General features: G+C 44.6%; 69 protein-coding genes and 1 other annotated feature (1 of these 70 only partly in view). Of the genes, 68 read left to right on the top strand and 1 reads right to left on the bottom strand.

Annotation, left to right across the window (positions count from 1 at the left end):
• The first annotated feature begins 310 nt into the window (after nt 1-310).
• From ACFP56_RS20350 to pssA, 7 genes are all read left to right on the top strand, one after another.
• Nucleotides 311-772 carry a CtsR family transcriptional regulator gene (locus ACFP56_RS20350; protein WP_379238092.1) on the top strand — a complete coding sequence of 154 codons (462 nt, stop codon included), beginning with the start codon at nt 311-313 and terminating at the stop codon, nt 770-772.
• A 20-nt stretch (nt 773-792) separates the two neighbouring features.
• Nucleotides 793-1,320 carry a UvrB/UvrC motif-containing protein gene (locus tag ACFP56_RS20355; protein ID WP_379238094.1) on the top strand — a complete coding sequence of 176 codons (528 nt, stop codon included), beginning with the start codon at nt 793-795 and terminating at the stop codon, nt 1,318-1,320.
• A gap of 37 nt (nt 1,321-1,357) precedes the next feature.
• Nucleotides 1,358-2,440: a protein arginine kinase gene (locus ACFP56_RS20360; protein WP_379238096.1), complete on the top strand. Its 1,083-nt coding sequence runs from the start codon at nt 1,358-1,360 to the stop codon at nt 2,438-2,440.
• Nucleotides 2,437-4,881 (top strand): ATP-dependent protease ATP-binding subunit ClpC, encoded by a 2,445-nt coding sequence (gene clpC / locus ACFP56_RS20365; RefSeq protein WP_379238098.1) that lies wholly within the window; start codon nt 2,437-2,439, stop codon nt 4,879-4,881. Before ACFP56_RS20360 ends, clpC begins: the two co-directional genes overlap by 4 nt.
• Nucleotides 4,882-5,309: 428 nt before the next feature.
• On the top strand, nt 5,310-6,677 hold the full coding sequence (gene radA, locus ACFP56_RS20370; RefSeq protein WP_379238100.1) for a DNA repair protein RadA: 1,368 nt from the start codon (nt 5,310-5,312) through the stop codon (nt 6,675-6,677).
• A gap of 11 nt (nt 6,678-6,688) precedes the next feature.
• Nucleotides 6,689-7,765 (top strand): DNA integrity scanning diadenylate cyclase DisA, encoded by a 1,077-nt coding sequence (gene disA / locus ACFP56_RS20375; protein ID WP_379238102.1) that lies wholly within the window; start codon nt 6,689-6,691, stop codon nt 7,763-7,765.
• 75 nt (nt 7,766-7,840) lie between these two features.
• Nucleotides 7,841-8,566, top strand: a complete 726-nt coding sequence (gene pssA, locus ACFP56_RS20380; protein ID WP_379238104.1) for a CDP-diacylglycerol--serine O-phosphatidyltransferase — start codon at nt 7,841-7,843, stop codon at nt 8,564-8,566.
• A 65-nt stretch (nt 8,567-8,631) separates the two neighbouring features.
• On the opposite strand, the gene ACFP56_RS20385 is transcribed toward pssA, so the two are convergent.
• Nucleotides 8,632-9,027, bottom strand: a complete 396-nt coding sequence (locus ACFP56_RS20385; protein WP_379238106.1) for a DUF1573 domain-containing protein — start codon at nt 9,025-9,027, stop codon at nt 8,632-8,634.
• Between the two features lie 144 nt (nt 9,028-9,171).
• On the opposite strand from ACFP56_RS20385, the gene ACFP56_RS20390 reads away from it, so the two are divergent.
• From ACFP56_RS20390 to rpsK, 61 genes are all read left to right on the top strand, one after another.
• On the top strand, nt 9,172-10,263 hold the full coding sequence (locus ACFP56_RS20390) for a PIN/TRAM domain-containing protein (protein WP_379238108.1): 1,092 nt from the start codon (nt 9,172-9,174) through the stop codon (nt 10,261-10,263).
• A 49-nt stretch (nt 10,264-10,312) separates the two neighbouring features.
• A complete protein-coding gene (gene ispD / locus ACFP56_RS20395; RefSeq protein WP_379238110.1) occupies nt 10,313-11,023 on the top strand; it encodes a 2-C-methyl-D-erythritol 4-phosphate cytidylyltransferase in 711 nt (236 codons plus the stop codon).
• Nucleotides 11,020-11,505, top strand: a complete 486-nt coding sequence (gene ispF / locus ACFP56_RS20400) for a 2-C-methyl-D-erythritol 2,4-cyclodiphosphate synthase (protein ID WP_379238112.1) — start codon at nt 11,020-11,022, stop codon at nt 11,503-11,505. Before ispD ends, ispF begins: the two co-directional genes overlap by 4 nt.
• Before the next feature lie 54 nt (nt 11,506-11,559).
• Complete coding sequence (gltX, locus tag ACFP56_RS20405) at nt 11,560-13,020, top strand: glutamate--tRNA ligase (protein ID WP_379238114.1); 1,461 nt, start codon at nt 11,560-11,562, stop codon at nt 13,018-13,020.
• A gap of 557 nt (nt 13,021-13,577) precedes the next feature.
• Entirely contained in the window at nt 13,578-14,270 is a 693-nt protein-coding gene (gene cysE / locus ACFP56_RS20410; protein ID WP_379238116.1) for a serine O-acetyltransferase, read from the top strand.
• 15 nt (nt 14,271-14,285) lie between these two features.
• Complete coding sequence (cysS, locus tag ACFP56_RS20415; protein ID WP_379238118.1) at nt 14,286-15,698, top strand: cysteine--tRNA ligase; 1,413 nt, start codon at nt 14,286-14,288, stop codon at nt 15,696-15,698.
• Nucleotides 15,699-15,707: 9 nt separating this feature from the next.
• The gene (locus ACFP56_RS20420) at nt 15,708-16,124 is read left to right on the top strand and encodes a Mini-ribonuclease 3 (protein ID WP_379238120.1); all 417 of its coding nucleotides are present in this window, start codon (nt 15,708-15,710) and stop codon (nt 16,122-16,124) included.
• 15 nt (nt 16,125-16,139) lie between these two features.
• On the top strand, nt 16,140-16,895 hold the full coding sequence (gene rlmB, locus ACFP56_RS20425; RefSeq protein WP_379238122.1) for a 23S rRNA (guanosine(2251)-2'-O)-methyltransferase RlmB: 756 nt from the start codon (nt 16,140-16,142) through the stop codon (nt 16,893-16,895).
• Nucleotides 16,896-16,901: 6 nt separating this feature from the next.
• A complete protein-coding gene (locus ACFP56_RS20430; protein ID WP_379238255.1) occupies nt 16,902-17,438 on the top strand; it encodes an NYN domain-containing protein in 537 nt (178 codons plus the stop codon).
• A gap of 171 nt (nt 17,439-17,609) precedes the next feature.
• Nucleotides 17,610-18,266, top strand: a complete 657-nt coding sequence (gene sigH, locus ACFP56_RS20435; RefSeq protein WP_379238124.1) for an RNA polymerase sporulation sigma factor SigH — start codon at nt 17,610-17,612, stop codon at nt 18,264-18,266.
• 334 nt (nt 18,267-18,600) lie between these two features.
• Nucleotides 18,601-18,750 carry a 50S ribosomal protein L33 gene (gene rpmG / locus ACFP56_RS20440; RefSeq protein WP_082967189.1) on the top strand — a complete coding sequence of 50 codons (150 nt, stop codon included), beginning with the start codon at nt 18,601-18,603 and terminating at the stop codon, nt 18,748-18,750.
• A gap of 18 nt (nt 18,751-18,768) precedes the next feature.
• The gene (gene secE / locus ACFP56_RS20445) at nt 18,769-18,978 is read left to right on the top strand and encodes a preprotein translocase subunit SecE (RefSeq protein WP_379238126.1); all 210 of its coding nucleotides are present in this window, start codon (nt 18,769-18,771) and stop codon (nt 18,976-18,978) included.
• 24 nt (nt 18,979-19,002) lie between these two features.
• The gene (gene nusG, locus ACFP56_RS20450; RefSeq protein ID WP_251670936.1) at nt 19,003-19,536 is read left to right on the top strand and encodes a transcription termination/antitermination protein NusG; all 534 of its coding nucleotides are present in this window, start codon (nt 19,003-19,005) and stop codon (nt 19,534-19,536) included.
• Between the two features lie 73 nt (nt 19,537-19,609).
• A complete protein-coding gene (gene rplK, locus ACFP56_RS20455; RefSeq protein ID WP_379238129.1) occupies nt 19,610-20,035 on the top strand; it encodes a 50S ribosomal protein L11 in 426 nt (141 codons plus the stop codon).
• 108 nt (nt 20,036-20,143) lie between these two features.
• Nucleotides 20,144-20,836, top strand: a complete 693-nt coding sequence (gene rplA / locus ACFP56_RS20460) for a 50S ribosomal protein L1 (RefSeq protein ID WP_379238131.1) — start codon at nt 20,144-20,146, stop codon at nt 20,834-20,836.
• A 19-nt stretch (nt 20,837-20,855) separates the two neighbouring features.
• Nucleotides 20,856-21,009 (top strand) — a sequence feature (ribosomal protein L10 leader region).
• Nucleotides 21,010-21,063: 54 nt separating this feature from the next.
• Nucleotides 21,064-21,573, top strand: coding sequence for a 50S ribosomal protein L10 (rplJ, locus tag ACFP56_RS20465; protein ID WP_379238133.1), 510 nt, complete (start codon nt 21,064-21,066; stop codon nt 21,571-21,573).
• A gap of 82 nt (nt 21,574-21,655) precedes the next feature.
• Entirely contained in the window at nt 21,656-22,021 is a 366-nt protein-coding gene (rplL, locus tag ACFP56_RS20470; protein WP_379238135.1) for a 50S ribosomal protein L7/L12, read from the top strand.
• A 114-nt stretch (nt 22,022-22,135) separates the two neighbouring features.
• Nucleotides 22,136-22,741 (top strand): class I SAM-dependent methyltransferase, encoded by a 606-nt coding sequence (locus ACFP56_RS20475; RefSeq protein ID WP_379238257.1) that lies wholly within the window; start codon nt 22,136-22,138, stop codon nt 22,739-22,741.
• An 864-nt stretch (nt 22,742-23,605) separates the two neighbouring features.
• Nucleotides 23,606-27,220, top strand: coding sequence for a DNA-directed RNA polymerase subunit beta (gene rpoB / locus ACFP56_RS20480; protein WP_379238137.1), 3,615 nt, complete (start codon nt 23,606-23,608; stop codon nt 27,218-27,220).
• 101 nt (nt 27,221-27,321) lie between these two features.
• Nucleotides 27,322-30,948 carry a DNA-directed RNA polymerase subunit beta' gene (gene rpoC, locus ACFP56_RS20485; protein WP_379238139.1) on the top strand — a complete coding sequence of 1,209 codons (3,627 nt, stop codon included), beginning with the start codon at nt 27,322-27,324 and terminating at the stop codon, nt 30,946-30,948.
• Nucleotides 30,949-31,246: 298 nt separating this feature from the next.
• A complete protein-coding gene (gene rpsL / locus ACFP56_RS20490; RefSeq protein ID WP_379238141.1) occupies nt 31,247-31,666 on the top strand; it encodes a 30S ribosomal protein S12 in 420 nt (139 codons plus the stop codon).
• 79 nt (nt 31,667-31,745) lie between these two features.
• Nucleotides 31,746-32,216, top strand: coding sequence for a 30S ribosomal protein S7 (gene rpsG / locus ACFP56_RS20495; RefSeq protein ID WP_379238143.1), 471 nt, complete (start codon nt 31,746-31,748; stop codon nt 32,214-32,216).
• A 30-nt stretch (nt 32,217-32,246) separates the two neighbouring features.
• Nucleotides 32,247-34,325 carry an elongation factor G gene (gene fusA, locus ACFP56_RS20500; RefSeq protein WP_379238145.1) on the top strand — a complete coding sequence of 693 codons (2,079 nt, stop codon included), beginning with the start codon at nt 32,247-32,249 and terminating at the stop codon, nt 34,323-34,325.
• A gap of 96 nt (nt 34,326-34,421) precedes the next feature.
• Nucleotides 34,422-35,612 carry an elongation factor Tu gene (gene tuf / locus ACFP56_RS20505; protein WP_379238147.1) on the top strand — a complete coding sequence of 397 codons (1,191 nt, stop codon included), beginning with the start codon at nt 34,422-34,424 and terminating at the stop codon, nt 35,610-35,612.
• Between the two features lie 169 nt (nt 35,613-35,781).
• Nucleotides 35,782-36,828 (top strand): ABC transporter substrate-binding protein, encoded by a 1,047-nt coding sequence (locus ACFP56_RS20510; protein ID WP_379238150.1) that lies wholly within the window; start codon nt 35,782-35,784, stop codon nt 36,826-36,828.
• Nucleotides 36,829-36,945: 117 nt separating this feature from the next.
• The gene (locus tag ACFP56_RS20515) at nt 36,946-37,857 is read left to right on the top strand and encodes an ABC transporter permease (protein ID WP_379238152.1); all 912 of its coding nucleotides are present in this window, start codon (nt 36,946-36,948) and stop codon (nt 37,855-37,857) included.
• 2 nt (nt 37,858-37,859) lie between these two features.
• Nucleotides 37,860-38,654, top strand: coding sequence for an ABC transporter ATP-binding protein (locus ACFP56_RS20520; RefSeq protein ID WP_379238154.1), 795 nt, complete (start codon nt 37,860-37,862; stop codon nt 38,652-38,654).
• 215 nt (nt 38,655-38,869) lie between these two features.
• The gene (locus tag ACFP56_RS20525; RefSeq protein ID WP_379238156.1) at nt 38,870-39,817 is read left to right on the top strand and encodes an ABC transporter ATP-binding protein; all 948 of its coding nucleotides are present in this window, start codon (nt 38,870-38,872) and stop codon (nt 39,815-39,817) included.
• Complete coding sequence (locus ACFP56_RS20530) at nt 39,810-40,568, top strand: ABC transporter permease (RefSeq protein WP_379238158.1); 759 nt, start codon at nt 39,810-39,812, stop codon at nt 40,566-40,568. The genes ACFP56_RS20525 and ACFP56_RS20530 overlap by 8 nt, the downstream gene beginning before the upstream one ends.
• 35 nt (nt 40,569-40,603) lie before the next feature.
• Entirely contained in the window at nt 40,604-40,990 is a 387-nt protein-coding gene (locus ACFP56_RS20535) for a GntR family transcriptional regulator (protein ID WP_379238160.1), read from the top strand.
• On the top strand, nt 40,987-41,688 hold the full coding sequence (locus ACFP56_RS20540) for an ABC transporter ATP-binding protein (RefSeq protein WP_379238162.1): 702 nt from the start codon (nt 40,987-40,989) through the stop codon (nt 41,686-41,688). Before ACFP56_RS20535 ends, ACFP56_RS20540 begins: the two co-directional genes overlap by 4 nt.
• Nucleotides 41,682-42,440 (top strand): hypothetical protein, encoded by a 759-nt coding sequence (locus ACFP56_RS20545; RefSeq protein ID WP_379238164.1) that lies wholly within the window; start codon nt 41,682-41,684, stop codon nt 42,438-42,440. Before ACFP56_RS20540 ends, ACFP56_RS20545 begins: the two co-directional genes overlap by 7 nt.
• A gap of 338 nt (nt 42,441-42,778) precedes the next feature.
• A complete protein-coding gene (rpsJ, locus tag ACFP56_RS20550) occupies nt 42,779-43,087 on the top strand; it encodes a 30S ribosomal protein S10 (RefSeq protein WP_005544556.1) in 309 nt (102 codons plus the stop codon).
• Between the two features lie 41 nt (nt 43,088-43,128).
• Entirely contained in the window at nt 43,129-43,752 is a 624-nt protein-coding gene (gene rplC, locus ACFP56_RS20555) for a 50S ribosomal protein L3 (protein ID WP_379238166.1), read from the top strand.
• Nucleotides 43,753-43,780: 28 nt separating this feature from the next.
• On the top strand, nt 43,781-44,404 hold the full coding sequence (rplD, locus tag ACFP56_RS20560) for a 50S ribosomal protein L4 (RefSeq protein ID WP_379238168.1): 624 nt from the start codon (nt 43,781-43,783) through the stop codon (nt 44,402-44,404).
• Nucleotides 44,404-44,697, top strand: a complete 294-nt coding sequence (gene rplW / locus ACFP56_RS20565) for a 50S ribosomal protein L23 (RefSeq protein ID WP_379238170.1) — start codon at nt 44,404-44,406, stop codon at nt 44,695-44,697. Before rplD ends, rplW begins: the two co-directional genes overlap by 1 nt.
• 17 nt (nt 44,698-44,714) lie before the next feature.
• Nucleotides 44,715-45,545, top strand: a complete 831-nt coding sequence (gene rplB / locus ACFP56_RS20570) for a 50S ribosomal protein L2 (RefSeq protein ID WP_379238172.1) — start codon at nt 44,715-44,717, stop codon at nt 45,543-45,545.
• Nucleotides 45,546-45,612: 67 nt separating this feature from the next.
• Nucleotides 45,613-45,894 (top strand): 30S ribosomal protein S19, encoded by a 282-nt coding sequence (gene rpsS, locus ACFP56_RS20575; protein WP_379238174.1) that lies wholly within the window; start codon nt 45,613-45,615, stop codon nt 45,892-45,894.
• Between the two features lie 38 nt (nt 45,895-45,932).
• Nucleotides 45,933-46,268, top strand: a complete 336-nt coding sequence (rplV, locus tag ACFP56_RS20580) for a 50S ribosomal protein L22 (RefSeq protein WP_379238176.1) — start codon at nt 45,933-45,935, stop codon at nt 46,266-46,268.
• A 13-nt stretch (nt 46,269-46,281) separates the two neighbouring features.
• Nucleotides 46,282-46,944, top strand: a complete 663-nt coding sequence (gene rpsC / locus ACFP56_RS20585) for a 30S ribosomal protein S3 (protein ID WP_379238178.1) — start codon at nt 46,282-46,284, stop codon at nt 46,942-46,944.
• 2 nt (nt 46,945-46,946) lie between these two features.
• Complete coding sequence (gene rplP / locus ACFP56_RS20590; RefSeq protein ID WP_379238180.1) at nt 46,947-47,381, top strand: 50S ribosomal protein L16; 435 nt, start codon at nt 46,947-46,949, stop codon at nt 47,379-47,381.
• Entirely contained in the window at nt 47,371-47,571 is a 201-nt protein-coding gene (gene rpmC / locus ACFP56_RS20595) for a 50S ribosomal protein L29 (RefSeq protein WP_119602795.1), read from the top strand. The genes rplP and rpmC overlap by 11 nt, the downstream gene beginning before the upstream one ends.
• 50 nt (nt 47,572-47,621) lie before the next feature.
• Nucleotides 47,622-47,885 (top strand): 30S ribosomal protein S17, encoded by a 264-nt coding sequence (rpsQ, locus tag ACFP56_RS20600; protein WP_213520382.1) that lies wholly within the window; start codon nt 47,622-47,624, stop codon nt 47,883-47,885.
• A gap of 46 nt (nt 47,886-47,931) precedes the next feature.
• Nucleotides 47,932-48,300: a 50S ribosomal protein L14 gene (rplN, locus tag ACFP56_RS20605; RefSeq protein ID WP_379238184.1), complete on the top strand. Its 369-nt coding sequence runs from the start codon at nt 47,932-47,934 to the stop codon at nt 48,298-48,300.
• A 50-nt stretch (nt 48,301-48,350) separates the two neighbouring features.
• Nucleotides 48,351-48,704, top strand: coding sequence for a 50S ribosomal protein L24 (rplX, locus tag ACFP56_RS20610; protein WP_213520385.1), 354 nt, complete (start codon nt 48,351-48,353; stop codon nt 48,702-48,704).
• A 29-nt stretch (nt 48,705-48,733) separates the two neighbouring features.
• A complete protein-coding gene (gene rplE / locus ACFP56_RS20615) occupies nt 48,734-49,276 on the top strand; it encodes a 50S ribosomal protein L5 (RefSeq protein WP_379238187.1) in 543 nt (180 codons plus the stop codon).
• A gap of 26 nt (nt 49,277-49,302) precedes the next feature.
• Nucleotides 49,303-49,488, top strand: a complete 186-nt coding sequence (locus ACFP56_RS20620) for a type Z 30S ribosomal protein S14 (RefSeq protein ID WP_013312154.1) — start codon at nt 49,303-49,305, stop codon at nt 49,486-49,488.
• A gap of 31 nt (nt 49,489-49,519) precedes the next feature.
• On the top strand, nt 49,520-49,918 hold the full coding sequence (gene rpsH / locus ACFP56_RS20625; protein ID WP_379238189.1) for a 30S ribosomal protein S8: 399 nt from the start codon (nt 49,520-49,522) through the stop codon (nt 49,916-49,918).
• A 31-nt stretch (nt 49,919-49,949) separates the two neighbouring features.
• On the top strand, nt 49,950-50,492 hold the full coding sequence (gene rplF, locus ACFP56_RS20630) for a 50S ribosomal protein L6 (protein WP_379238191.1): 543 nt from the start codon (nt 49,950-49,952) through the stop codon (nt 50,490-50,492).
• Between the two features lie 61 nt (nt 50,493-50,553).
• A complete protein-coding gene (gene rplR, locus ACFP56_RS20635) occupies nt 50,554-50,922 on the top strand; it encodes a 50S ribosomal protein L18 (RefSeq protein ID WP_379238193.1) in 369 nt (122 codons plus the stop codon).
• 24 nt (nt 50,923-50,946) lie between these two features.
• Nucleotides 50,947-51,444, top strand: a complete 498-nt coding sequence (gene rpsE / locus ACFP56_RS20640) for a 30S ribosomal protein S5 (RefSeq protein WP_379238195.1) — start codon at nt 50,947-50,949, stop codon at nt 51,442-51,444.
• A 13-nt stretch (nt 51,445-51,457) separates the two neighbouring features.
• The gene (rpmD, locus tag ACFP56_RS20645) at nt 51,458-51,637 is read left to right on the top strand and encodes a 50S ribosomal protein L30 (protein WP_379238197.1); all 180 of its coding nucleotides are present in this window, start codon (nt 51,458-51,460) and stop codon (nt 51,635-51,637) included.
• Nucleotides 51,638-51,689: 52 nt separating this feature from the next.
• Nucleotides 51,690-52,130: a 50S ribosomal protein L15 gene (rplO, locus tag ACFP56_RS20650; protein WP_379238199.1), complete on the top strand. Its 441-nt coding sequence runs from the start codon at nt 51,690-51,692 to the stop codon at nt 52,128-52,130.
• Nucleotides 52,131-53,432: a preprotein translocase subunit SecY gene (secY, locus tag ACFP56_RS20655; protein WP_379238201.1), complete on the top strand. Its 1,302-nt coding sequence runs from the start codon at nt 52,131-52,133 to the stop codon at nt 53,430-53,432. It begins immediately after the preceding gene.
• Between the two features lie 89 nt (nt 53,433-53,521).
• Nucleotides 53,522-54,172, top strand: a complete 651-nt coding sequence (locus ACFP56_RS20660; RefSeq protein ID WP_379238203.1) for an adenylate kinase — start codon at nt 53,522-53,524, stop codon at nt 54,170-54,172.
• Nucleotides 54,172-54,930, top strand: a complete 759-nt coding sequence (map, locus tag ACFP56_RS20665) for a type I methionyl aminopeptidase (protein WP_379238205.1) — start codon at nt 54,172-54,174, stop codon at nt 54,928-54,930. Before ACFP56_RS20660 ends, map begins: the two co-directional genes overlap by 1 nt.
• Nucleotides 54,931-54,943: 13 nt before the next feature.
• Nucleotides 54,944-55,228: a hypothetical protein gene (locus tag ACFP56_RS20670; RefSeq protein ID WP_379238207.1), complete on the top strand. Its 285-nt coding sequence runs from the start codon at nt 54,944-54,946 to the stop codon at nt 55,226-55,228.
• Nucleotides 55,221-55,436: a translation initiation factor IF-1 gene (gene infA, locus ACFP56_RS20675; RefSeq protein ID WP_015847200.1), complete on the top strand. Its 216-nt coding sequence runs from the start codon at nt 55,221-55,223 to the stop codon at nt 55,434-55,436. The genes ACFP56_RS20670 and infA overlap by 8 nt, the downstream gene beginning before the upstream one ends.
• 41 nt (nt 55,437-55,477) lie before the next feature.
• A complete protein-coding gene (gene rpmJ, locus ACFP56_RS20680; RefSeq protein ID WP_015253313.1) occupies nt 55,478-55,591 on the top strand; it encodes a 50S ribosomal protein L36 in 114 nt (37 codons plus the stop codon).
• 20 nt (nt 55,592-55,611) lie between these two features.
• The gene (rpsM, locus tag ACFP56_RS20685) at nt 55,612-55,980 is read left to right on the top strand and encodes a 30S ribosomal protein S13 (RefSeq protein WP_379238210.1); all 369 of its coding nucleotides are present in this window, start codon (nt 55,612-55,614) and stop codon (nt 55,978-55,980) included.
• Between the two features lie 19 nt (nt 55,981-55,999).
• On the top strand, nt 56,000-56,280 hold the 5' portion of the coding sequence (rpsK, locus tag ACFP56_RS20690; protein ID WP_379238212.1) for a 30S ribosomal protein S11. 115 nt of this gene lie beyond the right edge of the window; 281 of the gene's 396 nt are visible here — the first part of the coding sequence; it begins with the start codon at nt 56,000-56,002; the stop codon falls past the right edge of the window.

The raw sequence follows: 56,280 nt of genomic DNA on the forward strand, positions 1-56,280 counted from the left end.
CCGCAGGGTCCTGGGAGAGTAGGACGTTGCCAAGCACGAGGAAAGTCTACTGCGTTGCAGTAGGCTTTTTTTGTTGTCTTGAGCATAGAAAGAAACAAAATAGAAAAAGTAGATTTTTATGAAAAAGCAGGTATATTTGCCTCAATAAAGAATCATCCTAATAAAGAGTAGATTTAAATAAATTGAATTGTCAGAAAAATAGAATGGGAGATATTGACCTTCTCCATAATTTGAGTATAATTATGATTAAGGTCAAAGAAAGTCAAAGTCAGTAGACCTAACTGTTTATCACAAGAGAGGAGGTTGGTCAGTGCGTAACATATCGGATCTCATTGAACAGTATTTGAAGCAATTGCTTGAGTGCAGCGGTGATGGTGCTGTAGAGATTCAACGCAATGATCTAGCCGAAAGATTTGCATGTGTTCCCTCTCAAATCAATTATGTCATTAGCACGCGTTTTACGCTTGAGAAGGGATACGTCGTTGAAAGCAAACGTGGCGGTGGCGGCTATGTACGAATTCAGCGTGTGGAGCTGCCAACATTAAAAGGCATTCAGCTGCATATTGATCAAGCGATTGGCAAGGAAATTGATCAAAATTATGCAGAGGGTCTTATTTATCAGTTGGAGGAAGCAGGGCACCTTAATAAGCGTGAGGCAAATTTATTGCGGGCAGCTGTACATCGAGACACACTGGCGATTAAGCTGCCACAGCGAGATGAGCTAAGAGCAAGGCTACTGAAGTCGATGCTCGTAACGCTGCTTTTGAAATAAGGGCAAGGAGTTGAGTTGCGATGATCTGTCAAGAATGTGGAAAGCGGCCATCAACACTGCATTTCACCAAAATTGTTAACGGTGAGAAGACGGAATTTCATATATGTGAGGCTTGTGCGCGGGAGAAGGGCGAAGGCATACCAGGGGCACCGAACAGCTTCTCGATTCATAGCTTACTGTCAGGCATCCTTGATTTTGATACAGTGGCTAGCAAAGGGTTCGACAACTTACAGCCCCAGGAATCGATGCGCTGTGAGACCTGTGGCATGAGCTATGCACAATTTAGTAAAATAGGCCGATTCGGCTGCAGCGATTGTTATGAAGCATTTGGTGAGCGGTTGAATCCGTTAATTAAAAGAATTCATGGCAATACCAAGCACAGTGGGAAAATTCCCAAGCGTACGGGGCTAAAGGTACAGTGTAAGCGGCAAATTGAACAGCTTCGTGTAGAGCTCCATCGCTATATTGAAGCAGAGGAATTTGAAAAGGCCGCAACAGTACGTGATCAAATTCGCGAGCTTGAGCGTAAAATGCAACAATCTTCTTAATTTTAATGATAAGTTGAATGAAATCGGGGTGAGCAAGGTGACAAATCATCGATTTTCATCAGATGCGCTTAGTGACTGGATGAAAGGAACAGGACCAGAATCCGATGTCGTAATTAGCAGCAGAGTACGTCTTGCGCGCAATCTTAGACATCAGCCATTTCCACTGCTTGCAACGACCGCTCAGTCAAGCGAAGTGCTAGAGCAGTTAACAGCAGTAAGCGCAAGTGGAGGCTTGGATCATTTTGGACCATTTACAACGATTTATTTGAAGGATATAAGCGAGCTTGATAAGCGGGTATTAGTCGAGAAGCATTTGATTAGTCCGAATCTAGCCAATGAATCGCGTGCAGGTGCCGTTGTCCTTAGTCAGGATGAAGCAATCAGCATTATGATTAATGAAGAGGACCATTTGCGCATACAATGCTTACATCCAGGCTTTCAAATTCGTGAAGCATGGAAGATTGCCAACGATCTCGACGATTGTTACGAAGCAGCGATCGAATTTGCATTTGACGAGCAGAAGGGCTATCTAACTACTTGCCCGACCAATGTAGGCTCAGGGCTGCGAGCTTCTGTGATGATGCATCTGCCAGCTCTTGTATTGACCCAGCAAATCAATCGTATTTTATCGGCTGTTTCTCAAGTAGGATTAACCGTACGCGGTCTGTACGGTGAAGGCAGCGAGGCATTAGGCAACTTATTTCAAATTTCCAATCAGATTACGCTTGGACAATCCGAGGAAGAAATTATAGATAATCTATATGGTGTTGCCAAGCAAATTATTGAGCACGAAAAGGCTGCGCGCCGCAAGCTGATGAACGAATCGTATCGTCGGCTTGAGGATCGGATCAAGCGTTCCTATGGCATATTAAGCTACGCATCGATTATGGATTCGAAGGAAGCAGCACAGCGTTTATCTGATGTAAGACTTGGTGCAGACCTTGGCATTTTGCCGCAGGTAGCTCCACATGTATATAATGAACTGCTTATTATGACACAGCCAGGATTTTTACAGCATCAGTTTGAAGAAATGCTATCCCCTGAGGATCGCGATATCAAACGTGCTGAGTTAATTCGAGAACATTTGAATACATTTGAACATGGAGGTGCATCTCAATGATGTTTGGACGATTTACTGAACGTGCACAAAAGGTTCTGGCATTAGCACAGGAAGAAGCTGTTCGTCTCGGTCATAACAATATCGGGACAGAGCATATTTTATTAGGCTTGATTCGTGAAGGCGAAGGAATTGCTGCTAAAGCATTGCAAGGTCTTGGACTTGGGCTGGAAAAAATTCAGGATGAAGTGGAAGCGCTAATTGGACGCGGTCAAGAGCAGCCGAACAATATTGCTTACACACCTCGCGCGAAAAAAGTAATTGAACTGTCCATGGATGAGGCTCGCAAGCTTGGCCACACATATGTTGGGACTGAGCATATCCTTTTAGGTTTAATTCGTGAAGGAGAAGGCGTAGCAGCCCGTGTGTTGAACAATTTGGGTATTAGCCTGAATAAGGCGCGCCAGCAAGTGCTGCAGCTGTTAGGAAGCAGCGAGGCGGTTTCCAGTCATCAGCATACTGCGACCAATGTAAGCACGCCTACACTTGATGGCTTAGCAAGAGACTTGACAGCCAGTGCCAAAGAAGGCAATCTTGACCCGGTAATTGGCCGCTCCAAGGAAATTGAGCGTGTCATTCAGGTACTAAGCCGCAGAACGAAAAACAACCCTGTGTTGATCGGTGAACCAGGGGTAGGTAAGACAGCGATTGCTGAAGGACTTGCGCAAAAGATAATTGCGAATGAAATTCCTGAAACATTGCGCGACAAGCGTGTCATGACGCTTGATATGGGTTCTGTGGTTGCAGGTACGAAGTATCGCGGTGAATTTGAAGACCGCTTGAAAAAAATAATGGACGAAATTCGTCAAGCCGGAAATATTATTCTGTTCATTGATGAGCTGCACACATTAATTGGTGCAGGCGGCGCAGAAGGGGCAATTGACGCTTCGAATATTTTGAAGCCTTCACTTGCTCGTGGTGAGCTACAATGCATCGGTGCAACAACGCTAGATGAATATCGCAAATATATCGAAAAGGATGCAGCGCTTGAGCGTCGTTTCCAGCCGATTACGGTAGATCAGCCGTCTGTTGATGAAGCCATTCAAATTTTACATGGCTTGCGCGATCGATATGAGGCGCATCACCGTGTGAAAATTACAGATGAGTCAATCGAGCAAGCGGTTAAGCTGTCTGATCGCTATATTACAGATCGCTTCCTGCCGGATAAAGCGATTGACTTGATCGACGAGGCGAGCTCACGCGTACGCTTGAATACGTACACTGTACCGCCAAATCTAAAAGAGCTTGAAACTCGCTTGGAAAATATCCGCAAGGAAAAAGATGCAGCTGTGCAAAGTCAGGAATTTGAAAAAGCTGCTGCACTTCGTGATACCGAGCAAAAAATTCGTGAAGAGCTGGATACAACGAAAAATCAATGGAAAGAAAAACAAGGCCGCACCGACTCTGAGGTAACACCTGAAGATATTGCGCAGGTTGTTGCTAGCTGGACTGGTATTCCGGTTGTGAAGCTTGCAGAAGAGGAAACAGAGCGTCTGTTGAAAATGGAAAGCATACTGCATGACCGCGTAATTGGTCAAGAAGAGGCGGTAAAATCTGTTTCTCGTGCGATTCGCAGAGCTCGCGCTGGACTTAAGGATCCGAAGCGTCCAATTGGCTCCTTCATTTTCCTTGGGCCAACTGGTGTTGGTAAAACAGAGCTTGCGCGTGCACTAGCAGAAGCAATGTTTGGTGACGAGAATGCTGTTATTCGTATCGATATGTCCGAATATATGGAGAAGCATGCAACCTCTCGTTTGGTTGGAGCGCCTCCGGGATATGTTGGGTATGAAGAAGGCGGTCAATTGACCGAGAAGGTACGCCGCAAGCCATATTCAGTTGTCCTTCTTGACGAGATAGAAAAAGCGCATCCTGAAGTATTCAATATCTTGTTGCAAGTGCTTGAGGATGGACGCCTAACCGATTCCAAAGGTCGCGTTGTTGATTTCCGCAATACACTAATCATTATGACGTCTAACGTGGGTGCTGATCAAATTAAACGCAACTCCACGCTTGGCTTCACAGCTGTTCATGATGCAGGACGCGAGTTTTCAGCGATGAAGGATAAAGTTATGGCAGAGCTTAAAAAGAGCTTCCGTCCTGAGTTTATTAACCGTATCGATGAAACGATTGTGTTCCATTCACTAGAAGAGGAGCATATTGCTCAGATCGTTTCCTTGATGGCAGAGGATCTGTCGAAACGCTTGAAGGAGCAGGAAATCGAGTTCAGTCTATCAGATTCCGCGAAGAAGTTCCTGGCGAAGGAAGGATTCGATCCACAATACGGTGCGCGTCCGTTGCGTCGTGCCATTCAGAAGCATATTGAGGATCGCCTATCCGAGGATCTGCTAATGGGCTTGATTCAAAAAGGCGACAGCTTCATCATTGACGAAAAAGATGGCGAGCTGATCGTTAACAAAAATGTAAAAGCAGCGGCTGAAAATTAACACTTCTAACGAGTACGTAGATCACAAGTAGAGAGATGCAGAAGCAACGCGCATTATGCAAGTTAAAAGCTTGAGTGACTATCAAAATGCAGCTTGCCGTCGTCATCACGATGCTTGCAATCATGTTTGTAGATAGAACTTGGCATGAATAGCAGCTATTTGTGCAAGTATACAAAATTTTATAAAGAGCACCCTGTCTAATCCAGAATGTCGGGTCGTTAAGCAATATGCACAAGTGAGCATATTTAACGATTTTGATCGTTTCTGAACTAGTGCAGGGTGTTTTTTTATTTCATTCGTTTCAGTAGTTATCGTAGTCATTTACTAAAAAGATTGGAGCAGTGAACAAATGTCGTGCAGAATGTCTCTTTTGCTTGAAACTAGATAATGGTAAGATAAATGTAGTGTCTAATGAGAGGGAGTTTAGCATGGCTAAAGTAAAAGTTAAATTCGCCTGTACGGAATGTGGAACGGAGTCACCGCGGTGGATGGGAAAATGTCCAGGCTGTCAGGCTTGGAACACGATGGTGGAATTCAAGGAAACCGTTTCAAAAACAAAAGGAGTCGGACTCTCCGGAATTCATACGAAAGAAAAACCAACTTCTATCATACATATAGAAAGTGGGAAGGAACCTCGGATCGAGACGTCCATGCTGGAGCTTAATCGAGTTTTGGGTGGTGGCGTCGTTCCAGGCTCGCTTATTCTTGTAGGTGGAGATCCGGGTATCGGGAAATCAACGCTGCTGCTCCAGACTTCGCACGCGCTCGCAGCCAAAGATCTCAAGGTGCTGTATATTTCTGGGGAAGAATCTGTACGCCAAACTAAGCTAAGAGCCGATCGCCTTGGCGCGTTGTCGGAGCATTTGTATGTACTATGTGAAACGAATATGGAGCATATTAATGATGCGATTGATCAGTTGGAACCAGATTTCCTTGTGATTGACTCGATTCAGACGGTCTATGATCCAGGTGTCGAATCCGCACCGGGCAGTGTGGCACAGGTACGTGAATGCACGGCACATTTTATGCGTGTCGCAAAGCAAAAAGGGATTGCGACCGTTCTCGTTGGACACGTGACGAAGGAAGGCGCAATTGCTGGTCCACGATTGCTGGAGCATATGGTGGACTGTGTGCTTTATTTTGAAGGTGAGCGTCATCACACCTATCGCCTGCTTCGTGCCGTTAAAAATCGTTTCGGATCAACCAATGAGATTGGCATATTTGAAATGGGAGAGGAAGGGCTTCGTGAAGTAAGCAATCCTTCGGAGTTATTCTTGTCGGAACGGTCACTTGGCGTATCGGGTTCTACTGTAGTAGCGAGTATGGAAGGAACTCGACCTGTGCTGGTTGAGCTGCAGGCGCTTGTCGCGCCAACGAACTTCCCCTCGCCGCGACGGATGTCTACGGGCATCGATCATCATCGCATGTCGCTTATTATTGCAGTATTGGAAAAGCGTATGGGAATGTTTTTACAAACACAGGATGCTTATTTGAATGTGGCGGGTGGTGTGAGGCTTGATGAGCCTGCTGTCGATCTTGCTGCTGCAGTATGTATTGCATCGAGTTTTAAAGATGCGCCGACAAAGCCGGATGATGTTATTTTCGGAGAAATTGGACTGACGGGCGAAGTTCGAGCAGTTTCTCGCGCTGAACAGCGTGTGAAGGAAGCAGCCAAGCTCGGGTTCAAACGCATCATTATGCCTCAAAAAAGCTTAAAGGGTTGGACACCACCTGCCGATATAAAAGTTATTGGGGTTAGTACCGTAGCAGAAGCATTGAAAGCAGCATTGGAATAAGGGGGAACAGCATGAAGGAAAGCAATCAGCAGGAAACGATGAACAATTTGTTACAACTAGTGGCGCCAGGCACCCCTTTTCGAGATGGGCTGGAAAATGTGCTGCGTGCTAAAACTGGAGCGTTGCTCGTCGTTGGATACAGTGAGGAAGTGATGGAAGTTGTGGATGGCGGCTTCTATATAAATTGCGAATTTTCGCCTAACTACTTATATGAGCTGGCAAAAATGGACGGAGCCATTATACTGAGCGAGGACCTGAAGCGTATCTTATATGCGAATACTCAGCTTATCCCAAATAGCTCGATTCCTTCAACGGAAACGGGTATTCGTCATCGAACCGCAGAGCGGGTAGCCAAGCAAACAGGCAAATTAGTGGTATCTATTTCACAACGCCGTAATATTATAACATTATACCAAGGTTCACTCCGTTATTCGCTTAAGGACATGGGCTTTATTTTAACGAAGGCGAATCAGGCGATACGTACGCTTGAGCGTTATCAGAGTGTGCTTGGGCAGGCGCTTACGAATTTATCAGCATTGGAATTCGAAGAGCTGGTAACACTGCAAGAAGTTGCATATGTACTTCAACGGTGGGAGCTTCTTCAGCGCATTAAGACAGAAATACTACGTTATGTCAATGAATTGGGGACCGAAGGCCGCTTAATTCGGATGCAGATGGAAGAGCTAATTGTCGGCCTGGAGGAAGAAGGATTGCGCTTGATGGCCGACTATATTAAAGATTATACACCTCAAAAGGTAACAGAGCTTCAGGCAAATTTGAAGCGCTTGAATAATGAGGAATTGCTGGATGCGCTTAACATTGTTAAGCTGCTCGGCTACTCCTCCAGCATGCTTCAAGGTGATGAAGCTGTATCTTCGCGCGGGTATCGGATATTAGCGAAAATTCCACGTTTGCCACAGGGTATTATGAACAATTTGGTTGAAAGGTTTGGCAAGCTTTCGGTTATATTATTGGCATCCGCTGATGAATTAGATGCTGTTGAAGGCATAGGAGAAGTCCGGGCGCGATCGATTCGCAATGGGCTAAGACGGATACAGGAGCAAGTGTTCATTGACAGACAAATCTAAAACCCCTACAATTAGTTGAATGCGCTGCAACTGATAATATTGTAGCGAATGGTGTGGAAAAATGAGGTGGAGAAGATGATTAGCAAGTCAATACCGAGTCTCCTTACGCTTGGCAACCTATGCCTTGGCGTGCTCTCAATATTGCTAGTTTTTAACGATTATTCCGGCATGGCTGCTATTATGATTATTATTGGCATGCTGATAGATGGTATTGACGGGCGCGTGGCGCGTGCGCTTAATGCACAAAGTGAATTCGGTAAAGAATTAGATTCGTTAGCAGATATCATTACGTTTGGTGTGGCACCAGCCTTTATTATGTATGTCGTTGCACTTCAGGACGTGGCACCAGCTATATCTTGGATCGTTACTGCGTTATTTCCAATATGCGGAGCACTTCGTTTGGCTCGCTTCAATGTTAAGGCAAGTGCGCCAGGCTCATTTACAGGTTTGCCGATTCCGGCAGCGGGCTGTATACTGGCAACTGTTGCATTATTCAAGGAGGATGTTGCACCACTTGTATTTATCGTTACGTCGATTGTACTTGCCTTGTTAATGGTAAGCAACATCCGTTATCCAAGCTTCAAGGGCATTGGGATTCCAAGAAAAACATTATGGATCGTTCCCATTATTATTGTTATTGCGCTTGTAGTTGGCATATTGTTTGAAGAGCACTTATCAAAAGTATTTTTTATTCCTTTAATTCTGTATGCGCTGTATGGAGTGAAAAAGTCGCTTAATCGTCGGATGAAGCGAAAGAAGCGTGAGACACAGGAAGAGGAGCAATCTGAAAAGCACGCATAATTTTGATAGAATAAGGTTTAAATAAGGATGCAAAAAGCAGAGGCCAAGCGGCCTCTGCTTTTTGTTTATGTTAGATTGAACAATCCTAGCGTACTGCATGTTTGCGATTCTTTTTCCAAAACATCGGGCAACGCAATGTCAAGCTGCGTGCATAGTGCGGTCAGGTAGAACAAATTTCGTCCTATTGCCTGCTGTACAAGCTCCTTGCAATGCTCACATAATTCACCTGTAACATGATTGGAGATACGCTGCTGCGCAACGTCTAATGAATCCACCTCGTGAAACGGCTGCTTAGAGGCATGAAGCTCAATGCAACCACAGTCTGTAATCGACTTCGTAACGGTACGATTAATGGAGGCACTTGTTTGATCCAGCTTGGACATAATATCAAGTACACTGCGGTGACGAAGCAATAGCTGCGATACTTGATCTTGAAATTGCTCTAAAGCGTGAGTAGACACAATGTTCACCTGCCTATTGAGATTGGAATTGCATTTATTATAAACAAATTACAAGAAGATTTCCACTTTGTGTAACTTTGTTGCAATCATACGATTAACGAATGAAAAAATTGCTAATAATTGTAATGGAGGTGAATCAAACCTATGAAAAAAATATTAACAATTATAGGGATTTGTATTGGTGCAATGATAGGAGCGGAGATGTCCAGCTGGTTCAATGCAGCACCTGCCTGGAGCAGTTCATCGAATCCATTCCTACAGCAATCAGGCACTTATTACATGAATGTAGCAATTGGAGCGTTTCTGGGATGGATGCTGTCAACGATTTTGTCTAAACCGTTGCTGCAGCTGTTGAACAGCGGTGTAAAGCAAACAGAAGGCATGCCGCTCAGAAAGCTGCTTTCAGCAGTTGGGGGCTTGGCCATTGGGCTTTGCTTGGCAGCACTCATTTATCCTGCAATTGCAATGCTTGGTGGCTTATGGAAGCTGTTGCCGGTCGGGATCGCACTGCTGTGCGGATATGCAGGCATGCAGATTGGGATGCGCAAGCAAGATGAGCTTGCCGATGCGATGAAGCAGCTGATGGAAAAGCCGAAGGTTGTTGCAGCAGGTGAGGTAAAAGGCTTTGAAGAGCATAAAATTTTGGATACAAGCGTGATTATCGACGGGCGCATTGCGGATATTTGCAAAACTGGCTTTATTGAGGGTACGCTTGTCATTCCAGAGTTTGTACTGGAGGAGCTGCAGCATATTGCGGATTCGTCTGATTTGCTGAAGCGCAATCGCGGGCGCCGCGGTCTTGATATTTTGAATAAAATTCAAAAGGAGCTCGATGTCCATGTTTTGATCTACGAGGGAGACTTCGAGGAAAACAACGAAGTGGACAGCAAGCTTGTTAAGCTGGCCAAGCTGCTCTCAGGCAAAGTGGTGACGAACGACTTTAATTTGAACAAGGTGTGTGAGCTGCAGGGCGTGTCCGTGCTCAATATTAATGATCTGGCTAATGCGGTTAAGCCAGTTGTGCTGCCAGGTGAGGAAATTGTCGTTCAGGTAATCAAGGACGGCAAGGAACACGGTCAAGGCGTAGCGTATCTTGATGACGGCACGATGATCGTTGTAGAGGGCGGCCGGGATTATATTGGGCATACGATGGAAGTGCTTGTAACAAGCGTTTTGCAAACTTCTGCAGGAAGAATGATATTTGCTAAGCCAAAGCTGTTGGAAAAAGCGCTATAACAAGGTATGATAATACTATTGTATAGAATCGCTTAAGGCAGGTATCGATATGATGGAACGGTGGGGAGTTGTCATCGTAGCTGCAGGTCGCGGCAAACGAATGGGAACAACGGAAAGCAAACAATATTTGCAGCTTGGCGGAAAGCCAATTGTCGTACATACGCTTCAAAACTTTCAAGAAATGGCATTTATCGATGAAATTGTCTTAGTAGTAGGTGCGGATGATATTGCACGTTGTGAAGCATGGTGTGAGCAGTATCGCATTACGAAGATGAAGGCAATTATACAAGGCGGAGCAGAGCGACAACATTCGGTTCACGCTGGACTGAGGCTCATTGAATCTCCATGGGTTATGGTGCATGACGGTGTTCGGCCATTTGTGTCAGAGCAAGCGGTTGTTCGTTGCTGTCAGCAAGCTGCAGCTCACGGGGCAGCGGTACTTGCTGTTCCTGTAAAAGATACAATCAAGCAAGTGAATCAAGATGGTGTGATAACAGCAACTCCTGATCGCAAAAGCTTGTGGGCCATTCAAACCCCGCAAGCTTTTCGTCATGACTTATTGCTGGAGGCACATGAAGCGGCTCAGCAGGTTGGTATGCTTGGTACGGATGATGCAAGCGTTGCGGAATGGAGAGGCGCAACAGTTGTCGTCGCCGAAGGGGAGTATACGAATATAAAAATAACGACGCCAGAGGATTTGCCATGGGCGGAATTACTATTGCAGCAAACAGCTGCGAATGAAAGGGGAAAAACGCAATGATTAGAGTGGGACAAGGCTTTGACGTGCATCAGCTGGTAGAGGGCAGACCGCTCATTATAGGCGGCGTTCACATTCCGTATGAGAAGGGCTTGCTCGGTCATTCCGATGCTGATGTGCTGCTGCATACGATTTCCGATGCGATTTTAGGTGCTTTGGCGCTTGGCGATATCGGCAAGCACTTTCCGGATACCGATGCTGCTTATAAGGACGCGGATAGCGTCGTGCTGCTGCAAAAGGTTTGGGAGATGGCCCAAGAAAGAGGCTACCAACTTGGCAATGTAGATGCTACAATTATTGCGCAAAAGCCTAAAATGCTCCCTTATATTCCGGCAATGATTGAGGTTATTGCGAAGGTGCTTTGTGCTGAGGCTTCACAGGTAAATGTGAAGGCGACGACTACGGAGCAGCTAGGCTTCACTGGACGAGGCGAAGGCATTGCTTCGCAGGCTGTTGTGTGTCTGATTAAAAACAACGCTGTTTAATTTGTTGATCGATCGGTTCATCAGCCGAACTGATCAGATTAGGAGGAATATAGGATGTCACAAGAAATTAGAGTAAGATACGCGCCATCGCCAACTGGTCATCTACACATCGGCAATGCAAGAACGGCCTTATTTAATTATTTATTTGCCCGTAATCTGGGCGGCAAGCTTATTATTCGTATTGAAGATACTGATGTGAAGCGCAATGTGGCAGGCGGCGAGGAAAGCCAGTTGAAATACTTGAAGTGGCTTGGCATTACTTGGGATGAGAGTATTGATATCGGAGGCGAATACGGTCCGTACCGTCAAACAGAGCGCCTGGACATTTATAATAAATACTGGCAGGACTTGATTGACCGCGGCCTTGCTTACCGCTGCTATTGTACAGAGGAAGAGCTGGAGAAGGAGCGCGAGGAGCAAATGGCTCGCAGTGAAACACCACGTTATTCTGGCAAGCACCGCAACCTGAGCGAGGATGAGATCAAAGCGTTTGAAGCAGAGGGTCGTGTGCCTAGTATTCGATTTAAAGTGCCGGAAAACCGCACGTACACGTTTGATGATATGGTGAAGGGTACGATTACTTTTGATACTGCGGAGATGGGGGATTTTGTAATCGTTAAGAAGGATGGCATTCCTACGTATAACTTTGCAGTTGTCATTGACGACTATCTTATGAAAATCAGTCATGTGCTGCGCGGTGAGGATCATATCTCGAATACGCCTAGACAGCTTATGATCTATGAAGCATTCGGCTGGCAGGCGCCGCAGTTTGCCCATATGACGTTGATTGTAAATGAGCATAAAAAGAAATTAAGCAAGCGCGATGAGTCGATCATTCAATTTATTGAGCAGTACGATCAACTGGGCTACCTGCCTGAAACGCTGTTTAACTTTATTGCGCTGCTTGGCTGGTCGCCAGAGGGCGAGCAGGAAATGTTCACGCGCGAGGAGCTTGTTCAGGTGTTCGATGCTTCCCGCCTGAGCAAAAGTCCAGCAGTTTTCGATACAAACAAGCTCGCATGGATGAATGGCGAGTATATGAAGGCAGCTAGCGTAGAGAGAGTTACGGCGCTATGTCTTCCACATTTGCAAAAGGCAGGCTTAGTAGAGGAGCAGTTGGATGAAGCAAAGCAGGAATGGGTTACTGCGCTTGTTGCCCTTCATCAAGACAAGCTGCGCTCTGCCTCTGAGATCGTAGAGCTAACGAAGCTGTTTTTTGCCAGCGAGGTTGCAGATGAGCCCGAGGCAGCTGAGGTGCTTGCAGAGGAGACGGTTCCTGCTGTATTGGGTGCTTTCCTTACTGAGCTCCAGGCTGATGGTGCCGACTTTACGGTGGATGGCATCAAGGGTATGATCAAGTCGGTACAAAAATCTACAGGCTGCAAGGGCAAGGCGCTATTTATGCCAATTCGTGCTGCCATTACAGGTCAAACGCATGGACCTGACTTGAACCAATCGCTCGTGCTGTTGGGCAAGGATAAGGTTGTAGCTCGTCTGCAGGCTCGCTTGGCTTAAGTGACGTGCACGTTGATAGCAGTTGGAGTTTAAGCCTTCGTCAAGAAGTGATGATGTCATCGAATAGATGCGACCGATTGTTAGTCGCAAGTCAAGAGGTCTTGTCACTGCAAGATGGTTTAGCTATACTTAGCATATCTAGTACCTATAACAATAAAGCGTTGAACAGGAAAAGTACGTTATCTCACGATGTTCAGAGAAGGCAATCGTCAGGAGTCCAGCAAAATATGCTGCTGCTGTGGGCTGGAAGTTGCCTCGTCGTCATAACCGAACATGCACCTGGGAGCATTGTCCCGAGCTTCTGCTCTAAGCAGCAGGAGGGTAGGACACAACGTATCATCTGCGTTAAAGATGTGAAGATAATAGTGGCATGCACCATGCTGCTATTAAGCAGAGTGGAACCGCGAATTTTACGCCTCTGCAGCTTAAGGCTGCAGAGGCTTTTTATGTATTTAGATATGTGATCACTTAGGTTTACTCCCTTAGATGAATGCTACCCGCTGCAGCGTAAATGGCTGCACATTGTTATTGTGATCACAACATTAGGGGGAAATAGCATGTTCCGGCACATGAAATCAGACATACAGGCTGTATTGGACAACGACCCAGCGGCCAGAAGTAAATTTGAAGTTATTTTTACGTATTCCGGACTTCATGCCATCTGGTCTCACCGAATCGCACACGCTTGCTATAATAGAAAGTGGTATACACTTGCGCGGATTATTTCGCAAGTCAGCCGATTTTTTACGGGAATAGAAATTCATCCGGGCGCCAAGATTGGCCAGAAGCTGTTTATTGATCATGGCATGGGTGTCGTGATTGGAGAAACCTGTGTGATCGGTGATGATGTCGTGATCTATCAGGGTGTAACGCTTGGAGGGACAGGGAAGGAAAAAGGAAAGCGCCACCCTACCATCGGCAATCATGTCGTAATAGGCTCAGGTGCTAAGGTGCTTGGATCGTTTACGGTTGGCCACAATTCCAACATTGGCTCTAATGCAGTAGTGCTGCGTGAGGTTCCAGAGAACTGCACCGTGGTCGGCAATCCGGGCAGAATTGTGAGAAGAAACGGTGAAAAGGTGCGTGATCGCCTTGATCATACCCAGCTTCCCGACCCTATTATTGAAATGCTAAGAGAGATGCAGCAGGAGATTGATCGCTTGAATGATAAGGTTAAGTCATTAAGTGCCAAATCGCTGGATGGTGAAGATCAACATGAGCAGCTCGTTCTTGCGAAAGAAGAGAAATGATGCGGAGGTATCGTAATGTCAGTGGTATTATATAATTCGCTAACACGTCAAAAGGAACAGTTTAAGCCGATTGAAGCGGGCAAGGTGCGTATGTATGTGTGCGGCCCAACAGTGTATGACTATATTCATATCGGCAATGCAAGGCCTGCTATCTTCTTTGATGTCGTTAGACGTTACTTGGAATATGCCGGCTATGAGGTCCAGTATATCTCGAATTTTACGGATGTCGATGATAAGCTGATTAAGAAAGCAAATGATCTGGGCTTGACCGTACCAGAAGTGGCTGAACGTTATATTGAAGCCTATTACGAGGATATTGAGGCGCTTGGTATTCGAAAGGCAAGCTTGAATCCGCGGGTGATGGACCATATGGATGAGATTATTGCATTCATTGCAGAGCTTGTGAAAAAGGGGCATGCTTATGAAAGCGGTGGTGATGTTTATTTCAAAACGTCCTCCTTCGCCGATTATGGCAAGCTTTCACATCAGAATCTGGAGGAGCTGCAGCATGGCATTCGCGTAGAAATTGGAGATCGCAAGGCTGACGCTCAGGACTTTGTGCTGTGGAAATCAGCAAAGCCAGGCGAGATCAATTGGGATAGTCCGTGGGGCAACGGCCGACCGGGCTGGCATATTGAATGCTCTGCCATGGCGCGTAAATATTTAGGCGATACGCTTGATATTCATGGCGGAGGTCTTGATCTGCAATTCCCGCACCATGAATGTGAGGTGGCTCAATCGGAATGCTTGACAGGAGAGCAATTCGCTCATTACTGGATGCATAATGGCTACATTCATATCAATAATGAAAAAATGTCCAAATCTCTTGGCAATGGCATAACGGTGCATGAGCTGGTGAAGACAGTGAAGCCGCAAGCGATTCGTTATTTCATGCTGGCTACACATTATCGCAGTCCGCTTAATTTTAGTGACGATACCATCGCGCAGGCTGTGAACAGTGTAGATCGCATTCATAACTGCTATGCAAACTTGCAGCATCGCTTGGAGCTTGCGGGTACTGCCGGAGCGGAAGATAAGCCTGCTGAAGCACTCGCAGCGGAGCTGACTCGCATAGAGCAGCTGTTCACATCTAAGATGAATGATGATTTCAATACGCCGGATGCGATTACTGCCGTATTTGAATTGGTGACGCTTGCTAATACGAAGATGCAGGATGCTGCACTAAGCGCAGCCGCACTTCAAGCATTAAAGCAGCAATTTGATCGTTTTGATCTAGTGCTTGGCCTGTTGCAGCCTACACAGGGCGATGAAAGTCTTGATGCTCAGGTTGAAGCGCTAATTGCCGAGCGTACAGAAGCTAGAGCGAATAAAAATTGGGCTAGAGCGGATGAAATTCGTGATTTGCTCAATGCTATGAATATTGTGCTTGAGGATACACCTCAGGGCATACGTTGGCGTCGTAAGTGAGTGTGAATGATGAATAATAAACTGGCAATACACAAACCAAGCAAGCAGGCTTCGCTGATCAATCCAATCGCGCTAGCTTATATCGGGGATGCAGTATACGAGCTGCTTGTCAGACAGTATCTTCTCTCGCAGCCTAATCACAAGTCTCATCATATGCATAAGGCTGCGATCAGCTATGTGTCCGCCAAGGCGCAGCGTTCCATGCTGGAACGCTTGCTGCCTCATTTGACGGAGGAAGAACAGGATATTGTGAAGCGGGGGCGCAACACCAAGTCGGGCGCTCCTCCAAAGAATGCTGATATGATTGATTATCGCCATGCAACAGCATTAGAATGTCTGATTGGCTATTTGTATGTGGATGAGCGAATTGAGCGCATTACAGAGCTATTCCGAGTCGGGCTTGGCGAAGATACTAATGAGGAATAGAAAGGGTGAACAGGGATGTCGGAAAGTCATAATGTTGAAGGATTGATTGCAGGCAAGCATCCTGTACTGGAGGCGCTGCGCTCAGGCCGTGAATTGAATAAAATTTGGATTGCAGAAGGTGCGCAAAAAAGCGTAACAGGCGCTATTCTTGGAGAAGCCAAAAAACAAGGGATTATCGTCCAGTTTGTGGACAAGCGCAAGCTGGATCAGCTTGCACCTGGTGTAACGCATCAAGGTGTTGTTGCACAAGCCGCTGCTGCAAACTATGTAGAGCTGGAGGATTTGCTGCGCATCCCAGAGGAAAAGGGAGAAACGCCGTTTTTCATCATTCTTGATGAAATTGAGGATCCGCATAATTTGGGCTCGATTCTGCGTACTGCCGAGTGTACTGGCGTGCATGGTGTCATTATTCCGAAGCGTCGCTCCGTTGGCTTGACGGCAACGGTATTGAAGACGTCGGCTGGAGCCGCAGAGCATGTACCGGTTGCGCGTGTCACGAATTTGGCGCAAACGATCGAACGCATGCAGGAGCACGGGATATGGATTGCAGGAGCGGATGTAGCTGCGCAGGCAGATGTATATGCTCAAAAATTCGATATGCCGCTGGCGCTTGTCATTGGCAATGAAGCGAAGGGAATCGGACGCCTAATTAAAGAAAAATGTGATTTTCTTGTTAAGCTGCCGATGGCGGGCCGCTTGAATTCGCTGAATGCTTCCGTTGCAGCTGGTGTGCTTATGTATGAGGTGCTAAGACAACGTAGAGGTCTATAGCCTATGATGAATAGACGCAATGATGTGCTGCTTGTTGACGGCTACAACATGATCGGTGCATGGCCTGAGCTGAGTCGATTGAAGGATCACTCCTTGGAGGATGCTAGAGATGAGCTGCTTAATATGCTTGCAGACTTCCAAGGATTTTCAGGCATGCAGGTGTACGTCATTTTCGATGCGCACCAAATGCCTGGCATTGGTGCGACCTATCATCAGCATAAGCTCACGGTTGTTTACACCAAAGAGAAGGAAACGGCAGATGAATGCATCGAGCGGATTTGCTCAGAGTGGATTAGCCGCAGGCGAAATGTATATGTTGCAACGAGTGATATGACGGAGCAGCACGTTATTTTCGGACAAGGCGCACTTCGCATGTCGGCGCGTGAATTATTGATAGAAATTAAGGAAAATCATAAAGAAATAAAACAAACGATAACGAATCCTTCCACCAAAAAACGACATTCGATCGACAGTCGTGTTACCGATGACGTGTGGGCAAAGCTAGAGCGTATAAGAAGAGGTCAATCTAGTGAAGATCTATGACAAATTTCGTGTTTGTCGAAAAAATAACAAATGTTTCTAGTATTGATAAAAACTATATTGTTCATAGCGGCCAGTTTGGTTGACTGTAAAGCCTGTTGTCATGTATACTGACTCTATGTTTTATGCATATAAATCTAGCGGTGTACGCCTTGCAGGCCGGAGGGATGGGGTATGAGTATCGACCTCAAAGAATGGAGTACGCTTGAATATGACAAAAGCACGGACGAGGAAATCGTAGAAGCTGTTCGTGTGGGTGATAGTATAGCGCTGGAATTCTTGATCAATAAGTATAAAAACTTCGTGCGCGCGAAGGCTAGATCATACTTTTTAATAGGTGCTGATCGAGAAGATATTGTTCAAGAAGGAATGATAGGTTTATATAAAGCAATTCGCGACTACAAGGGAGACAAGCTATCCAGCTTTAAAGCCTTCGCTGAGCTTTGCATAACTCGCCAAATCATTACCGCGATTAAAACTGCTACTCGCCAAAAGCATATTCCTCTAAATTCCTATGTTTCTTTGGACAAGCCGATATATGATGAGGAATCCGATCGTACACTATTAGATGTTATATGTGGTACAAGAGTATCGGATCCTGAAGAATTAATTATCAATCAGGAAGAATTCTCGGGACTTGAAGACAAGATGGCTGAAATCTTGAGCGATCTTGAACGCAAGGTTTTGATGCTGTATCTCGATGGACGTTCTTATCAGGAGATTGCAGTCGATTTGAATCGGCATGTGAAGTCTATTGATAATGCGTTGCAGCGGGTTAAGCGCAAGCTTGAGAAGTATTTGGAAGTTCGCGATATGTCAGAGCACTTATAAAATTGAACATGCTAAACAAACAACGGACTGTCTTTGTTGTCTGAAATTTTCAGGCGCCGAAGACAGTCCATTGGTTTAATATGATCATAGTTTGGAACATAATGGGTATAGAGAGTTGAATGAACGAGCGATGGTCTGGCAGTCAGGGGATGTAAGGACTAGAAATGTTCATAAATTGCACACCCGAGACCGTTGTTTTGCGTTGACATGAGGAATGCCTTGTGCTAAAGTGTTTAGGTAGGCCTTGAAAAAGGTTTTTTCGTTATGGACAAAACCTGATTGAAGGTAAAGTAATATGATTCGTATTTTTTAGCAGTTCGGGAGGTGTTATTCAATGCGGGTTATCATCACGCTGGCATGCACAAACTGCAAACAGAGAAACTATGCGACAACTAAGAACAAACGCAATCACCCCGACCGCATCGAGTTGAAGAAGTTTTGCAAGTTCTGTAACGAGCAGACTCCTCATCGCGAGACGAGATAGTCAATTGGAGGTGTGACCGTGACATTTTTAGCGAAAATGAAACAAGGCTTTAGTACGACGTTTAGTTTTTTTGCTGACAGTTGGGCAGAGCTTAAAAAGGTCCGTTGGCCTAGTCGTAAGGAATTGACGAGTTATACTCTCGTTGTGCTCGTGACGGTAGTGGCTGTTACGATTTACTTCTGGCTTCTAGACATCGGGATTTCAGCTCTCGTAGATCTAATTGTCTAACGAAGGCCCAAAGGTGGATTTGTGATGGAAAAAAGATGGTACGTCGTGCATACGTATTCCGGCTATGAAAACAAAGTGAAAGCCAATTTGGAGCGTCGCGTTGAGTCCATGAATATGGAAGATAAGATTTTCCGTGTTCTTGTACCGATGGAAGATGAAATCGTAGAGAAGGACGGTAAGCGTAAAACTGTCCAACGCAAGGTTTATCCTGGCTACGTGCTCGTTGAGATGATCCAAACGGATGATTCATGGTATGTTGTTCGAAATACGCCGGGAGTTACGGGTTTCGTAGGATCGACCGGTTCAGGATCAAAACCTACTCCATTATTGCCTGAAGAAGTGGAACAAATTCTTAAGCATATGGGTATGGAAGAGCCTAAGCCGAAGATTGAGTTTGAGCTGAAAGAAACTGTTCGCGTCAAGGTAGGTCCTTTTGCAGACTTTGTCGGAACTGTGGAAGAAATTCTGCTCGACAAAGCGAAGCTAAAGGTTCACGTCAACATGTTTGGTAGAGAAACCCCGCTTGAGCTTGACTATACTCAAGTCGAAAAGGTGTAATACCCATCGAAGGGGCTGCTCGCACAGGATCTCGAAAAGCGGTCTTGTATATCACGTCAAGGAGGTGTGAATCATGGCAAAAAAAGTTATTAAATTGGTTAAACTGCAAATTCCTGCAGGTAAAGCTAACCCAGCGCCACCAGTTGGTCCTGCACTAGGTCAAGCAGGGGTTAACATTATGGCATTCTGTAAAGAGTTTAACGCTCGTACAGCTGACCAGGCTGGATTGATCATTCCAGTTGTAATTACAGTATTCGAGGATCGCTCCTTTACTTTTGAAACAAAGACGCCACCAGCTGCAGTATTGCTTCGTATCGCTGCTGGCATCGAAAAAGGATCTGGCGAACCAAACAAGAAAAAAGTTGCAACGGTTAAACGTGACAAAGTTCGCGAAATCGCTGAAACTAAAATGCCTGACCTTAATGCAGCTTCTGTTGAAGCAGCTATGCTTATGGTTGAAGGTACTGCTCGTTCAATGGGTATTACGATCGTTGACTAATCAATGTCGAATAGCTGAGCGAGAACTCGCTTTGTGAAGCGATGCTTCACGGGTGGGAGGAGCGGCCACCGGGCTGCCCCGTTAAAACCACAATAGGAGGAACATAAAATGGCTAAACATGGTAAAAAATATGTTGAAGCTGCTAAGCTGATCGATCGTGACGCTAGCTATGAGCCACTTCAAGCAATTGAGCTTGTTAAGAAGGCTTCCACAGCAAAATTCGACGAGTCTGTTGAGGTTGCTGTACGTTTGGGTGTAGACCCTCGTAAACAAGACCAGGCTGTTCGTGGTGTCGTTGTACTTCCACACGGAACTGGTAAAACGAAAAAAGTTCTAGTTTTCGCAAAAGGCGAAAAACTAAAAGAAGCAGAAGCTGCTGGCGCTGACTATGTTGGCGACACAGATATGATCAACAAAATCCAACAAGGATGGTTTGATTTCGACGTCTGCGTAGCAACTCCAGACATGATGGCTGAAGTTGGTAAACTAGGTCGTATCCTTGGTGGTAAAGGCCTAATGCCTAACCCTAAAGCAGGCACAGTAACATTTGATGTTGCGAAAGCCGTTCAAGAAATCAAAGCGGGTAAAATTGAATACCGTCTTGATAAAGCAGGTCAAATCCATGCGCCAATCGGCAAAGTTTCATTCGATGCTGAGAAGCTGAATGAAAACCTTAAAGCACTTGTTGATGCACTTCTTCGTGCTAAACCAGCTGCTGCAAAAGGGGTTTACCTGAAAAACATCGCTGTTTCTTCTACAATGGGTCCTGGTGCTCGCGTTAACACTGCAAGCTACCGTTAATTTTAGAAGGATAGTGACTTAAATTCGAATATGCATACCGTAGACAGTAGGTGCCCATGCGGCTTAATTTCCTACCGAGGTGTTATGATAGAGCGTTAAAGCATTCAATATGATTGAATAGCGAACGGAATCATGGCCCTTGCTGGTTTGCGAGGGCCTTTCTCATGCATCGAGGGCAGGATCTCTCTAATTTCACGGGATGTAAACATTTACGGGAGGTGTACAGTTTGGCTAACGCTAAGATTATTGAGCAAAAACAACAAACAGTTAACGTTGTAGCTGAGAAGTTATCTTCCAGCCCAAGTACGATAATCGCTGATTATCGTGGACTGAACGTTGCTCAAGTAACTGAACTACGTAAACAGCTTCGTGAAGCTGGTGTTGAGTTCCAAGTTATTAAAAACTCAATCGTTCGTCGTGCGACTGAAGGTACTGATTATACAGCGCTTAACGATATTCTTTCTGGACCTACAGCAGTAGCATTCAGCGGTGAAGACGCTGTTGCTCCAGCTAAAATCCTTTATAACTTCGCAAAAGAAAACACTGCGTTGCAAATTAAAGGTGGTCTAGTTGAAGGTAAAGTAGTTGACGAGTCTCAAGTTAAAGATCTTGCTCAACTTCCTTCTCGCGAAGGTCTTCTTTCTATGCTACTCAGCGTACTTCAAGCGCCAGTTCGCAACTTCGCGCTTGCAGTTAAAGCTGTTGGTGATAAGCAAGAAGCAGAAGCACAAGCTTAATCTTGCTAGTTCTAAAGTTAAAACTATTGTGATGTTTGATGCATCATAAACCCAAAAAATATAAAATTTCGGAGGTAATACCATGTCTAAAGAGCAAATCTTAGAAGCAATTAAAGGTATGACTGTTCTTGAACTGAACGATCTTGTTAAAGCAATTGAAGAAGAATTCGGCGTAACTGCTGCAGCTCCTGTAGCTGTTGTAGCTGGTGGCGGAGACGCTGGCGGCGCTGCTGCTCAAACTGAGTTTGATGTAATCCTTGCTAACGCTGGTGCTGGTAAAATCAACGTTATCAAAGCGGTTCGTGAAATCACTGGTCTTGGCTTGAAAGAAGCTAAAGAGCTTGTTGATGGCGCTCCTAAAGCAATCAAAGAGAAAGTTAGCCAAGAAGAAGCTGATTCTATCAAAGCTAAACTTGAAGAAGCTGGCGCTACTGTAGAAGTTAAGTAATTAACTTTGCAATAGCTTAGAACCCCTTGAAGCATCTGCTTCAAGGGGTTTCTTTCCATGTAATGCAAGCCTGCAGCTGGAATAAAAGAAATGATAAAGGCTGGTGACTTTACCTTGAGCAATCACTATTATAATAAGCAGCCGGAAGTGGCAAGCAGCAAGCAGCAGCACGAATGGGAGTTGCGCGGCTTTAAGCTGAAACTGACGACGGATGCGGGTGTATTCTCAAAAACTGGAGTCGACTATGGTAGTCAAGTATTGATTAACGCAATGGATTTTGCTCCAAATGCATCGGTATTGGATGTAGGTTGTGGCTATGGCCCAATTGGAATTACTGCAGCCAAGCTTGCTCCAGAAGGACATGTGACGATGATTGATATAAACGAACGTGCAGTGGAGCTAAGCAAAGCAAACGCTAAACGAAATGGCGTAGACAATGTCACGGTTTTGCAAAGTGATCTGTATGAGGCAGTTCAGCATATGCGCTTTGATTGTATTATTAGCAATCCTCCAATTCGAGCAGGGAAATCAACCGTGCATCGGATTTTTGATGAAGGGCATGCGCTGCTTAACGCTGGGGGTTCCATGTGGATTGTCATTCAGAAAAAGCAGGGTGCGCCATCGGCGAAAGCGAAGCTTGAGGAGTTGTTCGATCGGGTGGAGGAGGTAACCAAGGATAAAGGCTACCGTATCTTCAAAGCTGTTAAAGGTAGTTCATAAATTCAGCTTTGATCACGGTGTGATGCGTTGAGGCTGACTCGGCGTCGAATATGAAACGCTACCGAAAACTGCGGTACTCACGTACCAAAACCGTACGCTGCGCTCCTCGTTTTCTAGTATCGTTCCATCTTCTCGGTGCTGAAAGCTGAATTTATGAACCTCTATTTGAAGGGGTAGTTCATAAATTCAACTTTGATCACGGTGTATTGCGTTGTGGTTGATTCGGCGTCGAATATGAAACGCTACCGAAAACTGCGGTACTCACGTACCAAAACCGTACGCTGCGCTCCTCGTTTTCTAGTATCGTTCCATCTTCTCGGTGCTGAAAGCTGAATTTATGAACCTCTATTTGAAGGGGTAGTTCATAAATTCAACTTTGATCACGGTGTATTGCGTTGTGGTTGATTCGGCGTCGAATCTTGAATTCAGCCGAGATGCTTATGAAAACTTTGTAAATCACGTGCCAACGCCGTAGCTACGGGCCGCATGAACATTTATGAAAATTATTCTGAAAACCAAGAAAAACATTTGACTTGACAATTCTGGTATGTTAGTATTATAAAATGTCAGCATAAAATTGCTTGAGTTGTGTTTAGTTATCGACTGTCAAGGGTCAAATTGCGGCATTAGCTAAAAAATTTGGCTGACTTGGAGTATAACGGGTAAAATTTGGGCAAAATTACTTGATATGGACCAATTTGTGTAAAAACAAAGGGTCAACAGCCGGAAACATGCTCTTTTTTCGAACTATTCGATAAGGGCTTTTATTTATTTTTATGATCACTATACTGTATTTGATATAGGGATCGCAACAGCTGCAGAAAATATTGATGCTGTTAGACAGACATGAGGGGTGAGGTTAAGTTGGCAGGACAACTTGTTCAGTATGGTCGACGTCAGCGTAGAAGCTACAGTCGAATCAAAGAGGTGCTGGAAGTCCCGAACCTGATTGAAATCCAACAAAAATCGTATGAGAAATTTTTGGAGACAGATTTAATTGAGCTGTTCCAGGATATCTCTCCGATTACGGACTTTACGGGCAATTTATCGCTTGAGTTTATTGATTACAGCTTGGGTGAACCTAAATATTCAGTCGATGAATCGAAAGAACGGGATGTTACGTATGCTGCTCCATTGCGCGTGAAAGTACGCCTATTCAATAAGGAGACTGGCGAAGTTAAGGAACAAGAAGTCTTTATGGGTGATTTCCCACTAATGACAGAAACCGGCACGTTTATTATTAACGGGGCGGAACGCGTTATTGTCAGCCAATTGGTTCGATCCCCAAGTGTGTACTTCAGCACTAAGGTTGATAAAAACGGTAAAAAAGCATACACGGCTACTGTAATTCCTAACCGTGGTGCTTGGCTTGAGCTTGAAACAGACGCGAAGGATATCGTATATGTTCGTATCGATCGCACGCGTAAAATTCCGGTAACGGTATTGCTTCGCGCACTAGGCTTCGGCACAGACGCGGAGATTCTTGATCTGCTCGGCCAAGATGAATATATCTCTAATACGCTGGACAAAGACAGCACGGATTCGACTGAGAAGGCTCTTATCGAAATCTATGAGCGCTTGCGTCCAGGCGAACCACCGACATTGGATAACGCGAAAAGCTTGCTAGTTGCACGCTTCTTCGATCCAAAACGCTATGATCTAGCGAATGTTGGTCGTTACAAAATTAATAAAAAGCTTCATATTAAAAACCGTCTGTTCAATCAACGTCTTGCAGAAGATTTGATTGATGCATCGACTGGTGAAATTGTTGCTGAAAAAGGCCAAGTGATTGACCGTCGCCTGCTCGATCAAATTCTTGATCGTCTTGAGTCGGACATCGGCTTTAAAACATATGGCGTAGCCAATGGCGTGCTTGATGCGCATGACATTCCGCTGCAAACTATTAGCGTATATTCACCGCTTGATGAAAGCAAAGTGATTAAAATTATCGCTAATGGCATTATCGATAAATCTGTTAAGCATATTACGCCTGCAGATATTATTGCATCGATTAACTACTTCCTGAACCTGCTTCATGGTGTAGGCGATGTAGATGACATTGACCATTTGGGTAACCGTCGTTTGCGTTCTGTTGGTGAGCTGCTTCAAAACCAGTTCCGTATCGGTCTTTCTCGTATGGAGCGTGTTGTGCGCGAGAGAATGTCGATCCAGGATGCAAATGCAATTACGCCTCAGGCGCTAATCAACATTCGACCTGTTATTGCGTCGATTAAAGAGTTTTTTGGCTCTTCTCAGTTGTCTCAGTTCATGGACCAAACGAATCCACTTGCAGAGCTTACGCATAAGCGTCGTCTATCTGCGCTTGGACCTGGTGGTTTGACGCGTGAGCGCGCTGGTTTCGAGGTGCGTGACGTTCATAACTCGCACTATGGTCGTATGTGTCCAATCGAGACGCCAGAGGGACCGAATATCGGTTTGATCAACTCCTTGTCTACGTATGCACGCATCAATGAGTACGGCTTTATTGAAGCTCCGTATCGTTGGGTAGATCCTGAGACTGGAGTTGTTACGGATAAAGTAACGTATATGACTGCTGATGAAGAGTACAACTACATCGTTGCCCAAGCAAACGCGGCTCTTACAGAAGAGAACAAGTTTGTCGAGAAGGAAACGATTGTACGTTTCAACAAGCAGGCTGACAATATCTTGACGATGCCAAGTAATCGCGTTGACTACATGGACGTATCTCCGAAGCAGGTTGTATCTGTCGCTACTGCGCTCATTCCGTTCCTTGAGAACGATGACTCCAACCGTGCGCTTATGGGATCGAACATGCAACGTCAGGCCGTTCCGCTTCTAATTCCTAAAGCACCTTTTGTAGGTACAGGAATGGAGCATAAGGCTGCCAAGGATTCCGGTGTTTGCATCGTGTCCAAATACGATGGTGTCATTGAACGCGTATCAGCAAATGAAATTTTGCTTCGTCGCGTAGAAATTGTTGACGGCAAAGAGGTTCAAGGCGACTTGGTAAGACATAAGCTTCACAAGTTTATGCGTTCTAACCAAGGAACATGCATTAACCAGCGTCCATTAGTACGCAAGGGAGAAGTCATCAAAAAAGGCGATATCCTTGCAGACGGACCATCTACTGAAAACGGCGAATTGGCGCTGGGTCGCAACGTTGTTGTTGCGTTCATGACGTGGGAAGGCTACAACTACGAGGATGCGATTCTTCTAAGTGAAAAGCTGGTTAAAGAAGACGTGTATACGTCAATTCATATCGAAGAATATGAATCTGAAGCACGTGATACAAAGCTAGGTCCGGAGGAAATTACACGCGATATTCCGAATGTCGGTGAAGAAGCCCTTCGCAACCTTGATGAGCGTGGCATTATCCGCGTCGGTGCTGAAATCAACTCTGGCGATATTCTAGTAGGTAAAGTTACACCTAAAGGCGTAACAGAGCTTACTGCTGAAGAACGTCTCCTTCATGCGATCTTTGGTGAGAAAGCGCGTGAAGTTCGTGATACATCACTACGTGTGCCGCATGGTACAACAGGTATTGTTGTCGATGTTAAAGTATTTACACGTGAAAATGGCGATGAGCTGCCTCCAGGCGTGAATCACCTTGTCCGTGTCTACATCGCGCAAAAACGTAAAATCTCTGAGGGCGATAAAATGGCGGGACGCCACGGTAACAAGGGTGTCATCGCACGTATTATGCCGGAAGAAGATATGCCGTTCCTACCAGACGGTACGCCAGTAGAGGTTGTGCTTAACCCGCTAGGGGTTCCATCTCGTATGAACATCGGTCAGGCGCTTGAGGTTCACTTGGGTATGGCTTGTAAATACCTAGGCATTCACGCTGCAACGCCAGTATTTGACGGCGCACGCGAGGATGACGTGTTTGACACGATGGAAGAAGCAGGCATGCAGCGAAACGGTAAAACGAAGCTGTTTGACGGCCGTACTGGTGAAGAATTTGAACGTGAAGTTACCGTTGGTGTCATGTATATGATCAAGCTGGCGCACATGGTTGAAGATAAAATCCATGCTCGCTCCACTGGTCCTTACTCCCTTGTTACGCAGCAGCCGCTTGGTGGTAAAGCACAATTCGGTGGTCAGCGCTTTGGTGAGATGGAGGTATGGGCACTTGAAGCATACGGTGCTGCCTATACGCTTCAAGAAATTCTAACCGTTAAATCCGATGACGTGGTTGGTCGTGTGAAAACGTACGAATCGATCGTGAAAGGTGAAAATGTTCCAGAGCCAGGCGTTCCTGAATCCTTCAAAGTATTGATCAAGGAGCTTCAAAGCTTAGGTATGGACGTTAAGATCCTGACTGAGGATGAAGAGGAAATCGAGATGAAGGAAATCGACGATGATGACGATGGCACAAGCGAAAAGCTTAACCTCGACGATGTCGATCAATTCGAACGAGCTCCTGTAAGTGTTGGCGCATCCGAGCTTGAAGAAGCAGGATTTAGCGAAGAAGAAGATATCGACGATCTAGCATAAATGGTATATCACAAGCATCCGAGCTTCAGTCAGCCCTTGCGCTGATTGAAGTTCAATGCTTGATTAAGACATAGTCATACATGACGAAGGAGGGTTGCTCCTTGTTGGACGTGAACAACTTCGAGTATATGAAAATTGGTTTGGCATCGCCAGACAAGATTCGCTCATGGTCCCGCGGAGAGGTTAAAAAACCGGAAACCATCAATTACAGAACGTTAAAGCCGGAGAAAGAAGGTCTTTTCTGTGAAAAGATTTTCGGACCAACTAAGGACTGGGAATGTCATTGTGGTAAGTACAAGCGTGTACGTTATAAAGGAGTAGTATGTGATCGCTGTGGCGTTGAGGTTACACGTGCAAAAGTACGTCGCGAGCGTATGGGACATATCGAGCTTGCAGCTCCTGTCTCTCACATTTGGTACTTTAAAGGAATTCCAAGCCGTATGGGTCTTGCACTGGATATGTCTCCTCGTTCTCTTGAAGAGATTATTTACTTTGCATCCTATGTTGTAACGGATCCAGGTGAAACTCCGCTTGAGAAAAAGCAGCTATTGTCCGAGAAGGAATACCGCAGCTATCGTGAAAAGTACGGCTACGGCTTCCAAGCTGGCATGGGTGCTGAAGCAGTGAAAAAATTGCTTCAGGATATCGATCTTGACCGTGAGCTTGAAACATTGAAGGAAGAGCTTCGCACCGCTCAAGGGCAGCGTCGCAATCGTGCGATCAAACGTCTTGAAGTCGTTGAAGCATTCCGCAACTCCGGCAACAGCCCAGAGTGGATGATCATGGATGTGCTTCCTGTCATTCCTCCAGAGCTTCGTCCAATGGTTCAATTGGATGGCGGACGCTTTGCAACATCCGATTTGAACGATCTTTATCGTCGTGTTATAAACCGCAACAACCGTTTGAAGCGTCTGCTGGATCTTGGCGCTCCGGATATTATCGTGCAAAATGAAAAGCGCATGCTGCAAGAAGCAGTTGACGCGCTAATCGACAATGGTCGTCGTGGCCGTCCTGTTACAGGACCTGGTAACCGTCCGTTGAAATCTCTATCTCACATGCTTAAAGGTAAGCAAGGTCGTTTCCGTCAGAACCTATTAGGTAAACGTGTTGACTACTCTGGTCGTTCCGTTATCGTCGTAGGTCCTAACTTGAAAATGTATCAATGCGGCTTGCCTAAAGAAATGGCGCTTGAGCTGTTCAAGCCATTTGTTATGAAAGAGCTTGTGAACAAAGGTTTAGCTCACAACATTAAGAGCGCAAAGCGTAAAGTTGAGCGCGTAAGCCCAGAGGTATGGGATGTGCTTGAAGAAGTAATCAAGGAGCATCCGGTATTGCTTAACCGTGCCCCTACACTTCACAGACTTGGTATTCAAGCGTTTGAACCGATACTTGTTGAAGGTCGTGCGATCAAGCTGCATCCACTAGTATGTACAGCCTACAACGCCGACTTTGACGGTGACCAAATGGCGGTTCACGTACCATTGTCTGCAGAGGCACAAGCAGAAGCACGTATGCTGATGCTAGCTTCCGGCAACATTCTAAACCCTAAAGACGGTAAGCCAGTTGTTACTCCGTCTCAGGATATGGTTCTTGGTTCTTATTATCTAACGATGGATAATAATGAAGCAAAAGGCAGCGGCTCTATTTTCGGTACAGTGAACGAAGCGATCTCTGCGTATCAGCGTGGTATTGTTTCACTTCATGCTCGAATTATTATTCCGGCAAAAGTGTTGAACAAATCAAGCTTTACTGAAAAGCAGAACAGTGCTTTGCTTTGCACAACAGTTGGTAAAGTTATTTTCAATGAAATCTTCCCATCAGAATTCCCTTACATCAACGAAGCTTCTAAAGCGAACTTGATCAGCGGAATTCCGGATAAGTATTTCATCTTTGAAAAAGGCGTAGACCTCATGAAAGTATTAAATGAGCTTCCAATCGCGCCAGCCGTTGGTAAGGACTATTTAGGTTCTATCATTGCGGAATGCTTCCGCAAATATCATACAACGAAAACATCGGTTATTCTTGACCGCATCAAGCAGCTTGGTTTCACTTACTCTACAAAAGCTGGTATTACAATCGGTGTTGCCGATGTTATTATTCCAGAAGAGAAAAAAGAAATCATGCGTGCTTCTGAGGAAAAGGTTCAAGTCGTGATGAATCAATACCGTCGTGGTTTGATTACGAACGAGGAGCGTTATGACCGCATCATCAGCATTTGGAGTAAATGTAAAGACGATGTTACAGATATCCTGATGAAATCTATGGATCGCTATAACAACATCATGCTTATGGTAGACTCTAAAGCCCGCGGTAACAAATCCCAGATCACTCAGCTTGGCGGTATGCGCGGTCTGATGGCCAACCCATCTGGTCGTATCATTGAATTGCCGATCAAATCGAACTTCCGTGAAGGACTAACGGTCCTAGAGTACTTTATCTCTACGCATGGTGCGCGTAAAGGTCTTGCCGATACAGCACTTCGTACAGCCGATTCTGGTTACTTGACTCGTCGTCTTGTTGACGTTGCGCAGGATGTTATCGTACGTGAAGAGGATTGCGGCACGGATAAAGGCTTTACCGTTAGCAAAATCCAAGATGGTAAAGAAGTTATCGAGGATCTGTTTGACCGTATTGAAGGACGTTATTCCTTTGAAACGGTTCGTCATCCGCAAACAGGCGAAATTCTTGTGAATCGCAATGAATTGATCGACGCTGACAAAGCGGAAGAAATTGTAGCTGCAGGTGTAGAAAAGCTGCAAATTCGCTCTGTACTAAGCTGCCGTGCGCGTCATGGCGTATGTAAAGTATGTTATGGCCGTAACCTAGCTACTGGTAAGCACGTTGAGATCGGGGAAGCGGTTGGAATTATCGCGGCTCAATCCATCGGTGAGCCAGGAACACAGTTGACGATGCGTACGTTCCATACAGGAGGCGTTGCCGGAGACGATATTACACAAGGTCTACCGCGTATCCAGGAGTTGTTCGAGGCGCGTAATCCGAAAGGTCAAGCGCTTATTTCCGAGCTTGATGGTATCGTGAAGAAAATTCATGAAGCGAAAGACCGTCGTGTTATCGAAATCCAAGGTGAAGCAGAGTCTAAAGAGTATGCAGTAACGTATGGTTCTCGTATTCGCGTAACAGAAGGCCAGCATATTGAAGCAGGGGATGAGCTGACAGACGGTTCAATCGATCCTAAAGATATGCTTCGCATTAAAGGTGTTCGCGGCGTACAAAACTATATTCTTCAAGAAGTTCAACGCGTTTATCGTAACCAAGGGGTAGAAATCAACGATAAGCACGTTGAGGTTATGATCAAGCAAATGCTTCGTAAAATCCGTATCGTATTGTCCGGTGACACAAGCCTGTTGCCAGGTTCATTTGTCGATATGCATGAGTATGAAGCAGCTAACCTGGAAGCTATTCTTGCTGGCAAAGAACCAGCAATTGCGAAACCAGTGCTGCTAGGTATTACGAAAGCGTCACTTGAGACAGATTCCTTCTTGTCTGCGGCATCCTTCCAGGAAACAACACGTGTTCTTACTGATGCAGCGATTAAAGGCAAGGTTGACCAGCTTCTTGGTTTGAAAGAGAACGTTATTATCGGTAAGCTGATTCCTGCTGGAACAGGCATGCAGCGTTATCGTAACATTCGCTTCCAAGGCATCGAGGAAACGAATGGCATAGATCTTCAATCTGATGAACAATCGGAAGCGGTAGTTGTAGAATAGCTCACGCCTAAGATTAACCATCCTATAGAGCGGCAAATTTTGTCTGATTTTCGGGCGAGATTTGCCGCTTCTTGTCTAGCTAGCCTATTTACAAAGATTTTAATAAAAAATGTGATAGATAGGGTAAAAGATAACTTGACACAGCCTATCTACAAATGATAATATATCGGAGTGCGCCTAGGATTCAGGCATAGGTTTTCTTACGAAAAATTATGATTCGCCTGGCTCTGTGGGCTTGAAATCAGGGTGAAATGTCTACCAATATAAATGACATGAATATGGGAAGGGGGTGGCTCAATTGCCAACAATCAACCAGCTAGTTCGTAAAGGACGTCAAGCGAAAGTAGTGAAATCAAAATCTCCAGCTTTGCAAAGAGGTTTCAACGCGTTGAAACGTGAAGCTACTAACATCAGCTCTCCGCAAAAACGTGGTGTTTGTACTCGTGTAGGTACAATGACTCCGAAGAAGCCGAACTCCGCGCTTCGTAAATATGCCCGTGTACGTCTAACTAACCGTGTAGAGGTTACAGCGTACATTCCAGGTATCGGTCATAACCTTCAAGAGCACAGTGTTGTACTTATCCGTGGTGGTCGTGTAAAAGACTTACCGGGGGTTCGTTACCACATCGTTCGTGGTGCTCTAGATACTGCAGGTGTAAACAACCGTATGCAAGCTCGTTCTAAATACGGTACGAAACGTCCTAAAGCTAAAAAATAATCGTATGCTCTCAAATTAGAGCAATGTCAGACCAACAACCAACAACTATTATGAAAAATTGAGAAAGGGGGACTTCTAAATGCCACGCAAAGGTCCTGTTACAAAACGCGATGTGCTACCAGATCCATTGTATAACTCTAAACTGGTAACACGCTTGATTAACCGTATTATGATCGACGGTAAAAGAGGCGTTGCGCAAACAATTTTGTATGATGCATTCAAATTGGTTCAAGAACGTACTGGAAATGATCCAATGGAAGTTTTTGAAGCAGCTATGAAGAACATCATGCCTGTACTTGAAGTTAAAGCTCGTCGTGTAGGTGGTGCAAACTATCAAGTACCTATCGAAGTTAAACCAGAACGTCGTACTGCTCTAGCACTACGTTGGTTGGTTAACTACTCTCGCTCTCGCGGTGAGAAAACGATGGAAGAGCGTTTAGCAGCTGAAATCATCGATGCTTCCAACAACACTGGTGCATCTGTGAAAAAACGTGAGGATACTCACAAAATGGCTGAAGCTAACAAAGCATTCGCTCACTACCGCTGGTAGAATTAAGATAATTGAAAGGAGAAAACCACTGTGGCTAAAAGAGAATTCTCCTTGGAAAATACACGTAATATCGGTATCATGGCGCATATCGATGCGGGTAAAACGACAACTACTGAGCGTATCCTTTTCTTCACTGGACGTACTCACAAAATTGGTGAGGTTCATGAAGGCGGAGCGACAATGGACTGGATGGAGCAGGAGCAAGAGCGTGGTATCACAATCACATCTGCTGCAACAACAGCTCAATGGAAAGGTCACCGCATCAATATCATCGATACTCCAGGTCACGTCGACTTCACGGTTGAAGTTGAACGTTCCCTACGCGTATTGGACGGGGCTGTAGGTGTATTTAGTGCAAAAGAAGGCGTAGAGCCTCAATCCGAAACGGTTTGGCGTCAAGCAGATAAATACGGGGTACCTCGTATTGCTTACGTTAACAAAATGGATATCATCGGTGCTGATTACTTGAATGTAATCAAGGACATGCGTGAAAGACTACAAGCTAATGCAGTGGCAATCCAAGTACCAATGGGTGCTGAATCTGACTTTATCGGCGTAATCGACATCGTTGAGCGTGTAGCTTACACGTACAAAGATGATCTAGGTAAAGAGCCAATTGCTGGTGAAATTCCTGCTGAATATGCTGATCAAGTGGAAGAGCTTCGCGTTGAACTGATTGAAAGAGTAGCAGAGCTTGACGAAGAGCTTATGATGAAATATCTTGAAGGTGAAGAAATCACGATTCCAGAAATTAAAGCTGCTCTTCGTAAAGGTGTATGTGAAACAAAAATCTTCCCGGTTGTTGCGGGATCTTCTTACCGTAACAAAGGGGTTCAAATGGTACTAGATGCAGTAGTAGATTACCTACCTGCTCCAGTTGATATTCCTGCGATTAAAGGTACGCTTGAAGATGGTACTGAAACAACTCGTCCATCTTCTGACAGCGAGCCTTTCGCAGCGCTTGCGTTCAAAATTATGACAGATCCTTACGTTGGTCGTTTGACGTTCTTCCGCGTATACTCCGGTATCCTTGCATCCGGTTCTTACGTATTGAACTCTACAAAAGGCAAACGTGAGCGTATCGGTCGTATCTTGCAGATGCATGCGAACAGTCGTGAAGAGATTCAAGAAGTATTCTCTGGAGACATCGCTGCTGCTGTAGGCTTGAAGGATACGACTACTGGGGATACACTTTGTGATGAAAAGAACCCAATCGTTCTTGAATCCATGAACTTCCCTGAGCCAGTTATCCAAATCGCGATTGAGCCTAAAACAAAGGCTGACCAAGACAAACTTGGTGTTGCGATTTCCAAGCTTGCTGAAGAGGATCCAACGTTCCGTGCTTATACAGATGAAGAAACAGGCCAAACGATCATCGCAGGTATGGGTGAGCTTCACCTAGAAATCCTAGTTGACCGTATGCTTCGTGAATTCAAAGTAGAAACTAGCGTTGGTGCTCCACAGGTTGCTTATCGTGAGACTTTCCGCACACCAGCGAAAGTTGAAGGTAAGTTCGTTCGTCAGTCTGGTGGTAAAGGTCAATTCGGTCATTGTTGGGTTGAGTTTGAACCTCTAGAGCCAGGTTCTGGATTTATCTTCGAAAGCAAAATCGTCGGTGGTGCAATTCCTCGTGAATACATCGCTCCGATCCAAGCTGGTATCGAAGAGTCCATGAAAAATGGTGTTCTTGCTGGCTATCCGCTAGTGGATATCAAAGCAACTGTTGTGGATGGTTCATACCATGACGTCGACTCCTCTGAGATGGCGTTCAAAATTGCAGGTTCTCTAGCGCTTAAAGCTGCTAAAGACAAATGTAATCCAGTTATTCTTGAACCAATCATGAAAGTTGAAGTTACCGTTCCTGAAGAATACTTCGGTGATGTAATGGGTATGATCAGCTCTCGTCGTGGACGCATTGAAGGTTCAGATACTCGTGCTGGTGCGCAAATCATCCGTGCGAAAGTGCCTTTGAGCGAGATGTTTGGTTACTCCACAACATTGCGTTCTGGTACACAAGGTCGCGGCGTATTCGCTATGGAGCTTTCTCACTATGAAGAGGTTCCTAAGTCTATCGCTGATACGATTATCGCTAAAAACAAAGGCGAGTAATCCAATATTTGATTTTGGCCGAATTTAGATATAAAATAATCTAAACTCGGCCTACACATAAACTTAAATTAGAAATATTGAGGAGGATTAAGTTCAATGGCAAAAGCTAAATTTGAACGTTCTAAACCGCACGTTAATATCGGTACAATCGGTCACGTTGACCATGGTAAAACTACTCTAACTGCTGCAATTACAACTGTACTTTCTCACAAGTACGGCGGTGCTGCTGTAGCTTTCGATCAAATCGATAAAGCTCCAGAAGAGCGCGAGCGCGGTATCACAATCTCTACTGCACACGTTGAGTATGAGACTCCTAACCGTCACTATGCACACGTTGACTGCCCAGGTCACGCCGACTATGTTAAAAACATGATCACTGGTGCTGCTCAAATGGACGGCGCGATCCTAGTTGTATCTGCAACTGACGGTCCAATGCCACAAACTCGTGAGCACATCCTTCTTTCTCGCCAAGTAGGCGTACCATACATCGTAGTATTCTTGAACAAATGCGATATGGTTGAAGATGAAGAGCTTCTTGAGCTTGTTGAAATGGAAATCCGTGATCTTCTTTCTGAGTATGAATTCCCTGGTGATGATACTCCAATCATCCGTGGTTCTGCTCGTGAAGCACTACAAAACAATGATGGCGAGTGGGCTGAAAAAATCGTTGAATTGTTCAACATCATCGATGAGTACATCCCAACTCCAGAACGTGATACAGCTAAGCCTTTCCTAATGCCAGTTGAGGACGTGTTCACAATCACTGGTCGTGGTACAGTTGCTACTGGCCGTGTTGAGCGTGGCGAAATCAAAGTTGGTGACGAGATCGAAATCATCGGTCTTCAAGAAGAAACTCGTAAATCTGTAGTAACAGGTGTTGAGATGTTCCGCAAATTGCTTGACTATGCTCAAGCTGGCGATAACATCGGTGCTCTTCTTCGTGGTGTTGAGCGTAAAGACATCGAGCGTGGTCAAGTATTGGCTAAACCAGGTTCTGTTAAGCCTCATACTCAATTCACTGCTTCTGTTTACGTTCTTACTAAAGAAGAGGGTGGCCGTCATAAGCCATTCTTCACTGGTTACCGTCCACAGTTCTACTTCCGTACAACTGACGTAACTGGTATCATCAACCTTCCAGAAGGTACTGAAATGGTTATGCCTGGCGACAACATCACTGTAACAGTTGAATTGATCGCTCCAATCGCGGTTGAAGAAGGTACTCGCTTCTCTATCCGTGAAGGTGGTCGTACAGTTGGTGCGGGCGCGGTTGCTACAATCCAAGCTTAATCCATACGCAGCATAAGCTGCTTAAAAGCTCCCAGTTTACTGGGAGCTTTTTTTTGTATTTCATGTATAAATATTTACCTTCTTTATTTAATGTGTTGACGCGAATCAGCGTTAATATTAAGATGATTTAAAGCAGTTATACCTAAATGAGGTCGAGAGGGGTCAAACGATGAAAAAGAAAGGTTTATTGGCAACATTACTTATTGCGCTGATGATTGTATTGACGGCGTGTGGTGAAGGTGAAACTTCGAACGGTACAAGCAATAGCAACAGTAATACTGGTGGGAACAGCGGTAAAGAACAAACCTATAAAGTTGCGATTTCACAGTTTGTTGAGCACCCATCATTGAATGCAGTTAAGGATGGAATTATTGCAGCGTTGGCTGATGGAGGTCTTGTAGAAGGTCAAAACCTTGTTGTAGATTTCCAAAATGCACAGGCTGACTTCAATAACTTGCAGCCAATCTCTCAAAAAATTAAAGAAGGCAAGCCTGATGTAGCAGTTGGTATTGCTACGCCAAGTGCTGCTGCATTAGTTGATGAAATTACAGATCTTCCAGTTGTATTTGCAGCTGTAACAGATCCGCTTGATGCAAAACTTGTTCCTACACTTGAAGCGCCTGGCGGCAACGTAACGGGTGCATCGGATTCTAACCCAGATGCGATCCATCAGTTGATGGACTTTATCGCTGCTGAATTCCCAGAAGTGAAAAAAGTAGGAATTGTCATTAACAAAGGAGAGCCAAATGCAGTTGTTATGGCAGATACAGCAAAAGCTCGCCTGGCTGAGCATGGAATTGAGCTTGTTGAAGCAGCAATTGCAAACAGTTCAGATATTCCGATCGCAGCGCAATCTTTGGTTGGTCAAGTAGATGCATTGTATGTAACACTTGATAATACAGTAGTAGAAGCGATTGATATTCTACTAGATGTTGCTCATCAACATGATTTGCCGTTCTTCACTTCTGATCGTGATACAGTAGAAGCTGGTGCTTTTGCAACAGTTGGTTTCAAATACTATGATCATGGTTATGAAGTAGGCGAAATGCTTCTTGAAATCTTAAAAGACGGTAAAAATCCTGGAGACATGGATGTTCGTAAGCCACAGAATCTTGATTTCATCTTGAATCTTGGCACAGCAGAAGAAATGGGCATCACCGTTACAGATGAAATGAAGGCTTACGTTAAAGATCAAGAATCCAATATAATTGAATAAAACATGAGAGCAAGTATTTCACAGGGATCAGGATATACTGATCCCTGTTTTATTGCGAATAAGTGAGTAGATCTCATACTAACAGTAACATGAATAGAAATTCAAAGATTGGAAGTGATGCATGTGCTAATTGCATTAACAGGTGCTTTTGAAAGTGGACTACTATATGCGCTAATGGCACTTGGTGTATACATTACGTATCGCGTGCTAGATTTTCCTGATTTGACCGTAGATGGAAGCTTTACTACGGGAGCGGCTATTGCGACAGTAATGACGCTTAACGGGACTACGCCAATTCTATCCTTAATATGTGCATTTATAGGTGGAGGATTAGCAGGTCTAATGACAGGTTTGCTTCATACAAAAGGTAAAATTAATGGGCTATTATCAGGTATTATTGTCATGATCGCTTTATATTCTATCAATTTGAGAATTATGGGTAAGCCTAATCTGTCTCTTCGTGGCGAGGCAAACTTATTTGATGGAGCAAGCGTTTTAGTTGTTGGTCTTATTATGGCTATCGGTGTAAAGCTTCTGCTGGATCTGTTCTTCAAAACCAATATCGGGTTGAGTCTTCGAGCTACGGGTGATAATCAACGCATGATTAAAAGCTTCGGTGCCAATACGGATCGTACAACGATTATCGGCGTGTCGTTGTCAAATGCGCTAGTCGCTACATCAGGTGCGCTAATTGCATTTTCTACGAATCAAACAAACAATAACATGGGTGTCGGAATGATTGTCATTGGTCTGGCATCTGTCATTATTGGTGAAGCGATATTTGGAAAGAAATCCATTTTCCGTACGACCTTAGCGGTTGTCATGGGTGCAATTATTTACCGTTTGATTTATGCACTTGCGCTTCGTGTACCAGGTATGGATGCGCAGGATATGAAGCTGATTACGGCAGTTATTATCGTTGGCGCACTCGTAATTCCTACAATTCGATCGGCGATTCAAGAAAAGCAGGTATCGCGAAAACGAGCGGCTGAAGTGATTGATAAAATTGCCTCGAAAGGAGGCGCATAGATATGCTGCATATTAATGAGGTTTCAAAGCTATTTAATCCTGGTACGATTGACGAGAAAATTGCCTTGCTCAAAGCAGAGCTGCATTTGAAGCAGGGGGATTTCGTTACAATTATCGGCAGTAACGGTGCTGGTAAGTCGACACTTATGAATATCATCTCAGGCGTTCTAAAGCCGGATGTCGGTTCGGTGGAGATTGATGGACATAACGTTAGTACGCTGCCTGAGCATAAGCGCAGCCAATGGATTGGCCGTGTATTCCAGGACCCGATGGCTGGGACGGCACCACGAATGACGATTGAAGAAAATTTGGCAGTTGCTTATAAGCGCGGCAAAGCGCGCGGCTTCACGTTCGGCGTTACGAAAAAAACGAGAGCGATCTTTAGAGAAGAGTTGTCCAAGCTAGGGATCGGTCTTGAAAATCGCATGAGTGCTAAGGTGGGGCTGCTGTCTGGCGGTGAACGTCAGGCGCTAAGCCTATTAATGGCTACCTTTACACGTCCGCAAATTTTATTGCTCGATGAGCATACCGCGGCGCTAGATCCTGCTCGTGCTGAGCTTGTTACCAATCTGACAGAAAAGATTGTAAAGGATCTTAACCTAACAACATTGATGGTTACTCATAATATGGAACAAGCCATTCGTTTAGGCAATCGTCTTATTATGATGGACAAAGGCCGCATTATCCTTCAGGTCAATGAGGATCGCAAAGGAGAATTGACGGTGGAGAGACTATTAAGCGAATTCGAACAAATCAGCGGTAAGAAGATGGCTGATGATCGTGTCGTATTGGGCTAACCGTAAGAAACAAATTAGGCTGCTGCTCGGTTTGCAAAGCAACTGTGTGCAGCAGATCGATATAAAAACAGGCATTTCATTCGCGCGAATGAGATGCCTGTTTTTATATCAATTATTATTTCCACAATTTATGGAGAACCTATTTACATTTAACATGTAATGGTGTACTATGTAACTAACACACAGATACACTATGGATAGGAGTGAATCGTTTCATGTTACAGCAAAATGATGTGGTATTGCAGTTGGATAGCGTAACGAAAAAGGTTGGCAAGCAAATCATTGTCGATCAGCTTAGCTTTGAAGTTAGGCAAGGAGAAATTGTAGGTTTGCTTGGTCCCAATGGCGCGGGTAAAACGACAACCATTCGAATGATTGTGGGATTGATTGGCATGACAAGCGGCGAGGTGCTGATTAAAGGCCATAGCATTCGCAGCAGCTTTTCACAAGCGATTACACATGTAGGCGCGATTGTAGAGAATCCAGAGTTTTATGCCTATATGACAGGCTGGGATAACTTAAAGCAGTATCAGCGTATGACGGCTGGTATAACAGAAGCACGCATGAAGCAAATTGTAGAAGTTGTTGGCTTGAGTGAGGCGATGAATAAACGCGTGAAGTCATATTCTCTTGGTATGCGTCAACGATTGGGAATAGCGCAGGCATTAATGCATTCGCCAAGCATTTTGATTCTGGATGAGCCGACTAATGGACTTGATCCGGCAGGTATTCGAGAGATGCGAGACTATTTGAAGCGAATCGCACAGGAAGAAGGCATCGCAATTCTAGTTTCAAGTCACTTGCTGTCTGAGATGGAATTGATGTGCAGCCGTGTTGTAATTATTCAGCAGGGCAAATTTATACGTGAGCAGCTTCTCGGTTCAGCTCATATCGATCAGAATAGTCATGAAGCACAAAGCTTGCTTATAAGAGTGAATGAGCTACAACAAGCTCGGCTAGTATTGGATAAAATGGAGAGTATTCAATATATCGCGATGAACGACTTGACCAATGAGCTTGAGATTAGCTGCACGGACGAAGCGTTAGCGCAATATGTGCATGAGCTGAGTAAGCAGAAAATTGCTGTATACCGCATTGTTGATGTGAAGCGATCGTTAGAGGATGAGTTCTTGGCGTGGACAGGAGGGAATCAAATTGTATAATTTTTTTCAATTAACGAATAATGAATGGCTGAAGCTTGCTAAAAAGAAAAGCTTTTTTATAGCATTTTTAATTATGGTTTTAATGCCTTTGGGGATAGCGGTCGTAATCAAGAACTTTTTGGACGGAACTGAGCTCGGGTATGTTGAATTTATGCAATCCGTTGTTGATTTTAATGGCGGTGGAAGCATCTATGTCTTTCTATGCATGATCTATACCGCGAGTATTGTATCTAGTGAGTATCAATTCGGAACGATTAAGCTGCTGCTCATACGCGCACATTCGCGGAGCAAGATTTTAGCTTCCAAATACGCGGCGCTTGTACTTTTTGTTGTCGCGCTAATGGCGTTCTCGTTAGTTGTTAGTTTTTTGATTAGTGGTCTGTTTTTTGGCTTCCAAAGCGAAGGCAGTATGATCGATGTTTGGAAGACGGTTGGCTATACCTTGATATACACGTTTATTTATTCAACGATTATTTTTATGCTCAGCGTGCTGACAAAGTCTACAGGCGCAACGATTGGGATCACGTTCTGTCTTGTGTTTATTGAAGGGCTCGTAACGATGCTGCTAGCAAGGTACGAATTCGCAAAATACTTGCTGTTTTTCAATATGAATCTGCGCATGTATGAGGGTGGCGGTATGCCGATAATTGAAGGGATGACCTTAGGGTTTTCTATTACAGTCATTATCGTCCATCTTATTGCCATATTAGGTCTGTCGTTCTACGTGTTTAATAAACGCGATGTTTCCTAGCATGAATGAACGATTGAGCAGAAAGGGTGTGAAGGATGATGATTGAATTTGAAAATAATTTGCCGATCTATGTTCAGATCATGAGTTATTTGAAAAAGCAAATTATCGTCGGTAAACTACAACCAGGCGATAAAATCCCTTCTGTTCGTGAGCTTGCTTCAGATCTTCAGATTAATCCGAATACGGTCCAGCGAACTTTCTCCGAGCTGGAGAGAGAAGGGATTGTAGAGACAAGACGCGGGCTGGGACGATATGTAACGAGTGAGGAGTCGATCATTATGGAGATTAAGAAGGAAATGGCTGGGGAGCTAATCAATCATTTTATTCAGGAAATGCGTGAGCTCGGATTTGCCAGTAATGAGATCATCTCTATAGTTAGCGATGCAATGGAGCGAACTGAAGAACGGGGTGAGCAGCAATGAGTGTTGTGCTGGAGGTTCGTGATGTTCATAAGAAATATTGGAGAAAGAAAGCGCTCGATGGTGTAAGTATAACGGTAGAGCGAGGGAAAATTGTTGGCTTGCTTGGCAGCAATGGAAGTGGCAAGACAACTCTGATGAAGCTGATTGCAGGGCTTGCTCAACCAAGCAGTGGAACAATTAGAGTTGCAGGTGCTTCAGTAGGTTGTGAAACAAAGCGAGTCGTTTCCTATATGCCAGACGTTCCTTTAACAGAATCGTGGATGAGAGTAAAAGATGCGATAGCGTTTCAGCGCGACTTTTACACGGATTTCGATGATGCGAAAGCGAGTGAAATGATCGAATTTATGAAACTGAACAAGCATGATCGGGTCAACGGTCTGTCTAAAGGGATGCAGGAGCGCTTGCAGCTGACGATGGCGTTATCGAGAAATGCAAGCTTGTATCTGTTTGACGAGCCGATTGGTGGCGTTGACCCTGTAGCACGCGGCAAAATACTGGACGCTATCGTAGAATACTATAGCCCGGAAAGCAGTATTATTTTGACGACGCATTTGCTTAAGGATATAGAACGGATATTTGATGAGGTAATCTTGTTGAAGGAAGGTCGGCTCCTCATGCAAGAGGAGGTAGAGACGATTCGCATGAGACGCGGTATAGGCGTGGATGAGCTCTTCAAGGAGGTGTACGCGGAATGCTGAAGCTTCTCAAATACAACTGGAAGATGAACAGCTTGAGTGCTTATATCGTATTTGCCTCTGCCGCGTTGCTATATGGTTTGCTATTGGTCGGCAATTATCAGTGGGACTGGATGGATGAGCTTGCATTTGCATTCGGCGCTGCGATTGCGATGCTTAGCGGCTTCATTTTTATCATAATGACGAGTATAAGCTTCAATCATCAGATAAAAAGCTACCACCGCAGATTGCTGCCGATTAAGCCAATAGAAGAAATCGTAGCTACTTTGCTGCTGGGCATCATCTATATGCTGCTGGTCGGCATTATGGCGCTGGTATACTTTCTTCTACTTGATGCTCAATTCAGTTATGATGAGATCAATAAAGCGATGGAGCTGATTTTCCAGCCGGGTCCAATATTCAACATGACAATATTTATTATATGGGATACGTTAATGCTACTGACGCTTATTATGCTTGCTATTGCTGCAACCTATTGCTTTAGAGGGAAGTATCGGGCATGGATTGGGGTTCTGGTGTTCATCGGCTTCTCGATTGTAATGGATGTAATTACGACTTTTCTTGTCGGTGCAACACAATATCAACACTACGGTTTTCTGAATTTTGATTTTACCAACGAAGGTTTAGCGATCAGTGACGGATTGCAATTTAATTGGAGGCGCCTCTGGTCGCTGTCAATGCTGGTTGATGGTTTAGAGTTTACGCTGAAAATTGTATTGATTAACTATTTAATGAAGAAACGCATTCAGGTTTAATAGTCAAGTGCATCGTTTTTTTGCGTAATAACGAACAGCAGCTGTAGCGATCATGCAGCTGCTGTTTTTATTTGGAACATGACATTTGCGGAACGTTTCATTATAATATTGGAGTGCGTAATTGATCGGATGTTTGACCAAAAAACAAGTTGGCAGATTGCTATTAATTTTAGTTGCAATCAAATGCCCACTCGTGTATAATATTGACTGTTGGTCTGACGTTGCGTTGATGTAAGAGGTTGCCGACACACCCGGCCCCTTTGCCATGGGGCATGTGGCGGGTTTTCTTACGGAGTATGTCCGATTAAAAAATTGGGCGATAGAAGGAGGGACTTAAAATGGCAAAGCAAAAGATTCGTATCCGCTTGAAAGCATACGATCACAGAATTCTTGACCAGTCCGCAGAGAAAATCGTGGAAACTGCAAAACGTTCCGGTGCTGGTGTATCCGGACCGATTCCGTTGCCAACGGAAAAGCAAATCATCACTATTCTACGTGCTGTGCATAAGTACAAGGATTCTCGCGAGCAATTCGAAATGCGCACTCATAAGCGCTTGATCGATATCGTGAATCCAACGCCGCAGACAGTTGATGCTTTGATGCGTCTGGATCTACCATCCGGTGTAGATATCGAAATCAAACTGTAAGATGATGTAACGTGATTATAGAGAGGAAACGAGGTGTCAACATGAAAGGTATCTTAGGTAAAAAACTTGGTATGACTCAAGTATTTACTCCTGAAGGCAATGTTATTCCAGTAACCGTAATCGAGGCTGGACCATGTGTGGTTCTTCAGAAGAAAGACTTGGAAAACGACGGCTACGAAGCGGTTCAACTAGGATTTGCTGACAAAAAAGCAAGCAGATCAAACAAACCAGCTGTAGGCCATGCTAAGAAAGCTAACACAACTCCTAAGCGCTACGTTCGCGAAATTCGCGGAATCAATCTTGGTGAGTTCGAAGTTGGTCAAACGGTTAGCGCTGACTTGTTCGCACAAGGTGAATTTGTTGACGTAACAGGTATTTCAAAAGGTAAAGGATTTGCAGGTGTAATCAAACGTTGGGGACAAAGCACAGGTCCTATGTCTCACGGTTCTCGTTACCACCGCGGTCCAGGTTCAATGGGTTCTATCCAAGCGAACCGCGTACCTAAAGGCAAACGCCTTCCAGGACATATGGGTACTGAAACAGTTACAATCCAAAAACTTGAAGTCATCCGCGTAGACGCTGAGCGTAACGTGCTTCTAGTTAAAGGTTCTATCCCAGGTCCTAAAAATGGATTCGTTAAAATTAAACAATCAGTTAAAAGCTAATTGTCTTTGAAGAAAGGAGGAACAAGAAATGCCTAAAGTAACAGTATTCAACGTGAGCGGTGCACAGGTTGGTGAGCTAGAACTTGCTGATAGCGTGTTCGGCATCGAGCCTAACGTTCATGTTATGCACAGTGCTGTCCTTTTGCAAAACGCTGCAGAGCGTCAAGGAACGCACAAAACAAAAGGACGCTCCGAAGTACGTGGCGGTGGACGTAAGCCTTGGAAACAAAAAGGTACAGGTCGCGCTCGTCAAGGTAGCATCCGTTCTCCACAATGGGTTGGTGGTGGTACAGTATTTGGCCCAACACCTCGCTCTTATGGATTCAAGCTTCCTAAGAAAGTTCGTCGTCTTGCGATCAAATCTGCACTTTCTTCTAAAGTAGTTGCAGAAAACATCATCGTATTGGATCAGCTTGCATTTGCAGCTCCAAAAACGAAGGAATTCGCAAGCCTGCTTAACAACCTTAAAGTAGATCGCAAAGCTTTGGTTGTAACAGCTAACTACGAGGATAACGTTGCACTATCTGCACGTAATATCCCTGGTGTGAAATTCGTCGCTGCTGATGGCATCAATGTTCGTGATGTGCTTGTTCATGATAAATTGATTATCACTAAAGAAGCGGTAGAGAAAGTACAGGAGGTGCTTGCGTAATGAAAAATCCTCGCGATATCATCAAGCGCCCGGTTATTACGGAACGTACGAGCGATTACATGGCTGCTAAACGTTATGTTTTTGAAGTAGACCTGCGCGCGAACAAAACCGAAATCAAATCCGCAATTGAAGAGATTTTCAACGTTAAAGTAACTAGCGTTAACACCATGCGTGTTGCTGGTAAACCAAAACGTTACGGTCGTTACAGCGGCTACAGACCTAACTGGAAAAAAGCAATCGTTCAATTGAGCGAAGATAGCAAAGAACTTGAATTCTTTGAAACGTCAGTATAGAAAAGGAGGGAACATAAGTGCCAATCAAAAAGTATAAACCGACCTCTCCTGCACGTCGTAACATGAGCGTATCTACTTTCGAAGAAATTACGACAAGCACTCCGGAGAAATCGTTGCTTGCACCGCTTTTCAAAAAAGCTGGTCGTAACAACCAAGGTAAAATTACAGTTCGTCACCATGGTGGTGGACATAAACGCAAATACCGTATTATTGACTTCAAACGTAATAAAGACGGTATCATCGGTAAAGTTGCAACAATCGAGTACGATCCAAACCGTACTTCTAACATCGCTTTGATCCACTATGTGGACGGCGCTAAAGCTTACATTATTGCACCAAAAGGTCTTAAAGTAGGCGATCAAATTCAATCTGGTCCAGATGCGGATATTAAAATCGGTAACGCGTTGCCGCTTGTTAACATCCCAGTTGGTACAGTTATTCACAACATCGAGTTGAAGCCAGGTAAAGGCGGACAATTGGTTCGTGCTGCTGGTACTGAAGCTCAATTGCTTGGTAAAGAAGGTAACTACGTTACAGTTCGTCTGAACTCTGGCGAAGTACGTCAAATCCTTAACACTTGCCGCGCAACAATCGGTTCTGTAGGAAACGGTGACCACGAGCTAATCAAGATCGGTAAAGCTGGTCGTTCTCGCTGGTTGGGTAAACGTCCTGAAGTTCGCGGGGTAGTAATGAACCCTAACGATCACCCTCACGGTGGTGGTGAAGGTCGTGCTCCGATCGGTCGTAAATCTCCATTGTCTCCTTGGGGCAAACCGACACTTGGATACAAAACACGCAAGAAGAAAAAAGCATCAAGCCAATATATTGTTCGTGGACGTACGAAGTAATAACTGCTTGATACAAGCCGCATAACAAAAGTTATGCAGAAGCTCTTACGTGAAGGGAGGATCTCACATGGGTCGCAGTTTGAAAAAAGGTCCATTTATCGATGGATACCTTTTGAAAAAAGTTGAGGAATTGAACGAGCAGAACAAAAAGACTGTCGTTAAAACATGGTCTCGTCGCTCTACAATTTTCCCACAATTCATCGGTCACACTTTTGCAGTGTATGATGGTCGTAAACATGTTCCAGTATATGTGACAGAAGATATGGTTGGTCACAAGCTTGGTGAATTTGCGCCAACACGTACGTACAAAGGCCATGCTGCTGATGACAAAAAAACAGGCAGACGTTAATGCCTATTACTTTCTAATGAATGAGAGGAGGTTCCAACATGGCAGAAGCTAAAGCACACGCACGTTTCGTACGTATTGCTCCTCGTAAAGCTCAACTGGTGGCGGATTTGATTCGTGGCAAGCAAGTTGGCGAAGCAATCGCGATTCTGCGTCACACGCCAAAAGCTGCTTCCCCGATTTTGGAGAAGTTGTTGAACTCTGCAATTGCTAACGCTGAGCATAACAATGGGCTTGATGTTAATAGTTTGGTTGTATCGCAAGTTTACGCGAACCAAGGACCAACTATGAAACGTTTCCGCCCACGTGCAATGGGTCGCGCAAGCAGAATTAATAAGAGAACCAGCCACATCACTTTGGTCGTATCAGAAAAATAAGGAGGGATAACGAGTGGGTCAAAAGGTAAATCCAGTCGGACTACGTGTCGGGATTATCCGTGATTGGGAATCCAAATGGTACGCAGATAAAGACTTTGGCGATCTTCTTCTAGAAGACGTAAAAATTCGCGAATACCTTAAGAACAAGCTGAAAGATGCAGCAGTTTCCCATATCGAAATCGAACGTGCGGCTAACCGCGTTAACGTAACGATTCATACTGCTAAGCCAGGTATGGTAATCGGTAAAGGTGGATCTGAAGTTGAAAACCTTCGTGTTCAACTAGGTAAAATCGCTAAGGACAAAAAAGTTCATATCAATATTGCAGAAATCAAACAAGCTGATCTTGACGCTATTTTAGTAGCTGAAAGCATCGCGCAACAACTAGAGCGTCGCGTTTCTTTCCGTCGTGCTCTAAAACAAGCAATCCAACGCTCTATGCGTGCGGGTGCAAAAGGAATTAAAACTGCAGTTTCCGGTCGTCTAGGCGGCGCTGAGATTGCTCGTTCTGAAGGATATAGTGAAGGTACTGTTCCGCTTCATACTCTACGTGCTGATATCGATTACGGTACAGCTGAAGCACACACGACTTATGGTCGTATTGGTGTTAAAGTATGGATCTATCGTGGTGAAGTCCTTCCTACTAAGAAGAAAGCTCCACAGGAAGGAGGCAACTAATCATGTTGGTACCTAAACGCGTAAAGCACCGTAAACAACAACGTGGTCACATGAAGGGTCGTGCAAAAGGCGGTACTACTGTAGCATTCGGTGAGTACGGTTTGCAAGCTCTTGAGCCATCATGGATTACTAACCGTCAGATCGAAGCGGCTCGTATCGCGATGACTCGTTACATCAAACGTGGCGGTAAAGTATGGATCAAAATTTTCCCAGATAAGCCGATCACTCAAAAGCCTCTTGAGGTTCGTATGGGTAGCGGTAAAGGTAACGTTGAGAAATGGGTAGCAGTTGTTAAGCCAGGCAAAGTAATGTTTGAGCTTGCTGGTGTACCTGAGGAAGTAGCTCGCGAAGCGATGCGTCTTGCTTCTCACAAGTTGCCTGTTAAATGTAAGTTTGTGAAACGAGAAGAAGTGGGTGGTGAAGTAAATGAAGGCTAGTGAATTTCGCAACTTAACCTCTGCTGAAATCGAACAACAAATCGCTGGTTTCAAAGAAGAGCTGTTCAACCTTCGTTTCCAATTGGCAACAGGTCAACTGGACAATCCGACTCGTATTCGTGACGTGCGCAAGGAAATTGCTCGCGCAAAAACAGTTCTTCGTGAAAGAGAACTTGGAATCAGCAGCTAATCAATACTGATTGGTGAAGAATCTGATCACGGTCAGGAAGGAGGCCAAACATGAGCGAACGCAATGCCCGTAAAGTAGAAATCGGCAAAGTGGTAAGTGACAAAATGGACAAAACAATCGTTGTTGCAGTTGAAACTTACAAAAAACACGATTTGTACCATAAACGTATTAAATATACGAAAAAATATAAAGCACATGATGAGAACAATACGGCAAAAATCGGCGATATTGTAAAAATCATGGAGACTCGTCCACTATCTAAAGACAAGCGCTTCAGACTGGTCGAAGTTGTTGAAGAAGCTGTCATTCTTTAATGAACGTTTGTGCTTTACAAGCTTTTCTTGAAAGGAGGACGTTGAAATGATTCAACCGTTTACGCGACTTAAAGTTGCTGACAACTCTGGTGCGAAAGAATTGATGTGTATCCGTGTTCTTGGTGGTACTGGCCGCCGTGTGGGAGCTATTGGAGATCTAATCGTTTGTTCCGTTAAACAAGCAACACCAGGGGGCGTTGTCAAAAAAGGTGATGTAGTAAAGGCTGTTATCGTACGTACGAAGCGTTCTGTACGTCGTAAAGATGGTTCTTACATCTCCTTCGATGAAAACGCAGCAGTTGTAGTTAAAGAAGATAAGAGCCCACGTGGTACTCGTATTTTTGGACCAGTTGCTCGTGAACTTCGTGATAAAGACTTCATGAAGATCGTATCTTTGGCTCCAGAAGTAATCTAAGCTCCAAAGAATATAACCCTGAAAGCAGAAGCGAGCAGGAGGTGTAATAAATGCCAAAAGTGAAAAAATTGTTGGAATCTCACAATAACAAGCTACACGTCAAGAAAGACGATACGGTTATCGTAATTTCCGGTAAAGACAAAGGTAAGAAGGGGCGCGTAATCGCAGCTTACCCGCGTGAAAACCGTGTACTTGTTGAAGGTGTAAATATCGTGAAAAAGCATGCTCGTCCATCTCAAGCGAATCCGCAAGGTGGTATCATCGAGCAAGAAGCTCCAATTCACGCGTCCAATGTCATGCATGTTGATCCAAAGAGCGGTAAAGTAACACGTATCGGATACAAAGTGCTTGATAACGGCAAAAAAGTTCGGATCGCAAAACGTTCCGGCGCTCAGATTGACTAATTGCCTAGTAGGAAGGAGGTCTATAAGCTATGACAGCAAGACTGAAAAGTCGCTTTCTTAATGAAATTACTCCTGCTTTAATGCAGAAGTTTAACTATACGACAGTGATGCAAGTACCTAAAGTAGAGAAGGTTGTTATCAACATTGGTATGGGTGAAGCAGTTTCTAACTCTAAAGTACTTGATGTAGCACTAGATGAGCTGCAAACAATCGCTGGTCAAAAACCTGTTGTAACGCGCGCTAAGAAATCCATCGCTGGTTTCAAATTGCGTGAGAACATGCCGATCGGGGTTAAAGTTACACTACGCGGTGAGCGTATGTATCATTTCCTAGACAAATTGTTCAATATTTCTCTACCTCGCGTACGTGACTTCCAAGGTGTTTCTACTAAAGCTTTTGATGGCCGCGGTAACTACACACTTGGTTTGAAAGAGCAACTTATCTTCCCAGAGATTGAGTATGATAAAGTTGACAAAACACGTGGTATGGATATCGTCATCGTCACGACGGCAAAAACAGACGAAGAATCTCGTGAATTGCTAACCCAACTGGGTATGCCGTTTGCGAAGTAATCCACTACTAGGAGGTGTAATACCCAGTGGCAAAAACTTCGATGAAAGTGAAACAACAACGCACACCTAAGTTCAAAGTTCGTGCTTACACTCGTTGTGAGCGTTGTGGTCGTCCGCACTCTGTTTTGCAAAAGTTCAAAATTTGCCGGATTTGTTTCCGCGAGTTAGCATACAAGGGCCAGATTCCTGGCGTTAAAAAAGCAAGCTGGTAATCAGCCTAGTTCGGGAAGGAGGTTCACACTAATGGTTATGTCTGATCCGATTGCAGATATGTTGACACGCATTCGCAATGCGAATGTAGTACGTCACGAAACTGTAGAAATGCCCGCTTCAAAAGTGAAAAAAGAAATCGCTGAGATCTTGAAGCGTGAAGGATTTATCCGTGATGCTGAGTACATCGAGGATAACAAACAAGGTATGATTCGTATTTTCTTGAAATACGGAGCTAACCAAGAGCGTGTTATCACTGGTTTGAAACGTATTTCTAAGCCAGGACTACGCGTTTACACAAAATCAAATGAAATTCCACGCGTCCTAGGTGGACTTGGAATTGCGATTATTTCCACGTCTAAAGGTGTAATGACAGACAAAGAAGCTCGTCAAGCAAAAGCTGGCGGCGAAGTAGTCTGCTACGTATGGTAAGATACAAGTAACGAAGACAGGAGGTGTAACGATGTCCCGTATCGGTCGTAAAGTGATTCCAGTACCAGCAGGTGTTGCTGTTACTTTGGATAACTCAGTTATTACGGTTAAAGGACCTAAAGGTACGCTAACACGTACGCTTCATAGCGATATGATCGTAAATATTTCTGAAAATGAAATTTCTGTTGAGCGTCCTTCTGATAATAAAATTCATCGTTCTCTACATGGAACGACTCGTTCAGTTATTGCGAACATGGTTACAGGTGTTACTGAAGGCTATAAGAAAAATCTTGAGCTTGTAGGTGTAGGTTACCGTGTAAACAAATCAGGCGAGAAAATTACATTGAACGTTGGTTACTCCCACCCGGTTGAATTCTCTCCAGAAAAGGGAATTGAATTCGAGGTAGTTGGTACAACTAAACTTACTGTTCACGGTATTGATAAAGAGCGCGTTGGGCAGATCGCTGCTGAAATTCGCCAAGTTCGTCTTCCTGAGCCATATAAAGGCAAAGGTATCAAGTATGAAAACGAGCGTATCATCCGTAAAGAAGGTAAAGCCGGTAAGAAGAAATAAGCAGCGGTTTTCAAGCTCGCTTAAACTTGCGTCTTAAGGCAAAGGAAAGGAGTGTACCTGCATGATTACTAAAGGTGATAAGAACAAAGCGCGTCTGAAAAGACGTTTCCGCGTTCGTAAGAAAATCAACGGCACAGCTGCTCGTCCACGTTTGTCTGTGTTCCGTTCTTCTAAGCATATCTATGCTCAACTAATCGATGATGTAGCTGGCGTGACAATCGTGTCCGCTTCTACTAAAGATAAAGAGCTTGCGGCATCTATCGGCAACGGCGGTAACGTTGAGTCCGCTACTAAAGTGGGTCAATTGATCGCTAAGCGTGCGGTAGATAAAGGTGTTTCTGAAGTAGTATTTGACCGTGGTGGATATCTATATCACGGAAGAATTCAAGCACTAGCTGATGCAGCTCGCGAAGCTGGCTTGAAATTCTAATCAATCAATAAGGAGGTAAATGACTTGCGTGTAGATCCTAATACGTTAGAACTAAATGATAAAGTAGTTCACATTAACCGCGTTGCAAAAGTTGTAAAAGGCGGACGCCGTTTCAGCTTTAGCGCACTTGTAGTTGTCGGTGACGGTAAAGGCTACGTTGGCGCAGGGATCGGTAAAGCTGGCGAGGTACCAGATGCAATCCGTAAAGGTATCGAAGATGCTAAGAAAAACCTGATCCATGTACCACTTGTAGGAACAACTATTCCTCACCTAATTGAAGGTCGTTTCGGAGCTGGTAGTGTTCTTTTGAAACCAGCATCTGAAGGTACAGGAGTAATCGCTGGTGGCCCAGTACGTGCAGTGCTTGAGCTTGCTGGCGTTGGCGATATTTTAACGAAATCACTTGGTTCTTCTAACTCTCTAAATATGGTGAACGCGACGCTTGAAGGTCTTTCCCGTCTAAAACGTGCGGAAGATGTTGCTAAGCTTCGTGGAAAAACTGTTGAAGAGCTACTAGGTTAAGGAGGGAAAATCGATGGCAAAATTGCAAATCACCCTCGTTCGCAGTTTGATTGGCCGCAACGAGAAACAACGTGCTACTGTTCAGTCGCTCGGCCTTCGCAAAATTCGTCAATCGGTCGTTCTTAACGACAGCCCGGCTATTCGCGGCATGGTTCACCATGTTCAGCATTTGGTTAAAGTTGAAGAAGTTTAATCAACATCTCGGGATGATTATGATACGAAAATAATAAGGAGGTGCACGAACGATGAAATTGCATGAATTAGCACCAGCTGCTGGTTCCACATTTGCGCCAAAGCGTAAAGGTCGTGGTATCGGATCAGGTAATGGTAAAACAGCAGGTAAGGGTCACAAAGGTCAAAACGCTCGTTCCGGTGGCGGTGTTCGTCCTGGTTTCGAGGGTGGTCAAAACCCACTGTATCGTCGCTTACCTAAACGTGGTTTTAACAACCCGTTCCGTAAAGAGTATGCGATTGTAAACATTCAAGATTTGAACAGCTTTGCTGCAGGTACAGAAATCACTCCAGAAGTTCTTCTTGAAAAAGGCATTGTTAAAAATGCGCTAGCAGGAATCAAAATCTTGGGTAATGGTGAATTGAACGTAGGACTTACAGTGAAAGCTAACAAGTTCTCCCAATCTGCGGTAGAGAAAATCCAGGCTGCCGGCGGTAAAACCGAGGTGATCTAATTGTTTACGACCGTGTCCAATATTTGGAAAGTAACAGAGCTTCGTACGAAAATTCTGTTTACACTTTTCGTATTATTGATTTATCGTATTGGTGCCTTTATTCCGGTACCAGGAGTAGATACTGAGTTGTTAAAACAAGCTGGATCAACAGGTGAAGATCTGTTTGGCTTGCTTAACACGTTCTCAGGCGGAGCATTATTCAACTTCTCTATTCTAGCGATCGGGATTACGCCATACATCACTGCATCGATTATCGTGCAGTTGCTAAGTATGGACGTTATTCCGCGTTTTGCCGAGTGGGCAAAACAAGGTGAAGACGGGAAGCGCAAGCTTGCTCAGATCACTCGCTACGGTACTGTAATACTAGGTCTAGTACAAGGTTTGGCTACTGCGATTGGTTTCAATCGTATTTATGGTGTTGAGATTATCCACAATGCTAATTTCGTTGATTATCTTGTTATTGCGATTATCTTGACTGCAGGTACTGCATTCTTGATGTGGCTTGGTGAGCAAATCACTGAAAAAGGTATCGGTAATGGTATCTCAATCCTGATCTTTGCTGCGATTGTGGCTGGCTTGCCAGGTCATGTTCGCACATTGTATCAAACACAACTTGCTGGCGACGATGTCAACCTATTCTTGAACATCGTGAAAGTAATTCTAATCGTGCTTGTCGTCATTGCGATGATCGTTGGGGTTATTTTCATTCAGCAAGGTATTCGCAAGATCCCTGTTCAATACGCGAAACGTGTAGTTGGACGTAAAATGTACGGTGGACAATCCACGCACATTCCGATGAAAGTAAATGGTGCTGGTGTAATTCCAGTTATCTTTGCCATCTCTCTATTGATGTTCCCAATTACGATTGCGAACTTCTGGGCAGATAAGGTATGGGCGAAGTGGACAATTGAACATTTGAGCTATGACAAACCACTAGGTATGGTGCTTTATGTTCTGTTGATCATCGGTTTTACATTCTTCTATACATTCGTTCAAATCAATCCGGTACAAATGGCGGATCAAATGAAAAAGAATGGCGGTTATATTCCAGGTATTCGCCCGGGCAAACCAACCTCTTCTTATTTGACTAAAGTGTTGACTCGATTGACATTAACGGGTGCGATTTTCTTAGCGGTAATTTCGATCTTCCCGGTGCTCTTCGGATCACTTGCAGGGTTAGACCGCTCCATACAGCTAGGTGGTACTTCATTAATCATCGTGGTCGGTGTTGCACTTGATACGATGAAACAAATCGAGGGCCAATTGATCAAACGCCATTACAAAGGGTTTATCAATAAATAACAACAGGTTCGAACAGGGGCTGCCGTGACCATTACGATGTAATGCGGTGCCCTAACGGACCTATTGTGCTTAAAGTGAGGAAATCACGAATGAATATTCTTTTTATGGGTCCTCCGGGAGCAGGTAAAGGAACGCAAGCGGAGAGAATCGTTGAGGAATTTAGTATTCCTCATATCTCAACTGGTGATGCATTTCGTCTAGCGATGAAGCAAGGCACACCAATCGGTCTTAAAGCGAAGGAGTATATCGATCAAGGTCTACTCGTTCCTGATGAGATCACCAACGGAATCGTAAAGGAAAGACTTGCACAAGCGGATTGCGATAATGGTTTCCTGCTTGACGGCTTCCCTCGTACGATTCAACAAGCTGAAGCGCTTGATATCATGCTGCAAGAGCTTGGCCGTAACATTGATCATGTTGTTAACTTGGCTGTAGATCGCAACCTTCTGCTAGCTCGTCTAACAGGACGTCGCATCTGCAAAACTTGTGGCGCAACGTATCATGTCATGTTCAATCCTCCAAAAGTTGAAGGGATCTGCGATAAGGACGGCGGTGAGCTGTACCAGCGCTCTGATGATTCAGAAGAAAAAGTTGGTACGCGTCTGGATGAGTATTCATCTAAAACTGCACCATTGCTTGATTTCTACAGTAAAAAAGGGTTGCTTCGTGAAGTGAACGGCGAACAGGATATCAATATTGTTACTGCTGAGATCATTTCAACTTTGAGAGGTTCCTTGTAATGATCATTTGCAAATCCGAATCGGAACTGCAAGTAATGAGAGAAGCAGGGCGAATTGTTGCCGAGACGCATCAATTGATGGTTCAAGCAATTGAACCTGGCATTACGACGGGTGAGCTCGATGCGATAGCTGAAAAGTACATTCGAAGTCAAGGTGCAATTCCATCTTTTAAAGGTTATAATGGTTTCCCATCCAGCGTCTGTGCTTCTGTAAATGACGAGCTTGTGCATGGGTTTCCAGGTTCACGCAAGCTGAACGAGGGCGATATTATTAGTCTCGATATCGGCGCGCAATACAATGGTTACCATGGTGATTCGGCTTGGACCTACCCGGTTGGAGCTGTATCGGAAGAAGCTAAGCGCCTCTTAACTGTTGGTGAACAATCATTGTATGCTGGAATCTCGCTAGTAAAGCCTGATGTCAGACTGTATACGATATCGCACGCCATACAGAAGGTGATTGAAGCAGCTGGTTTTTCTGTCGTTCGGGAATATGTCGGTCATGGAGTCGGAACAGATCTTCATGAGGAGCCGTCCATACCGAACTACGGGGTTCCGGACAGAGGACCACGGCTCAAACCAGGAATGGTGCTAGCAATCGAACCTATGCTTAATATAGGGGAACGATATGTTCGGACACTTGAGGACAACTGGACGGTAGTGACTCGGGACGGATCATGGTGTGCTCATTTTGAACACACAGTTGCCGTTACGGAGGACGGTTTTGAGATATTGACGAAGCTGCCATCTCAAAGTTAAGGAAACGATAACGATGAAAGCACAAATCGGACAATTAATCAAAATTCTTAAAGGTAAGGACGAGGAGCGTTATGCAGTAATCGTCGAAGTGCTCGATGAGCGCTTTGTACTGATTGCAGATGGAAAAAAACGCAAATTCGACGCACCAAAGAAAAAGAACGTTCTGCATCTCGAGCTGCTGCCTATCATTAGTCAAGAGGTTGCAATCAGCTTGCAGGAAACAGGCAAAGTTACTAATGCAAAGTTACGTTATGCGGTGCAGAAGGTTGCACATGGAAAGGAGATTAATAATGGCTAAAGAAGATGTTATTGAAGTTGAAGGTACGGTTATTGAGCCACTGCCGAATGCCATGTTCAAGGTGGAGCTTGAGAACGGACATCAAATTCTTGCTCATGTATCTGGCAAACTAAGAATGCATTTTATTCGTATTCTTACTGGAGACAAAGTGGTCATTCAGTTATCGCCTTATGATCTATCAAGAGGGCGTATCACCTATCGTAAATAACTTCATTGTTCTATTTACGAAAGATTCGGGAGGTAATCACAATGAAGGTAAGACCTTCGGTTAAGCCGATTTGCGAGAAATGCAAAGTCATTCGTCGCAAAGGTAATGTTATGGTGATTTGTGAAAATCCGAGACACAAACAAAAACAAGGATAAAAGGAGGAGGAACATACTCAATGGCACGTATTGCTGGTGTAGATATTCCGCGTGACAAACGCGTTGTAATCTCTTTGACGTATATTTTCGGTATCGGAACTACTACGGCTGAGAAGATTGTTGCATCTACTGGCGTAAATCCGGACACTCGCGTTCGCGATTTGACAGAAGATGAGCTTGGTCGTATTCGTGATGAAATCGACAAAAACGTTAAGGTAGAAGGCGACCTACGTCGTGAAATCTCTCTTAACATCAAACGTCTAAACGAAATTGGTTGCTACCGTGGTCTTCGTCACCGCCGTGGTCTTCCTGTTCGTGGTCAACGTACTAAAACAAATGCTCGTACACGTAAAGGTCCTCGTCGTACTGTAGCTAACAAGAAGAAATAAGAAGGGAGGATAAACGATAATGGCTAAAGCTAAAAAAGTCGTTCGTACGAAACGTCGTGATCGTAAAAATATTGATACCGGCGTAGCGCATATCCGCTCGACATTTAACAACACAATCGTTACAATTACTGATCCACACGGCAACGCGATTTCTTGGGCAAGTGCTGGTGGTCTTGGCTTCAAAGGTTCTCGTAAGAGCACACCTTTCGCTGCGCAAATGGCTGCTGAGTCTGCTGCAAAAGCTGCGATGGAGCATGGCATGAGAACGGTTGAGGTTATGGTTAAAGGTCCTGGAGCAGG

The sequence above is a fragment of the Paenibacillus septentrionalis genome, assembly GCF_042659865.1.
GTDB lineage: Bacteria > Bacillota > Bacilli > Paenibacillales > Paenibacillaceae > Pristimantibacillus > Pristimantibacillus septentrionalis.

Excerpts from the sequence above, each read along its gene's own strand:
- ACFP56_RS20355 (WP_379238094.1), top strand. The coding sequence starts at position 793 with ATGATCTGTCAAGAATGTGGAAAGCGGCCATCAACACTGCATTTCACC.
- clpC (WP_379238098.1), top strand. The coding sequence starts at position 2,437 with ATGATGTTTGGACGATTTACTGAACGTGCACAAAAGGTTCTGGCATTA.
- radA (WP_379238100.1), top strand. The coding sequence starts at position 5,310 with ATGGCTAAAGTAAAAGTTAAATTCGCCTGTACGGAATGTGGAACGGAG.
- disA (WP_379238102.1), top strand. The coding sequence starts at position 6,689 with ATGAAGGAAAGCAATCAGCAGGAAACGATGAACAATTTGTTACAACTA.
- pssA (WP_379238104.1), top strand. The coding sequence starts at position 7,841 with ATGATTAGCAAGTCAATACCGAGTCTCCTTACGCTTGGCAACCTATGC.
- ACFP56_RS20390 (WP_379238108.1), top strand. The coding sequence starts at position 9,172 with ATGAAAAAAATATTAACAATTATAGGGATTTGTATTGGTGCAATGATA.
- ispD (WP_379238110.1), top strand. The coding sequence starts at position 10,313 with ATGATGGAACGGTGGGGAGTTGTCATCGTAGCTGCAGGTCGCGGCAAA.
- ispF (WP_379238112.1), top strand. The coding sequence starts at position 11,020 with ATGATTAGAGTGGGACAAGGCTTTGACGTGCATCAGCTGGTAGAGGGC.
- gltX (WP_379238114.1), top strand. The coding sequence starts at position 11,560 with ATGTCACAAGAAATTAGAGTAAGATACGCGCCATCGCCAACTGGTCAT.
- cysE (WP_379238116.1), top strand. The coding sequence starts at position 13,578 with ATGTTCCGGCACATGAAATCAGACATACAGGCTGTATTGGACAACGAC.
- cysS (WP_379238118.1), top strand. The coding sequence starts at position 14,286 with ATGTCAGTGGTATTATATAATTCGCTAACACGTCAAAAGGAACAGTTT.
- ACFP56_RS20420 (WP_379238120.1), top strand. The coding sequence starts at position 15,708 with ATGAATAATAAACTGGCAATACACAAACCAAGCAAGCAGGCTTCGCTG.
- rlmB (WP_379238122.1), top strand. The coding sequence starts at position 16,140 with ATGTCGGAAAGTCATAATGTTGAAGGATTGATTGCAGGCAAGCATCCT.
- ACFP56_RS20430 (WP_379238255.1), top strand. The coding sequence starts at position 16,902 with ATGAATAGACGCAATGATGTGCTGCTTGTTGACGGCTACAACATGATC.
- sigH (WP_379238124.1), top strand. The coding sequence starts at position 17,610 with ATGAGTATCGACCTCAAAGAATGGAGTACGCTTGAATATGACAAAAGC.
- rpmG (WP_082967189.1), top strand. The coding sequence starts at position 18,601 with ATGCGGGTTATCATCACGCTGGCATGCACAAACTGCAAACAGAGAAAC.
- nusG (WP_251670936.1), top strand. The coding sequence starts at position 19,003 with ATGGAAAAAAGATGGTACGTCGTGCATACGTATTCCGGCTATGAAAAC.
- rplK (WP_379238129.1), top strand. The coding sequence starts at position 19,610 with ATGGCAAAAAAAGTTATTAAATTGGTTAAACTGCAAATTCCTGCAGGT.
- rplA (WP_379238131.1), top strand. The coding sequence starts at position 20,144 with ATGGCTAAACATGGTAAAAAATATGTTGAAGCTGCTAAGCTGATCGAT.
- rplL (WP_379238135.1), top strand. The coding sequence starts at position 21,656 with ATGTCTAAAGAGCAAATCTTAGAAGCAATTAAAGGTATGACTGTTCTT.
- rpsG (WP_379238143.1), top strand. The coding sequence starts at position 31,746 with ATGCCACGCAAAGGTCCTGTTACAAAACGCGATGTGCTACCAGATCCA.
- tuf (WP_379238147.1), top strand. The coding sequence starts at position 34,422 with ATGGCAAAAGCTAAATTTGAACGTTCTAAACCGCACGTTAATATCGGT.
- ACFP56_RS20510 (WP_379238150.1), top strand. The coding sequence starts at position 35,782 with ATGAAAAAGAAAGGTTTATTGGCAACATTACTTATTGCGCTGATGATT.
- ACFP56_RS20515 (WP_379238152.1), top strand. The coding sequence starts at position 36,946 with ATGCATGTGCTAATTGCATTAACAGGTGCTTTTGAAAGTGGACTACTA.
- ACFP56_RS20520 (WP_379238154.1), top strand. The coding sequence starts at position 37,860 with ATGCTGCATATTAATGAGGTTTCAAAGCTATTTAATCCTGGTACGATT.
- ACFP56_RS20525 (WP_379238156.1), top strand. The coding sequence starts at position 38,870 with ATGTTACAGCAAAATGATGTGGTATTGCAGTTGGATAGCGTAACGAAA.
- ACFP56_RS20535 (WP_379238160.1), top strand. The coding sequence starts at position 40,604 with ATGATGATTGAATTTGAAAATAATTTGCCGATCTATGTTCAGATCATG.
- ACFP56_RS20540 (WP_379238162.1), top strand. The coding sequence starts at position 40,987 with ATGAGTGTTGTGCTGGAGGTTCGTGATGTTCATAAGAAATATTGGAGA.
- ACFP56_RS20545 (WP_379238164.1), top strand. The coding sequence starts at position 41,682 with ATGCTGAAGCTTCTCAAATACAACTGGAAGATGAACAGCTTGAGTGCT.
- rpsJ (WP_005544556.1), top strand. The coding sequence starts at position 42,779 with ATGGCAAAGCAAAAGATTCGTATCCGCTTGAAAGCATACGATCACAGA.
- rplC (WP_379238166.1), top strand. The coding sequence starts at position 43,129 with ATGAAAGGTATCTTAGGTAAAAAACTTGGTATGACTCAAGTATTTACT.
- rplD (WP_379238168.1), top strand. The coding sequence starts at position 43,781 with ATGCCTAAAGTAACAGTATTCAACGTGAGCGGTGCACAGGTTGGTGAG.
- rplW (WP_379238170.1), top strand. The coding sequence starts at position 44,404 with ATGAAAAATCCTCGCGATATCATCAAGCGCCCGGTTATTACGGAACGT.
- rpsS (WP_379238174.1), top strand. The coding sequence starts at position 45,613 with ATGGGTCGCAGTTTGAAAAAAGGTCCATTTATCGATGGATACCTTTTG.
- rplV (WP_379238176.1), top strand. The coding sequence starts at position 45,933 with ATGGCAGAAGCTAAAGCACACGCACGTTTCGTACGTATTGCTCCTCGT.
- rplP (WP_379238180.1), top strand. The coding sequence starts at position 46,947 with ATGTTGGTACCTAAACGCGTAAAGCACCGTAAACAACAACGTGGTCAC.
- rpmC (WP_119602795.1), top strand. The coding sequence starts at position 47,371 with ATGAAGGCTAGTGAATTTCGCAACTTAACCTCTGCTGAAATCGAACAA.
- rpsQ (WP_213520382.1), top strand. The coding sequence starts at position 47,622 with ATGAGCGAACGCAATGCCCGTAAAGTAGAAATCGGCAAAGTGGTAAGT.
- rplN (WP_379238184.1), top strand. The coding sequence starts at position 47,932 with ATGATTCAACCGTTTACGCGACTTAAAGTTGCTGACAACTCTGGTGCG.
- rplX (WP_213520385.1), top strand. The coding sequence starts at position 48,351 with ATGCCAAAAGTGAAAAAATTGTTGGAATCTCACAATAACAAGCTACAC.
- rplE (WP_379238187.1), top strand. The coding sequence starts at position 48,734 with ATGACAGCAAGACTGAAAAGTCGCTTTCTTAATGAAATTACTCCTGCT.
- rpsH (WP_379238189.1), top strand. The coding sequence starts at position 49,520 with ATGGTTATGTCTGATCCGATTGCAGATATGTTGACACGCATTCGCAAT.
- rplF (WP_379238191.1), top strand. The coding sequence starts at position 49,950 with ATGTCCCGTATCGGTCGTAAAGTGATTCCAGTACCAGCAGGTGTTGCT.
- rplR (WP_379238193.1), top strand. The coding sequence starts at position 50,554 with ATGATTACTAAAGGTGATAAGAACAAAGCGCGTCTGAAAAGACGTTTC.
- rpmD (WP_379238197.1), top strand. The coding sequence starts at position 51,458 with ATGGCAAAATTGCAAATCACCCTCGTTCGCAGTTTGATTGGCCGCAAC.
- rplO (WP_379238199.1), top strand. The coding sequence starts at position 51,690 with ATGAAATTGCATGAATTAGCACCAGCTGCTGGTTCCACATTTGCGCCA.
- ACFP56_RS20660 (WP_379238203.1), top strand. The coding sequence starts at position 53,522 with ATGAATATTCTTTTTATGGGTCCTCCGGGAGCAGGTAAAGGAACGCAA.
- map (WP_379238205.1), top strand. The coding sequence starts at position 54,172 with ATGATCATTTGCAAATCCGAATCGGAACTGCAAGTAATGAGAGAAGCA.
- ACFP56_RS20670 (WP_379238207.1), top strand. The coding sequence starts at position 54,944 with ATGAAAGCACAAATCGGACAATTAATCAAAATTCTTAAAGGTAAGGAC.
- infA (WP_015847200.1), top strand. The coding sequence starts at position 55,221 with ATGGCTAAAGAAGATGTTATTGAAGTTGAAGGTACGGTTATTGAGCCA.
- rpmJ (WP_015253313.1), top strand. The coding sequence starts at position 55,478 with ATGAAGGTAAGACCTTCGGTTAAGCCGATTTGCGAGAAATGCAAAGTC.
- rpsM (WP_379238210.1), top strand. The coding sequence starts at position 55,612 with ATGGCACGTATTGCTGGTGTAGATATTCCGCGTGACAAACGCGTTGTA.